This is a genomic window from Mesorhizobium sp. L2C066B000 (genome assembly GCF_000502335.1).
Classification (GTDB): domain Bacteria; phylum Pseudomonadota; class Alphaproteobacteria; order Rhizobiales; family Rhizobiaceae; genus Mesorhizobium.
On record NZ_AYWZ01000001.1, the window covers coordinates 1,819,082 to 1,874,339 of the forward strand.

Annotated in this window: 59 protein-coding genes and 1 pseudogene (2 of these 60 cut by a window edge); 35 read left to right on the forward strand and 25 right to left on the reverse strand. The window is 62.4% G+C overall.

All coding sequences use genetic code 11. The features are described from left to right. A protein-coding gene (locus tag X733_RS157575) for an outer membrane beta-barrel protein (protein ID WP_081731510.1) crosses the window boundary here: on the forward strand, window positions 1-108 show its final stretch. 201 nt of this gene lie to the left of the window's left edge; only the last 108 of its 309 coding nucleotides appear in the window; its start codon lies beyond the left edge, outside the window; the stop codon is at window positions 106-108. Between the two features lie 105 nt (window positions 109-213). On the opposite strand, the gene X733_RS157570 is transcribed toward X733_RS157575, so the two are convergent. Both X733_RS157570 and X733_RS157565 read right to left on the reverse strand, forming a co-directional pair. Next, the gene (locus X733_RS157570) at window positions 214-507 is read right to left on the reverse strand and encodes a DUF2218 domain-containing protein (RefSeq protein ID WP_023681521.1); all 294 of its coding nucleotides are present in this window, start codon (window positions 505-507) and stop codon (window positions 214-216) included. A 133-nt stretch (window positions 508-640) separates the two neighbouring features. Further along, window positions 641-1,081, reverse strand: a complete 441-nt coding sequence (locus tag X733_RS157565; protein ID WP_023818176.1) for a VOC family protein — start codon at window positions 1,079-1,081, stop codon at window positions 641-643. Between the two features lie 359 nt (window positions 1,082-1,440). On the opposite strand from X733_RS157565, the gene X733_RS0134255 reads away from it, so the two are divergent. The 6 genes from X733_RS0134255 to X733_RS157540 all read left to right on the forward strand — a co-directional run bounded on the left by X733_RS0134255 (window position 1,441) and on the right by X733_RS157540 (window position 4,843). Next, a complete protein-coding gene (locus X733_RS0134255) occupies window positions 1,441-2,037 on the forward strand; it encodes a cold-shock protein (RefSeq protein ID WP_031193130.1) in 597 nt (198 codons plus the stop codon). Between the two features lie 113 nt (window positions 2,038-2,150). Beyond that, a complete protein-coding gene (locus tag X733_RS157560) occupies window positions 2,151-2,723 on the forward strand; it encodes a DUF192 domain-containing protein (RefSeq protein WP_023691205.1) in 573 nt (190 codons plus the stop codon). Between the two features lie 10 nt (window positions 2,724-2,733). Then, window positions 2,734-3,501 carry an alpha/beta hydrolase gene (locus X733_RS157555; RefSeq protein ID WP_023729814.1) on the forward strand — a complete coding sequence of 256 codons (768 nt, stop codon included), beginning with the start codon at window positions 2,734-2,736 and terminating at the stop codon, window positions 3,499-3,501. A gap of 57 nt (window positions 3,502-3,558) precedes the next feature. Next, complete coding sequence (locus X733_RS157550; protein ID WP_023695388.1) at window positions 3,559-3,930, forward strand: hypothetical protein; 372 nt, start codon at window positions 3,559-3,561, stop codon at window positions 3,928-3,930. Between the two features lie 70 nt (window positions 3,931-4,000). Then, window positions 4,001-4,315 carry a hypothetical protein gene (locus X733_RS157545; protein ID WP_023710587.1) on the forward strand — a complete coding sequence of 105 codons (315 nt, stop codon included), beginning with the start codon at window positions 4,001-4,003 and terminating at the stop codon, window positions 4,313-4,315. Window positions 4,316-4,372: 57 nt separating this feature from the next. Beyond that, entirely contained in the window at window positions 4,373-4,843 is a 471-nt protein-coding gene (locus tag X733_RS157540; RefSeq protein WP_245263957.1) for a GNAT family N-acetyltransferase, read from the forward strand. On the opposite strand, the gene X733_RS157535 is transcribed toward X733_RS157540, so the two are convergent. Then, window positions 4,840-5,454 (reverse strand): hypothetical protein, encoded by a 615-nt coding sequence (locus X733_RS157535; RefSeq protein WP_023818178.1) that lies wholly within the window; start codon window positions 5,452-5,454, stop codon window positions 4,840-4,842. The two genes, X733_RS157540 and X733_RS157535, sit on opposite strands and share 4 nt — an antisense overlap. A 133-nt stretch (window positions 5,455-5,587) precedes the next feature. Here X733_RS157535 and cysE point away from each other — a divergent pair, with 133 nt between their 5' ends. Both cysE and X733_RS157525 read left to right on the forward strand, forming a co-directional pair. After that, window positions 5,588-6,436, forward strand: a complete 849-nt coding sequence (cysE, locus tag X733_RS157530) for a serine O-acetyltransferase (RefSeq protein WP_023667506.1) — start codon at window positions 5,588-5,590, stop codon at window positions 6,434-6,436. Between the two features lie 256 nt (window positions 6,437-6,692). Beyond that, on the forward strand, window positions 6,693-6,896 hold the full coding sequence (locus X733_RS157525) for a DUF3126 family protein (RefSeq protein WP_023818179.1): 204 nt from the start codon (window positions 6,693-6,695) through the stop codon (window positions 6,894-6,896). A 289-nt stretch (window positions 6,897-7,185) separates the two neighbouring features. On the opposite strand, the gene X733_RS157520 is transcribed toward X733_RS157525, so the two are convergent. Beyond that, window positions 7,186-7,911, reverse strand: coding sequence for a hypothetical protein (locus tag X733_RS157520; protein WP_023818180.1), 726 nt, complete (start codon window positions 7,909-7,911; stop codon window positions 7,186-7,188). A 110-nt stretch (window positions 7,912-8,021) separates the two neighbouring features. Here X733_RS157520 and X733_RS157515 point away from each other — a divergent pair, with 110 nt between their 5' ends. Together X733_RS157515 and X733_RS157510 are read left to right on the forward strand one after the other, a co-directional pair. Continuing rightward, window positions 8,022-8,390, forward strand: coding sequence for a hypothetical protein (locus tag X733_RS157515; RefSeq protein ID WP_023818181.1), 369 nt, complete (start codon window positions 8,022-8,024; stop codon window positions 8,388-8,390). An 85-nt stretch (window positions 8,391-8,475) separates the two neighbouring features. Further along, complete coding sequence (locus X733_RS157510; protein ID WP_023818182.1) at window positions 8,476-9,003, forward strand: gamma carbonic anhydrase family protein; 528 nt, start codon at window positions 8,476-8,478, stop codon at window positions 9,001-9,003. A 243-nt stretch (window positions 9,004-9,246) separates the two neighbouring features. Here X733_RS157510 and X733_RS157505 read toward each other — a convergent pair whose 3' ends face one another. From X733_RS157505 to X733_RS01000000165975, 3 genes and pseudogenes are all read right to left on the reverse strand, one after another. Further along, on the reverse strand, window positions 9,247-9,855 hold the full coding sequence (locus X733_RS157505) for a transglutaminase-like cysteine peptidase (protein ID WP_023818183.1): 609 nt from the start codon (window positions 9,853-9,855) through the stop codon (window positions 9,247-9,249). A 287-nt stretch (window positions 9,856-10,142) separates the two neighbouring features. Beyond that, window positions 10,143-10,760, reverse strand: a complete 618-nt coding sequence (locus X733_RS157500; protein WP_023667501.1) for a PilZ domain-containing protein — start codon at window positions 10,758-10,760, stop codon at window positions 10,143-10,145. 124 nt (window positions 10,761-10,884) lie between these two features. After that, window positions 10,885-11,590, reverse strand: a pseudogene (locus X733_RS01000000165975) (PAS domain-containing protein). Window positions 11,591-11,990: 400 nt separating this feature from the next. On the opposite strand from X733_RS01000000165975, the gene X733_RS157495 reads away from it, so the two are divergent. The 4 genes from X733_RS157495 to X733_RS157480 all read left to right on the forward strand — a co-directional run bounded on the left by X733_RS157495 (window position 11,991) and on the right by X733_RS157480 (window position 15,523). Beyond that, window positions 11,991-12,758 carry a rhomboid family intramembrane serine protease gene (locus X733_RS157495; protein WP_023734412.1) on the forward strand — a complete coding sequence of 256 codons (768 nt, stop codon included), beginning with the start codon at window positions 11,991-11,993 and terminating at the stop codon, window positions 12,756-12,758. Between the two features lie 138 nt (window positions 12,759-12,896). Further along, window positions 12,897-13,328: a CBS domain-containing protein gene (locus tag X733_RS157490; RefSeq protein WP_023818184.1), complete on the forward strand. Its 432-nt coding sequence runs from the start codon at window positions 12,897-12,899 to the stop codon at window positions 13,326-13,328. Between the two features lie 202 nt (window positions 13,329-13,530). Further along, window positions 13,531-15,030: an Asp-tRNA(Asn)/Glu-tRNA(Gln) amidotransferase subunit GatB gene (gene gatB, locus X733_RS157485; protein ID WP_023729809.1), complete on the forward strand. Its 1,500-nt coding sequence runs from the start codon at window positions 13,531-13,533 to the stop codon at window positions 15,028-15,030. A 4-nt stretch (window positions 15,031-15,034) separates the two neighbouring features. After that, window positions 15,035-15,523 (forward strand): GNAT family N-acetyltransferase, encoded by a 489-nt coding sequence (locus X733_RS157480; RefSeq protein WP_023729808.1) that lies wholly within the window; start codon window positions 15,035-15,037, stop codon window positions 15,521-15,523. A 16-nt stretch (window positions 15,524-15,539) separates the two neighbouring features. Here the strand turns inward: X733_RS157480 and X733_RS157475 are convergent, their stop codons facing one another. From X733_RS157475 to panB, 4 genes are all read right to left on the reverse strand, one after another. Then, the gene (locus X733_RS157475) at window positions 15,540-16,940 is read right to left on the reverse strand and encodes a glycosyltransferase family 39 protein (protein WP_023818185.1); all 1,401 of its coding nucleotides are present in this window, start codon (window positions 16,938-16,940) and stop codon (window positions 15,540-15,542) included. 182 nt (window positions 16,941-17,122) lie between these two features. Next, window positions 17,123-18,283: a helix-turn-helix transcriptional regulator gene (locus tag X733_RS157470; RefSeq protein WP_023715794.1), complete on the reverse strand. Its 1,161-nt coding sequence runs from the start codon at window positions 18,281-18,283 to the stop codon at window positions 17,123-17,125. Window positions 18,284-18,507: 224 nt separating this feature from the next. Continuing rightward, window positions 18,508-19,365, reverse strand: a complete 858-nt coding sequence (gene panC / locus X733_RS157465; RefSeq protein ID WP_023715793.1) for a pantoate--beta-alanine ligase — start codon at window positions 19,363-19,365, stop codon at window positions 18,508-18,510. Window positions 19,366-19,376: 11 nt separating this feature from the next. Then, on the reverse strand, window positions 19,377-20,207 hold the full coding sequence (gene panB / locus X733_RS157460; RefSeq protein ID WP_023715792.1) for a 3-methyl-2-oxobutanoate hydroxymethyltransferase: 831 nt from the start codon (window positions 20,205-20,207) through the stop codon (window positions 19,377-19,379). 322 nt (window positions 20,208-20,529) lie between these two features. Between panB and X733_RS157455 the strand changes: the two genes are divergently transcribed. From X733_RS157455 to X733_RS157445, 3 genes are all read left to right on the forward strand, one after another. After that, on the forward strand, window positions 20,530-20,928 hold the full coding sequence (locus tag X733_RS157455; protein ID WP_023667491.1) for an NADH:ubiquinone oxidoreductase subunit NDUFA12: 399 nt from the start codon (window positions 20,530-20,532) through the stop codon (window positions 20,926-20,928). A 115-nt stretch (window positions 20,929-21,043) separates the two neighbouring features. Next, the gene (locus tag X733_RS157450) at window positions 21,044-21,595 is read left to right on the forward strand and encodes a DUF2155 domain-containing protein (protein ID WP_023681499.1); all 552 of its coding nucleotides are present in this window, start codon (window positions 21,044-21,046) and stop codon (window positions 21,593-21,595) included. Window positions 21,596-21,670: 75 nt separating this feature from the next. Then, window positions 21,671-22,054, forward strand: a complete 384-nt coding sequence (locus tag X733_RS157445) for a hypothetical protein (RefSeq protein ID WP_023667489.1) — start codon at window positions 21,671-21,673, stop codon at window positions 22,052-22,054. A gap of 42 nt (window positions 22,055-22,096) precedes the next feature. Here the strand turns inward: X733_RS157445 and aat are convergent, their stop codons facing one another. The 6 genes from aat to X733_RS157415 form a co-directional block, all read right to left on the reverse strand. Then, window positions 22,097-22,714, reverse strand: coding sequence for a leucyl/phenylalanyl-tRNA--protein transferase (gene aat / locus X733_RS157440; RefSeq protein ID WP_023681498.1), 618 nt, complete (start codon window positions 22,712-22,714; stop codon window positions 22,097-22,099). A 27-nt stretch (window positions 22,715-22,741) separates the two neighbouring features. Further along, window positions 22,742-24,085 (reverse strand): acetyl-CoA carboxylase biotin carboxylase subunit, encoded by a 1,344-nt coding sequence (accC, locus tag X733_RS157435; RefSeq protein WP_023681497.1) that lies wholly within the window; start codon window positions 24,083-24,085, stop codon window positions 22,742-22,744. Window positions 24,086-24,095: 10 nt separating this feature from the next. After that, complete coding sequence (gene accB / locus X733_RS157430) at window positions 24,096-24,560, reverse strand: acetyl-CoA carboxylase biotin carboxyl carrier protein (RefSeq protein WP_023681496.1); 465 nt, start codon at window positions 24,558-24,560, stop codon at window positions 24,096-24,098. 26 nt (window positions 24,561-24,586) lie between these two features. Continuing rightward, window positions 24,587-25,021, reverse strand: coding sequence for a type II 3-dehydroquinate dehydratase (gene aroQ, locus X733_RS157425; RefSeq protein WP_023751491.1), 435 nt, complete (start codon window positions 25,019-25,021; stop codon window positions 24,587-24,589). Between the two features lie 150 nt (window positions 25,022-25,171). After that, on the reverse strand, window positions 25,172-25,975 hold the full coding sequence (locus tag X733_RS157420) for a DsbA family protein (RefSeq protein WP_023667484.1): 804 nt from the start codon (window positions 25,973-25,975) through the stop codon (window positions 25,172-25,174). Window positions 25,976-26,033: 58 nt separating this feature from the next. After that, on the reverse strand, window positions 26,034-27,446 hold the full coding sequence (locus X733_RS157415; RefSeq protein WP_023818186.1) for a M48 family metalloprotease: 1,413 nt from the start codon (window positions 27,444-27,446) through the stop codon (window positions 26,034-26,036). 144 nt (window positions 27,447-27,590) lie between these two features. Here X733_RS157415 and X733_RS157410 point away from each other — a divergent pair, with 144 nt between their 5' ends. After that, window positions 27,591-28,739, forward strand: a complete 1,149-nt coding sequence (locus X733_RS157410) for an aminotransferase class I/II-fold pyridoxal phosphate-dependent enzyme (protein WP_023818187.1) — start codon at window positions 27,591-27,593, stop codon at window positions 28,737-28,739. Window positions 28,740-28,750: 11 nt separating this feature from the next. Then, a complete protein-coding gene (locus tag X733_RS157405; RefSeq protein ID WP_023667481.1) occupies window positions 28,751-29,680 on the forward strand; it encodes a glutaminase in 930 nt (309 codons plus the stop codon). A 93-nt stretch (window positions 29,681-29,773) separates the two neighbouring features. Here the strand turns inward: X733_RS157405 and X733_RS157400 are convergent, their stop codons facing one another. Further along, window positions 29,774-32,689, reverse strand: a complete 2,916-nt coding sequence (locus tag X733_RS157400; RefSeq protein ID WP_023818188.1) for a ribonuclease E/G — start codon at window positions 32,687-32,689, stop codon at window positions 29,774-29,776. A gap of 647 nt (window positions 32,690-33,336) precedes the next feature. Here X733_RS157400 and X733_RS157395 point away from each other — a divergent pair. From X733_RS157395 to X733_RS157380, 6 genes are all read left to right on the forward strand, one after another. Next, window positions 33,337-34,596: an N-acetylmuramoyl-L-alanine amidase gene (locus tag X733_RS157395; protein WP_023738932.1), complete on the forward strand. Its 1,260-nt coding sequence runs from the start codon at window positions 33,337-33,339 to the stop codon at window positions 34,594-34,596. A 213-nt stretch (window positions 34,597-34,809) separates the two neighbouring features. Then, window positions 34,810-36,945, forward strand: a complete 2,136-nt coding sequence (locus tag X733_RS01000000165980) for a penicillin-binding protein 1A (protein WP_245274393.1) — start codon at window positions 34,810-34,812, stop codon at window positions 36,943-36,945. Then, complete coding sequence (locus X733_RS1000000170665; RefSeq protein WP_245260872.1) at window positions 36,833-37,342, forward strand: penicillin-binding transpeptidase domain-containing protein; 510 nt, start codon at window positions 36,833-36,835, stop codon at window positions 37,340-37,342. The genes X733_RS01000000165980 and X733_RS1000000170665 overlap by 113 nt, the downstream gene beginning before the upstream one ends. Before the next feature lie 130 nt (window positions 37,343-37,472). Further along, window positions 37,473-38,604 (forward strand): peptide chain release factor 2 gene (gene prfB / locus X733_RS157390; RefSeq protein ID WP_155922402.1). Its coding sequence is split into 2 segments (ribosomal slippage): window positions 37,473-37,538 and window positions 37,540-38,604, totalling 1,131 coding nucleotides; the frame shifts between segments, so codons are not numbered across the junction. A 118-nt stretch (window positions 38,605-38,722) separates the two neighbouring features. After that, window positions 38,723-39,142, forward strand: a complete 420-nt coding sequence (locus X733_RS157385) for a GFA family protein (RefSeq protein ID WP_023691227.1) — start codon at window positions 38,723-38,725, stop codon at window positions 39,140-39,142. A 286-nt stretch (window positions 39,143-39,428) separates the two neighbouring features. Beyond that, window positions 39,429-39,824, forward strand: coding sequence for a hypothetical protein (locus X733_RS157380; RefSeq protein ID WP_023667474.1), 396 nt, complete (start codon window positions 39,429-39,431; stop codon window positions 39,822-39,824). Window positions 39,825-39,881: 57 nt separating this feature from the next. On the opposite strand, the gene X733_RS157375 is transcribed toward X733_RS157380, so the two are convergent. Beyond that, window positions 39,882-40,751 (reverse strand): NmrA/HSCARG family protein, encoded by an 870-nt coding sequence (locus tag X733_RS157375; protein ID WP_023818190.1) that lies wholly within the window; start codon window positions 40,749-40,751, stop codon window positions 39,882-39,884. Window positions 40,752-40,854: 103 nt separating this feature from the next. Between X733_RS157375 and X733_RS157370 the strand changes: the two genes are divergently transcribed. The 4 genes from X733_RS157370 (at window position 40,855) to X733_RS157355 (ending at window position 43,906) form a co-directional block, all read left to right on the forward strand. Further along, window positions 40,855-41,745, forward strand: a complete 891-nt coding sequence (locus X733_RS157370; protein ID WP_023818191.1) for a LysR family transcriptional regulator — start codon at window positions 40,855-40,857, stop codon at window positions 41,743-41,745. Window positions 41,746-41,891: 146 nt separating this feature from the next. After that, a complete protein-coding gene (locus tag X733_RS157365; RefSeq protein ID WP_023667471.1) occupies window positions 41,892-42,260 on the forward strand; it encodes a GFA family protein in 369 nt (122 codons plus the stop codon). Window positions 42,261-42,410: 150 nt separating this feature from the next. Further along, on the forward strand, window positions 42,411-43,061 hold the full coding sequence (locus tag X733_RS157360) for an OmpA family lipoprotein (protein ID WP_023667470.1): 651 nt from the start codon (window positions 42,411-42,413) through the stop codon (window positions 43,059-43,061). Between the two features lie 236 nt (window positions 43,062-43,297). Then, complete coding sequence (locus X733_RS157355; RefSeq protein WP_023681486.1) at window positions 43,298-43,906, forward strand: hypothetical protein; 609 nt, start codon at window positions 43,298-43,300, stop codon at window positions 43,904-43,906. 227 nt (window positions 43,907-44,133) lie between these two features. Here the strand turns inward: X733_RS157355 and X733_RS157350 are convergent, their stop codons facing one another. Both X733_RS157350 and X733_RS157345 read right to left on the reverse strand, forming a co-directional pair. Further along, entirely contained in the window at window positions 44,134-45,264 is a 1,131-nt protein-coding gene (locus X733_RS157350) for a DegT/DnrJ/EryC1/StrS family aminotransferase (protein WP_050588626.1), read from the reverse strand. Beyond that, on the reverse strand, window positions 45,261-46,907 hold the full coding sequence (locus X733_RS157345) for a radical SAM protein (RefSeq protein WP_196813702.1): 1,647 nt from the start codon (window positions 46,905-46,907) through the stop codon (window positions 45,261-45,263). Before X733_RS157345 ends, X733_RS157350 begins: the two co-directional genes overlap by 4 nt. Before the next feature lie 79 nt (window positions 46,908-46,986). Here X733_RS157345 and X733_RS157340 point away from each other — a divergent pair, with 79 nt between their 5' ends. The 5 genes from X733_RS157340 to X733_RS157320 all read left to right on the forward strand — a co-directional run bounded on the left by X733_RS157340 (window position 46,987) and on the right by X733_RS157320 (window position 50,983). Continuing rightward, window positions 46,987-47,676, forward strand: coding sequence for a class I SAM-dependent methyltransferase (locus X733_RS157340; RefSeq protein WP_196813703.1), 690 nt, complete (start codon window positions 46,987-46,989; stop codon window positions 47,674-47,676). Between the two features lie 64 nt (window positions 47,677-47,740). Beyond that, a complete protein-coding gene (locus X733_RS157335) occupies window positions 47,741-48,409 on the forward strand; it encodes an acetyltransferase (RefSeq protein WP_023688392.1) in 669 nt (222 codons plus the stop codon). 41 nt (window positions 48,410-48,450) lie between these two features. Next, window positions 48,451-49,362: a hypothetical protein gene (locus tag X733_RS157330; RefSeq protein ID WP_155924164.1), complete on the forward strand. Its 912-nt coding sequence runs from the start codon at window positions 48,451-48,453 to the stop codon at window positions 49,360-49,362. An 11-nt stretch (window positions 49,363-49,373) separates the two neighbouring features. Next, window positions 49,374-50,315 carry a hypothetical protein gene (locus X733_RS157325; RefSeq protein WP_155924165.1) on the forward strand — a complete coding sequence of 314 codons (942 nt, stop codon included), beginning with the start codon at window positions 49,374-49,376 and terminating at the stop codon, window positions 50,313-50,315. After that, on the forward strand, window positions 50,312-50,983 hold the full coding sequence (locus tag X733_RS157320; protein WP_023818195.1) for a WbqC family protein: 672 nt from the start codon (window positions 50,312-50,314) through the stop codon (window positions 50,981-50,983). The genes X733_RS157325 and X733_RS157320 overlap by 4 nt, the downstream gene beginning before the upstream one ends. A gap of 42 nt (window positions 50,984-51,025) precedes the next feature. On the opposite strand, the gene X733_RS157315 is transcribed toward X733_RS157320, so the two are convergent. The 4 genes from X733_RS157315 to X733_RS157300 all read right to left on the reverse strand — a co-directional run. Continuing rightward, complete coding sequence (locus X733_RS157315) at window positions 51,026-52,639, reverse strand: DEAD/DEAH box helicase (RefSeq protein WP_031193139.1); 1,614 nt, start codon at window positions 52,637-52,639, stop codon at window positions 51,026-51,028. Window positions 52,640-52,831: 192 nt separating this feature from the next. Next, window positions 52,832-53,599 carry an NAD kinase gene (locus tag X733_RS157310; RefSeq protein WP_023667464.1) on the reverse strand — a complete coding sequence of 256 codons (768 nt, stop codon included), beginning with the start codon at window positions 53,597-53,599 and terminating at the stop codon, window positions 52,832-52,834. A gap of 444 nt (window positions 53,600-54,043) precedes the next feature. Next, the gene (locus X733_RS157305) at window positions 54,044-54,244 is read right to left on the reverse strand and encodes a hypothetical protein (RefSeq protein ID WP_348625856.1); all 201 of its coding nucleotides are present in this window, start codon (window positions 54,242-54,244) and stop codon (window positions 54,044-54,046) included. Then, window positions 54,232-55,258, reverse strand: the final stretch of a protein-coding gene (locus X733_RS157300; protein WP_023818197.1) for a caspase family protein. 1,760 nt of this gene lie beyond the right edge of the window; only the last 1,027 of its 2,787 coding nucleotides appear in the window; the start codon falls outside the window, past its right edge; the stop codon is at window positions 54,232-54,234. Before X733_RS157300 ends, X733_RS157305 begins: the two co-directional genes overlap by 13 nt.

The window sequence follows — 55,258 nt, forward strand, 5'->3', positions numbered from 1 at the left end:
CAGTACTTCGACTTCGGCAAGGTCCGTTTGACAGATATCGAGGGCAACGACGCAAGGGTGAAGATCGACGCCCATACGATCAAGATCGGCCTGAACTACAAGTTCTGATCGATCCGTCGTTCCGACAATTCAGATGGCGTCGCAACCAAGTGACGCCATAATGTTGTCCGGGGCTGGCAGCTTCCGGCGTTCGGCGTTGCGGCTGACAGCAGATCAGGTCGCCGGAGCCTGCTTCCACTCGAAAGTCAGCTCCTCGCGGAAGGCGAAGCGCTTGATGTGATCGGCAACGACGCTCTCCATGCGCTCCAGCGATCCACTTTCATCCGTCGACACCGTGATATGCAGCGCTGCCGCATCGGCATCGAGAACCGTTCGGCCGAGCGACAGATCGATGGTGCCGTGGTTTGGATCGAACTCGACCGGAAATTTGTGCGCCCAGTGCTTGCACAGCTGCTGCAAATAGCGGCTGGCATATGCGGTGGTGACATCGGCACGGCTGGTCGGCATAAATGAATTCTCCTGGATGAGGCACTGGCTTTGTTTGGCTGGCGCGACAGGCAGGTAAATAGGTGCCGTTGCTCGAAATGGCAAAGGCGGCCGGCTTGTCGGCGCGGCCGCCTCGCTCAAGATGGCGTGATCGCTACCAGGTGCCGGTGTTCGGCATCGACGCCCACGGCTCGGCCTTGGGCTTGGCCGGGCCCTTCTGCAGCAGTTCGAAGGAGATGCCGTCCGGCGACTTGACGAAGGCCATGTTGCCGTCGCGCGGCGGCCGGTTGATGATGACGCCATTGTCCATCAGATGCTGGCAGGTGGCGTAGATGTCGTCGACCTCATAGGCGAGATGGCCGAAATTGCGGCCGCCCTTGTACTCCTCCGGATCCCAATTGTAGGTCAGTTCGATCAGCGGCGCCTTCTCAGTGATGCCGCTTTCTACATCCTCGGAGGCGGCGAGGAAGATCAGCGTGAAGCGGCCCTGCTCGTTTTCGTAGCGGCGCACTTCCTTAAGGCCGAGCTTTTTGCAGTAGAAATCAAGCGAGACATCGACGTCGGCGACACGGACCATTGTGTGGAGGTAGCGCATGGGATTTCCTCGGGAATGTTTGGGTTGCGAGGCAACATAAGGTCCACCCCGCCGAAGGGCAACGAGCATCGGACTGGAAAAGTGGTCACCGGTTTTGGAAAAAATCAGATTGCTCTGACAAAAGCGTCGGACACAAGTGGTTGCCGATTTCGGCGAAATCCCTTGCAAATTGCCGACCGGTTGACCGCCTTGATGGATCGTCATTGCTGTCGGCAGCGACGCCGGCAAACAACAAGTCAGCTATTCCTGTATTCAACCGCGAAAAAAGGCACGGCAGGTCTTGCACACCCCGGAAGCGGCGGTGTTAATCTAATGTCAAGAATCACTTGCGGTTTTCTTGAAAAAAAGGGGGCGTTCTTATGGGGGATAAGGCCTCTTTCACGAGGCGGGATGAGAACCTTGACGACGCCCTGAAGAGTGACAGTGGCGGCGATAGCGCCGACCTTGTCGAAATCGCCGGCGCCATCAAATGGTTCGACGTGGCCAAGGGCTACGGTTTCATACTTCCCGATGACGGTTCTTCGGGCGACATCCTCCTCCATGTCACCTGCCTTCGAAAGGACGGTTTTCAGACTGCATTGGAGGGCGCGCGTGTCGTGTGCCTTGTCAAGCACGGCGACCGTGGTTTGCAGGCGTTCCGGGTGCTGTCCATGGACACCACTACGGCGGTCCATCCGGCCGAGATGCAGGAACAGCGCACCCATGTGGCGGTGACGCCGGAAAGCGGGCTCGAGCGGGCGCTGGTCAAGTGGTTCAACCGCACCAAGGGCTTCGGCTTTCTGACGCGCGGCGAGGGCACCGAGGATATCTTCGTCCATATGGAGACGCTGCGCCGCTATGGCATCACCGAGCTCAGGCCCGGACAGGTCGTGCTGGTGCGATTCGGACGCGGTGACAAGGGCCTCATGGCTGCCGAGATTCACCCCGATATGGGCACCTTGCCGGTCGCGCATTAGGACGCGAGCCTTCCTGAGGAAGTCAGGACGGCGTTTTTCTTGGTTTCACCACGATCTTATCCGAATACCTGAGACCACTTTTAGGGATCATGGTCTTTGGTCGAGGATTTCCAATGGCGTACAGGAACTGGCTGACAGCGGGCGCGCTCTGCGTCATCGTTGCGGTAGCCGCAGGCGCTTACTTCTATTCCGGGCAGCCGACCGCATCCCAGCAGACGATCGCCGGCGGTCAGGCGATGATCCTTCCCGTCGATCCGACACCCTTGGTCGTGGCGACGAAAGGGGGCGATAAATCCTTTTCGATCGAAGTCGCCGACACCGACTCGGAACGCGAGGCCGGCCTGATGTATCGCCAGGATATGGCCGACAATCATGGCATGCTGTTCGTCTTCGAGATGCAGAAGCAGGTCGGCTTCTGGATGCACAACACGCCGATGCCGCTCGACCTGATCTTTGTTGGACAGGACGGCAAGGTGCGGGCCGTCAAGCACGGCACTCCATTGTCCGATGCAGTCATCTCGCCGGGTGTGCCAGTGCGCTTCGTGCTGGAGCTCAAGGCCGGCACCGCCGCCAAAAACGGCATCGACCATGGCGATCTGCTGCGCCATCCGGCCGTCGGCACGGTGTCCGGCCCCGGCATGCCGCCATCGGACAAGGGCAACGCGCCCACGCCCGGCGCCGGCTGAGCCGCTCCCGATGCAATTCTTCTCCCATGACGGGTTCGACTTCGCCTTCCTCGACCGCCGGCCGGCGTCGGGGGCGGGCGATCCGGTGCTGATGATCCACGGCTTTGCCTCCAGCCACTATGTCAACTGGGTATCGCCCGGCTGGTTCAAGACGCTGAACGATGCCGGCTATCGCGCCATCGCCTTCGACAATCGCGGCCACGGCTCGTCGTCGAAAAGCTATGACGAGGCCGACTACACCCCGGCCAAAATGGCTTCGGACGCGGCGGCCCTGCTCGACCATCTCGGCATCGGCCGCGCGCATGTCATGGGCTATTCGATGGGCGCGCGCATCGCGGCGTTCCTGGCGCTGTCCGATCCCGACAAGGTGGCGACGCTGGTCTTCGGCGGCCTCGGCATCGGCATGGTCGACGGCGTCGGCGACTGGGATCCGATCGCCGAGGCGCTGCTGGCCGACGATCCGGCCGCCACCAGCCATCCGCGCGGTCGCTCCTTTCGCGCCTTTGCCGATCAGACGCGCAGCGACCGCCGGGCATTGGCTGCCTGCATCGCCACGTCGCGCGAACTGCTCAGCGAACACGACATGACGCGCATCGCCCAACCGACGCTGATTGCGGTCGGGACGACAGACGATATCGGCGGCTCGCCCGACGAGCTCGCCGCGCTGATGCCGAACGCCAAGGTGTTTCACATAGACGGCCGCGACCATATGCTGGCTGTGGGCGACAAGACCTTCAAGCAGCGGGTTTTGGAGTTTTATGCCGAAAATCCGCTTTAACCGGTAAGCGATTTTTCGGGCGATATGGATTGGGCGGCCGGCGAGGGGTGGCAAACAATGGCTCAATGGGGAAGAAGCGCCGACGCTCTGCCGGGCGCCGTCGTGACAAGCATGTTCGGCAAGCGTTCCGTCATCCTGGCGCTGCTCGCCTTCGGTGCCGGTGTGATAGCGCTGACCACAATGGTGGCGCTGCCGGCCCACGCATCCGAGCGTGCCCAGAACATCGCCACGGCTTTCTTCATGGCGGTTTTCCTGCTGGCAGGGCCGTTGGCGCATATTGCCGGATTGATTTTCGGGCTGATGGCGCTGGTGCGTTCGAACGATAGCCGCGTGCTTGGGGTCGTCGGCATCCTGCTCAACGGCGGCTCCCTGGCGGTTGGCTTCCTGCTGCTTGTGGCAATGGCATCGACGATCGGCGCTTTCACCTGATCGGGGACGAGTAATGGCCGGATGGGGAAGAAGCACGATAGCAATGCCCGGCGTGGCGGGGCGGAGCAGCTTGGGCAAACGCTCGGTGATCCTGGCCCTGCTGGCGTTCGCAATGGATTTTGCGGCGGTGGTCACGCTGGCGTTGATGCCAGGCGAGGCGTCGCTGGCCGCTCAAAACGTCCTCGGCGGGGTTTTTCTGGTGGTGTTTCTCGTTGCGGCGCCGCTGGCGCACATCACCGGCGTGGTTTTTGGCTTGATGGCACTGGGACGTTCAAACGACAATCGTGTCCTCGGCATCGTTGGTATCATCCTCAACGGGCTGTCGTTGGTGATCGGCCTGTTCTTTGTTTGGGCGGCCACCAAGTCCGTTGGCGCCTTCAGGTGATCGATCTTCGTCTGGCTTGCAGCCGGAGGCGGTGCCGCTTTTGTCACCTATATGGACATGCGCGAACCGAATTCGGCGCCGGCTTTCGACTGCCCGCTATCGGGCGCCACGGTGGCGCGTGAAACACTTGATGTGGCCGACTATATCAGCCTCTACCACGCGGTCGGCGAGCCCGTGCAATGGGACCAGCGGCTGCGCATGCCGGCGGAAGACCTCGAGCGCCTGCTGGCGCTGCCCTCGACACATATCCACGTGCTGCGCGTCGAGGGCGTGGCCGCTGGCCTGTGCGAATTCAACGGCGTCGGCCAGCCTGAGGTCGAGCTGGTTCATTTCGGGCTGATCCCCGTCTTCCACCGCCGCAGGTTTGGGCCATTCCTGCTCGACCAGCCGCTTCGCGCCGTCTGGTTGCATGCGCCGCAAAGGGTCTGGCTTCACACCGACACCTTCGATCACCCTGGCGCGCAAGCGGTTTACCGGCGCGCCGGTTTCAAAGCCTATGCGCAGCGCATGGAGACCTTTCCGGATTAGGGTTTGAGCGTTTCGAGCGACCGCGCCATGTTTTGCCTGGCTTGGGGCTCGAACCTCTGGCGGAATTCCTGCGAGTGAAAAATATGCTGGCGCGCGAGGAAAGTCTTGAGAATCACGCCGCGGCCGGCGCGCCACATCGGCTCCTCGACCCAGCCATATTCGCGGCGGACCGCTTGTTCGTAGGCGTCGAAAGCGTCGGGTGACGCACCCAGGATCGCCAGGTCCATGTCGAGGAAAAGCGCTGCGTCGCGGAGGGCGTTCTCATCGGCAAGGCCCCGTGGTTGAAGGCTGGGCAGCTCATGCGTGGCGGTGGCGACGATCATCGCCGCTATGCGGCCGAGGCGCTCCGGATCGGTGCGGGCGACAAGTTTGTCCTGAGCAAGTGCCGCACTCCTGGCCTCGTTGTCCTTGGCGCGGCTGTCATAGATGGCGTCATGGAACCAGATTGCGGCTTCGACGGCGCCGGAATCATGCAGCGATGCTCGATATTCGTCCGCCAGCGCCAGCAACGCCTCTATATGGGCGAGGTTGTGATAGTGGCGATCCGGAGCTTGATAGAGCCGGCAAAGCGCGCGTTTCAGCGGAGCGTCGATCAAGGGTTCGTTTTCCATGGCGGCTTGAATTTCCGTGAACCAAATCCATTTCACCGAGCACTAAGGAAAATTGAGTTCAATCGTGCTATGATCTGGCTTATATGTGCCGCCGGAGAATAGGCAAGCGGCCAGGACGCAGGACAAGACGTCGATGAACAGCATCAGCATTTCCCGCCCCACAATGGTCCAGCCGGTCGATCCGATCTGGCGTTCGGTCCGCGACGAGGCGATGGAAGCGGTCAATCGCGACCCGCTTCTTGCGGCGTTCCTCTATTCGACAATCCTCAACCAGGAGAGCCTGGAGGAGGCGGTCATCCATCGGCTCGCCGAGCGGCTCGCACATCAAGACATCGGTTCCGACCTCATCCGCCAGACCTTCAAGTCGATGCTGGCCGACGACAAGGAATGGTCGTCGATCGTGCGTGTCGACATCCAGGCCTATTACGACCGCGATCCGGCCTGCGACCGCTTCATCATGCCAGTGCTCTATTTCAAGGGTTTCCACGCCATCCAGACGCACAGGCTGGCCCATTGGCTGTGGAATCAGGGCCGCAAGGATTTCGCCCTCTATCTGCAGAGCCGCTCGTCTTCGGTGTTCCAGACCGACATCAACCCGGCCGCCCGCATCGGCAAGGGCATCTTCATCGACCACGCCACCGGCCTCGTCGTCGGCGAGACGGCGGTGATCGAGGACGATGTGTCGATCCTGCACGGCGTGACGCTGGGCGGCACGGGCAAGGCCGGCGGCGACCGCCACCCCAAGATCCGTTACGGCGTACTGATCGGCGCCGGCGCCAAGATTCTCGGCAATATCGAGATCGGCCATTGCTCGAAGATCGCGGCAGGCTCGGTCGTGCTGTCGCCGGTGCCGCACAACAAGACGGTTGCCGGCGTACCGGCCCGCGTCGTCGGCGAGACCGGCTGCGACCAGCCTTCGCGCCAGATGGACCAGCTTTTGCCGTCGCAATCGATGGACCAGGTCGTCAGCTTCGACATCTGATTTGCAACACCCGGCGCGCCGGACTGAAGTCCGGTTGCCGGCGCCGTTGCCTCTGAAGCATGATGCCGAAAAGTGTGAGGCGGTTTTCGGACGACATCATGCTCTACCTCCTTGATTTAGAGGCGGATTTGGATTCGACCTGAAATCATCCGGCTCCAGGGTTCGCGTTCTATCCAACCGGCTTGCCTTTACATCGCCATTGTCGACGTGCCAGAAGCGCGTTCCAACGAGCAAGCCCGACGATCGGAGAAGACTTTTGAAGCCGGACGAAATCAGAAAGCTGGACGCCTATTTCAAGCGCGTCTTCCAGAATCCCAGACTCGAGGTGAAGGCGCGGCCGCGCAAGGAAGATTCGGCCGAGGTCTATGTCGGCGACGAGTTCCTCGGCATCGTCTTCAAGGACGAGGACGACGGCGACTATAATTTCTCGATGGCGATCCTCGACATCGATCTGGCCTGATCGCGGAACTGGGGATCGGAGTTGCCTATCTCCAACGAAGTGGGGAGATGAAGAGCAAGCCTCGGCGATCCTTCCCACCCCCCTCTGTCCTGCCGGACATCTCCCCCGCAAGGGGGGAGATCGGCAGTTCCGTCCTCGGCTCTTCTTCTGCAACCTCGATAATTGGCGAAAGCAGTGATGGGGGCGTAATCTCCCCCTTGCGGGGAGATGTCCGGCAGGACAAAGGGGGGCTGTCCCGCCAACGGTCGTAAACTTCTGCGCCGCGTCGCTTCGCCCGAACAGAGGCAGGCTAGCGCCCCGTCTTCAGGACGCGCGTGGCCTCGGCGACGATAGCGGCGTCAAGCGCCGGCCAGTTGCCCAGCAACTCCCGGGGAAAGCGGTAGGTCAGGCTGAGGCTGTCGCCGACCTGGATGTCCCGCTCGCAGGGCGCCAGCGATTCCTCGGCGCTCGGTCCGCTCAGGCAGCGGGCGACGAACGGGTCCTTCCCGGGCCGGTCGGCGACCGCAAGCACCTCGTTGAGATAGCCTGATTTTTCGCTAAAGCCGTAAATCGTCGTGCCGCCGGGGCCGGGCGCGCCGGGCTGGCTGATCAGCGCGCTATAGATCGGCGCGAAACGGCCGCTCATGTCGCGCGACATCATCTGCGGTTCGAACGACAGGAAGATGATGTTCTTGGCCGTGCCCGTGTGGTTGAAATCGTCGCGTGCGGCTTCGCTGTAGCCGTCCATCTGGGGATAGCGCAGATAAAGGTCGAGGCGCGAAGCGATGCCGTCGCGGCGCGCCTGCAGGAAGCGGATGGCGTTGGCCGGCACGGCAATGACATTGTTGCCGATCACCACCTTGTGGACTGTGGTGTCGTCGGTGTAGCCGGCCATGGCGATCGAGCGGCCGAACCATTTTCCGCCAAGGCTGATCGCCAGCGACAGCAGCGCCAATGCGGCAAAAGCATAGAACACCCGCTTCATCAGCACGGAATCGACGACGTTGAACTCTTCTGCGGTCGCTGCCTGCTTCATCGCAATCCCCATAGTCGCCGCCCTCTGTCCCTGGGCGGCACACATGCCGCGGCATGGCTCTTGCTGCGCTGGACGCGACTGTGCGATTTCATGGTAAACGGAAGGTAAAGATGAGCCTGCTGCTGCCCGTTCTCTTCGCTTTCGCCGTCGGCCTCACCGCCTGCGGGCTTACCGGGTCCGTGATGGAACTGGCGGCGGGCCGCCGGCTTGCCTTTGCCGAGCCTTATGTGTCGCCGGCGTACATCCTGCGCTCGCTGGTCGCGACCGCTTGCGCCGGGCCGTTCATGCTCGCCAACGATGCGCTCGATGCGCGGCGCGAGGGCCGCATTTCGACGCTGATGCTGGTGTCCTGCGGCTGCACGGTGATCGCCTGGGCGCTGGCGCTGGGCATCGTGCTGATCGCCATTGCCTCTTGGGGCATTGGCTCTCCTGGTGCGCTTCAGCTTTTGGTGGAAACGCTGGCGCGGTATTTGCCGTGAGGCAATTGCGGGGGAAAACCGGCACGCGGTTTTGCTCGGATTGTTTTAGGGTTTATCCCGGCCTGCGACGAATCGGAGACTGCAAATGCCGACCTATGCAATCGATGGAAAATCGCCCCGTTTCGAGGATCCCGACAGCAACTGGATCGCGCCGGACGCGACGTTGATCGGCGACATCAGCGTCGGTCGCAATGCCGGCTTCTGGTTTGGCGTGGTCATCCGCGGCGACAACGAGGCGATCGTCATCGGTGCCGACAGCAATGTCCAGGAGCATACGGTGATGCACACCGATCCCGGTTTTCCCCTGACGATCGGGCAGGGCTGCACGATCGGCCACCGCGCCTTGCTGCATGGCTGCACGATCGGCGACAACAGCCTGATCGGCATGGGCGCCATCGTGCTCAACGGCGCCAGGATCGGCAAGAACTCGCTGGTCGGCGCGGGCGCGCTGGTCACCGAGGGCAAGGAGTTCCCCGACAATTGCCTGATCGTCGGCTCGCCCGCGCGGGTGATCAGGACGCTGGACGATGCCGCGGTCGCCAGGCTGCGCGCCTCGGCCGCGCACTATGTCGCCAACGGCAAGCGCTTCAAGGCCGGGCTGAAGAAGGCCTGAACTCTATTCCTGTTTGACGATGATCTTTCCCGAACGGCGGGTCAGCGCAGCAAAAATCGTTTCTCGCTTTCGCTGACGCGGTCCTTCGGTTCGGGATCATGGTCTGAAATGGTGGAGCCGGCCCGGGGACGGGGCCGGCTCCTTAAAACCCGGTCGTTGGGGACGGGGAGGGTGGGGACTCGACCGGGCTTTCTCGTTAGGCACGTCGCATTATTCGATGTGCTTGACCTCTGTAATGGCGTCCTAGCGGACGCTGGCGACCGCGTCGGCGCGGCCGTCGTTGATCGTCACCCACACGCCGGAATTCTGGTCGGACTGGCGCTTCAGGTAGGTGTAGTCGGTGTCGGTCCAGGACAGCACCTTGGACTCCAGATTATCGAGGATGAACTCGCCGAGGCTGGTGCGCACGGTCAGCACCGCATGGCCGTCGCCATTTTGTTGGCGCGCCACGGTCATCAAGAGATTGCCGGCGGGAACGCCGAGCGCCATCAATTCGCGGCGCTTCTCCAGCGCATAATCCTCGCAGTCGCCGAAGCCGCTGTCGGGATAGGACCAGACCTCTTCCTTGCCCCACATTTCCATGTCGGTGCGCGGCACGATCCGGGTGTTGACAGAATTGTTGACGTCGACGATCGCCGCCCACAGCTTGCGGGTCAGTTCGACCGGTGTCTGCTTCGGCGTGCGCTGAGCGCATTCCTGCGGCAGCTTCTGGCAGAATTCGTAGTGACCGACCGGCTGTGTCGTGCGGCCGCCAGTGTGCATGTAGGCCGGTCCTGCTGCTTGCGCCGTTCCCCAAGCGGGAAGCTGCATCGCCATTGCCAAGAGCAACAGCTTGCCCCAAATCTTCGCCATTGGTCAGTCTCCCCGTTTGAGGAGACAATGACAGCGTTGGATTTATTTGACGCAAAAACCCGAAGTAGACATTGAGTAAAACCCCAATAGAATAAGCGTAAAATTTGATCTATTTTAATATAAAATCGTTCAGGGTCTCGGCGTAAAACCGCGGTGTCGGAGGCGCGGATTCCGGGTGGAGCCGTGGATTTGCGAGTGCCGCTACAAGCTGCAGAGGCAGGCGGAACGCCGGCAACAAAAACCGGCCGCGCAGGGCGGGTTCGTCTTTGCTGCCTGTTGCCGATCGTTCAGGCGCGCGGAGCGTTGAACTCGGAATCGAGCGTTTCCGGGCGCTGGATGACGGCGAATTCGATGGCGACGCCATCCTCGAAATGACGCACCACCTGGCCACGCATGGTGCCCAGCATCACCTGGATGCCGAGCGCCGGCTTGACGTCGATCTCGACCGCCGCGCCCGACAGCGACAGGTCGATGATGCGGCACTGGTACTGCCGCCCATCGGTGAGCTGCAGCACGCTTGTCGGGTTGCGCGGCGCCACGCGTTCGTGGCGGCGGTCTTCCGGCAGGTCGAGTTCATGCTTGTTGGCGAGCCAGGTCAACTGCGCGGCCAGTTTGTCCTTCTTGCGATCCGAGGCAATGACGGTCATGGCAAAGCCGTCCTGCGAAGTGCGCGTCACCACGCCCTCGATGCGGCCGATATGATCGATATAGGCAATGATTTTTTCGCCCGGCATGCCGACGCGCTCGGTGCGCAGCGCGACATTGCCCGGCGACATATCGACGACCTGGCAGGGGTGCTCGGTGCGGTCCTCCAGCATGAAGCGCCCGTAGATCTTGACCCGGACGCGCTGAAAATTACGCCTTTCGGCGCGGGACGGTGCGTATTCGACCGCCGCTGACCTCATGACTGCCTACACCCCGTTGGCATTCCCGCGTCGTGCGTGGAATCTCGGCAAAAACTACAGCCAAGCAGGTTAACAAAGGGGAAAAGCGGGCCGCCGATAGTTAAGATTAGCGCCGGCTTGGAGACTATTGCTCGCGCCCGCCGTCGAACACGACGAGGTGGCGGATACGGCGCGACCGACCGAGCGCCGAGATGGTCTCCGGCGCTTCGAGTTCGGGAGCCAACGACGGAACGGATATTTCCGGCCGGNCCGAGCGCCGAGATGGTCTCCGGCGCTTCGAGTTCGGGAGCCAACGACGGAACGGATATTTCCGGCCGGTTTTTCAGGAACATCGGGTCCTTGTCGGGATCGATGACGTGGATGGCATCGATCAGCGCATCGGTGATCGGGTCGGCGCCCAGCCAGAACGGCTTTTCCACGGCGCTGATGACGCCGAGGCAGCGCGGGTTCTCGACGCCGCCATCGAGCGGCAGCGCAAGCAGTTCGAAGTGGTTGGAACGGCCGCTGCGGCTGAACCCCTCATAAGTGATCAGCACCACGGATTTCTGCTCGAAAACCCCGTGAATGAGGCGCGACACCAGCCGCTGGTCCTTCTCACGCCATAGCGAGGGGAACGAAAACCCCTTGAGCTCGCGGCCATAGCCGGCGCAAAGCCTGGTGCCGGCGAGCCGGAACACCGCTTCGCCGCGCGTATCCCTTTCCAGGATGAAGGTGTCGGCCAAAAGCGCCTTGATGTCGGCCGGTTCGATCTCCGAACGCTTTGGGGCAGGACGTCCACCACGCAGGCGATTCCAATAATGGAACAGCGCGATTGATCCGTTCTGGTTCATGCTATTAAACTCCGCGCATTCTGCCGTCTGATGGTCCCATCGGTGAACAGAAAGGGCGCCCTCCGATGACCTACATGCGTTCCGGAGCAGGATGCGTGCCAGCGTCGTTAAGACTTGTTCACGGGTCGGGGGCGTTAAGGTTAACAAGTGGTTTACGTTGCGCGCGCAGGCTTGCCATGGCACACCAAAACCACTCCAGAAGCGGTCGTTTCGCGACGACCAACAGCACTTCGGTCAATAGTTTTAGGGGAGCAGGGGGCTCGACCAGCCGTTCAAGGGAAACCTTGGACGGCTTCTTTTTGATTCGCGGTTTGTGATTCGCGCTTTGTGATTCGTAGTTTGTGATTTGTCCGGGCATGGCCTAGATGCTCGCGACACGCAAATCCCTGGATCAGAGCATATGAGCGAACCGGCCGGCCCCCTGGAGACCGAACAGACCGCGGAGGCGCCGCCGCCGCGCCGCGAGCCGGTGTTCAACCTGCCACCGGCGGTGCTGGCGGTGATCGGCATCTGCGTTGCCGTCTTCCTGCTGCAGCAATATGTGCTGACCGAAGAGCAGCAGATAACATTGCTCACCGACGGCGCCTTCATTCCGGTCCTCTACACCGGCCAATACGGTTTCGACTGGTTCCTCTTCACCCGTCCTTTCACCTATGCCTTCATGCATGGTGGCGTTGCCCACATTGCCATCAACATGGTTGCGCTGGCCGCCTTCGGGTCGCCGCTGGCCAACCGTCTCGGCTGGTTCTGGTTCGCCTTGTTTTTCGCCGCCACCGGGCTGGCCGCGGTGGTGCTGTTCTGGGCGGTCCATCCATACGGCGAAGCACCGCTGGTCGGCGCTTCCGGGGCGATATCGGGCATGATGGGTGCGGCGGCTCGCTTCGGGTTCCGTACCGACCGCTCCTCCGGCAGGGCGGCCTTTGCCGGTCCCGTGCTGCCGATCGCAGTCGTTTTGCGCATGCGCGGCGTCGTCAATTTTCTCGGCGCCTGGATGGTCATCAATCTCGCCACCGGCCTTTACGGTCTCGGGCTCGGAGAACCCGGCCAGATCGCCTGGGAAGCGCACATTGGCGGCCTCGTCGCAGGCTTCTTCGGATTGCGCTGGTTCGACCGGCGCTGGCGGGCGCCTGAATGGGAGATCCCCGACGACCAGCGCACCCCCGACTAGCGCACTCTATTGGCGCACCCCACTGGCACACCCCACTGGCACACTTGAAAAGCAACCGATCACGGCGCACGATGTTCACTCTTATGTGAAGCCGGTCAGGGCGGGAGCTGGCTAGCCAAGCAGGAGGAGGAGGACGCCATGACGGTTAAGGCAATTCTCGAGAGAAAAGGCCATGACGTGTTCACGCTCGGGCCGAATGTAAAGCTCAGCGAAGCCATTCGAATCCTGGCCGACCACAAGATCGGTGCACTGGTCATCACCAACGGCGATCGCAAGATCGTCGGCATCCTTTCCGAGCGTGACATCGTGCGGGTCGTTGCCAGGGAAGGCGCTGCCGCACTTGATATAACGGTACGCTCGGCGATGACGCCGAAAGTGAAGATCTGCAACGAGAACCACACGGTCAACGAGGTGATGGAGATCATGACCAAAGGCCGTTTCCGCCATCTGCCGGTGGAAAGGGATGGGCTGCTCGACGGGATCGTGTCGATCGGCGACGTGGTCAAGCGCCGCATCGAGGATGTCGAGCGCGAGGCCGACGAAATCAGGGCCTATATCGCAACGGCCTGACCTGACGAAGAAACCGCCGTCCGAATACCGGCCGGCGGCGTTCATTCTATCGGTTGCCGAGCGGCCGAAAGGGGCTGAAAAGGCCAGCCCACTGCTCTGCGCTGCTTTGGGCGCTTGTCTCGCGAAGCGGTTTGCACTAGCGAAGACCGATACCCAAATTCGCGAAAATCGCAGTTTTCGCGAGCCAAAAGCGCAGGCCACCATGACCCTTATCGATACCCGCACGCCCGATGCCAAACGTTTTATTCCCGGCGCTACCGGCGATTGGGAGATCATCATCGGCCTCGAGGTCCATGCGCAGGTAACCTCGGAAGCAAAGCTGTTTTCCGGGGCGTCGACGACTTTCGGCGCGGCGCCCAACGCCAATGTCAGCCTGGTCGACGCGGCCATGCCCGGCATGCTGCCGGTCATCAATGAGGAATGCGTCAAGCAGGCGATCCGCACCGGCCTCGGATTGAAGGCGCAGATCAACCACAAGTCGGTGTTCGACCGGAAAAACTATTTCTATCCCGACCTGCCGCAGGGCTACCAGATATCGCAGTTCAAGCAGCCGATCGTTGGCGAAGGCACGATCGTCATTTCGGTCGGTCCCGACCGGCAGGGCGACTTCGAGGACATCGAGATCGGCATCGAGCGCCTGCACCTGGAGCAGGACGCCGGCAAGTCGATGCACGACCAGCATCCGACCATGTCCTATGTCGATCTCAACCGCTCCGGCGTGGCGCTGATGGAGATTGTCTCCAAGCCGGACATGCGCTCCGCCGACGAGGCCAAGGCGTATGTCACCAAGCTGCGCACCATCGTGCGCTATCTCGGCACTTGCGACGGCAACATGGACGAAGGCTCGATGCGCGCCGACGTCAACGTCTCCGTTCGCAAGCCCGGCGGCGAATTCGGTACGCGCTGTGAGATCAAGAACGTCAACTCGATCCGCTTCATCGGCCAGGCCATCGAGTTCGAGGCGCGCCGCCAGATCGCCATCCTCGAGGATGGCGGCAAGATCGATCAGGAAACCAGGCTGTTCGACGCCGTCAAAGGCGAGACGCGCTCGATGCGCAGCAAGGAAGAGGCGCATGACTACCGCTACTTCCCCGATCCCGACCTTTTGCCGCTGGAATTCGATCAGGCCTATGTCGACGCGCTGGCCAAGGAGTTGCCGGAGCTGCCCGACGACAAGAAGGCGCGGCTGATCTCTTCACTTGGCCTGTCGACCTACGACGCCTCGATCCTGGTGTCGGAAAAGCCGATCGCCGACTATTTCGAGCAGGTGGCCTCGGGCCGCGACGGCAAGCTTGCCGCCAACTGGGTCATCAATGACCTGCTCGGCCAGCTTAACAAGGCCGGCAAGGACATTGAAAATGCTCCTGTAACACCGGAGCAGCTCGGTGCCGTGATCGACCTGATCAAGGAAGGCACCATCTCCGGCAAGATCGCCAAGGATCTGTTCGAGATCGTCTGGAACGAGGGCGGCGATCCGCGCCAGCTGGTCGAAAGCCGCGGCATGAAGCAGGTCACCGACACCGGCGCCATTGAGAAAGCGGTCGACGAGGTGATCGCTGCCAACCCCGACAAGGTCGAGCAGGCTCGCGCCAAGCCGACCATGGCCGGCTGGTTCGTCGGCCAGGTGATGAAAGCCACCGGCGGCAAGGCCAACCCGCAGGCGGTCAACGATCTGGTCAAGGCCAAGCTCGGTATCGAATAGAACAATGTTCGTCCGCACCGCCAGCGAACGTGACCTTGCCGCCGTCCGCGCGCTGCTGGTCGAAACCTGGCACGCAACCTACGACGCGATCTATGGCGCCCAGCGGGTGATCGAAATTACCGACGACTGGCATTCGATCGCCTCGCTCAAGGCGCGGCTGACAAGGCCGAACTCGGAATTCCTGGTCGCCGATGACGGCAAGCGTATCGGCGGCATGGCTTTTGCCGCCGCAACGGCGGATGCGAAGATCGTGTTGCTGAACCAGCTCTATGTACTGCCGGCCTGCCAGCGGCAAGGCATCGGCCAGGCCTTGCTGGACGAGGTCGAAGCCAGCTTTCCCGAGGCGAACAGGTTGCGGGTCGAGGTGGAAGAGGCCAACGTGCCGGCCATCGCCTTCTACCGTTCGAAGGGATTTTTGCCGGTCGGCAGCACAGCCGATTGCGGCGGCGGTTCGGGGTTGCCGGCGCTGATCTTCGAGAAACCGCTGGGATAGGCGTCCGACGAAACGTTCAGTGCTGTCCCTTCAGGACGACCAGATAGCCGCGTTCCACCGGCTGCCGGAAGGCGATCTGTTCGGATGTGCCCGGATCTTTCGATTGCTTTTCGATGACGTAGCCGCCGGGATGAGACTTGAGCCATTCCTCAGGCTTGTCGGCGTTCTCGAATGGCTTCTCTATTCGCCCAAGGAAACCGACCTCGCCCTGATAGTCGTAAGCGACGGCCCAGTCGGCGTCCTTTCGTTCGACGATGAAGCTCGCCAGCGGCGTGAGATCGTAGCGTTTGAACACGGTCGCCGAGGCGGCGGCGTGGCCGATGGCGAAAAGGGCAAGCATGACAAAGGCCGTCGCCCTCAGCCTGGCGACTGAAATCTCGGCCATGAAGTAGCCCAGCAGAATGGTCGCGAACGGTAGTGCCGGCACGACATAGTGCGGCTGCTTGCCGGATATGGCGCTGAAGACCAGCAGCACCGCAATGAACGAGAACGACAGCAGGCGCAGGGCACGCAGATCCGGGGATTTGGTGTCGATCAGGCTGCGTATCCGGGCAACCGGCCTCAGCCGCCACACCGGGGGGATAAAGGCCCAGGGCACGAACATGAGCGGCAACAGCATCAGGTAAAAGTAAAACGGCCGGCCATGCGAATTGTGCAGGCTTCCGGTAACCCGACCTGCCGACTGGTTCCAGACGAGATCGTAGACGAAACTGCCCTTGGTCAGGATGGTCGCGGGCGCCAGCCATATGGCGACCGGGACAAGGGCGGCGAGAATTGCCAGGCCGGCTCCGGCAAAGAACTGCAAAGGGGCAAGGCCGGCTCGCCGGTCACGCCAGAGGGGATAGAGCAGGACGGGCGCGCCGATGTGAATGAGCACGACCGGGCCTTTGGCCAGCACGCCGAGCCCGATGAACAGACCCGCCAGCACCGCCTGCCACCGGTTGCCGGTCCTGGCGAAGGCCAGCAACGACAGCAGTGCGGCGACCACGCAGGCCGTCAAAAGCATGTCGAACAGGATCAGGGTCGAATAGATGACAAAGACGGTGCTGCCGGCCACCAGCCAGGGGATGCGGCTGGCGATGTCCTGGCGCTCGGGAAACAGGGTTTTGGCCAGAAGCGTCGTCAGCCAGATGACCAGCGACGAGGCGGCGAAGATGACGAGCATCGCCGCCGCGCGGCTCACACCGAAGATGTTCCAAGAGAGATCGATGAGCCAGAACAACAGCGGCGGCTTCTGCAGATAGGGCGCAAAGTTCATCGTCGGTACGAAGACATGTCCACCGAGATACATCTCCCAGGCGACGCTGAGATAGCGCGTCTCATCGACCGGCAGTAGCGGACGAAAAGCGAGCGCGATGCAAAGCAGGGCCAGCAGGAAGAGGTAAGGCAGCAGCCGTTCAATTCGTGTCGGTATCAAGTTCGGGGACCGCCCAGGAAATGGTTTCCACGTCCGGTCGTGCATGATGCACCGTCTCCGGACCGGAGCAGAACCGCACCATGATTTTGGCCGAATTGCAACGATGCCGGCTTGGTATTGTGGATTACGCCTGCGTACCGGTAAATAGTTGAAAAATTTGACGATTGGCTCCGAGTATGGCTTCAGGCCGAGCGCAGCGGCGGCGTCAATTCGCGCATCAGGAGTTCCAGCTCTCGCTGGTCGCCGGTGGCGGTCTTGTCGAAGATGGTTGCCAGCTGTGATTTGACGGTGCCGTCCGAGACGCCGCTGGCAGCCGCGATTTCACGCCGTGTCAGCCCGGCGGCGACATGGCCGGCGACACGCTTTTCCGCTGCGGTCAGTCCGAACAGCGCAGCGATCGCTTCCAGCGCCGGCACTGATGCGGCGCCGGCGGCGGCAATGAAGATGGCCGCGGCGGCGCGCGGCGACATGCGGGCCGAAATGTCGCGTCGCGCCAGAGGCATGACATGCGCCACCGCCGGAGACATGGCCTTCACCAGCGGAATGTTGATGCCGGACGGTCCGAGCGCGAATTCGTCGCGCGTGCCGAGCTGGACGGCGCGGCCGATGGCGGTGTTGGCGTTGGCATAAGCGAAGGACAGCTGGCCGCGCACCGAGGACACTGAGGCGGTTTCGGTGAGCAGGGCTTCGGCTGCCCGATTGGCGAAAATGATCTGCATATCGTCGGCGACGATCAGCACCGGATGGTCGAGGCTCTCGAGGATGGAGCGAAAGACGTCGGCCTTGCGCCGCTCGGCCTCGAACAGGTCGCCGATGGTCACCGCACGCCGGACATGGGGGGCGAGCCTGGACATCAGGTCGATATCCCTGGCTGAAATCTGGGGCCTGTCCTTGTCGGTAACCACCATCAGCGTGCCGGTGCGCGCCGGCTGCTTCATCAGCGCCACCCAGAAGAAATCGTCGAGACGGTTGGGTTCCACCCACTCGCGCACGATGCGGCTTTCGAGCCAGTTCTGGCGGGCGTCAGGGCCTTGCAGGGCGTAGACGCTGTCGACGGTCAACGGTATGTCGACTTCCATCTTCGGCACCGCCTTGAAAAAGGGCACCTCGCAGGCGTAATCGCGCTGCAGCGGTTCAAGCAGGACCGGATCGCCGCAGGAAGTCGAAAACCGGGCCGAGTTGCTCGCCGTATCGACGACCGCCAGCATGGCAAGCCGGCCGAACGCCAATTTGCAGATTGATTCAAGCGTCGATGGCCAACGGCCGACATCGACAATCGAATCATAGATCGCTTCGACGATCTGCGGCAGGGCGCGACCGAATATGTTGGCCTGGATAGACACGTAGAGCCTCGTAAGTATTGCAGCGTAGTGGCAGGTCACACACTGTCTCCGCCTGGGGTCGCACACAACATAGCCGGGCTGGTTACGTCTGTGAAACGTCTCACAGCGGCGTTCGGTGTATTGTGAGCGCTTACGGGCTGGCCAGAACATGCCTGATGAGCCGTTGTCTAAGAGCGCTCGGGCCGGTCTGCGATACAAATCAAAGTGAACGGAATTGGAATTTCTCAGGGAATAAATGAGGAAACTTCCACATTGTCGATCAACCTGGTTCTGCCAAGCCACGCCGCGGCAAGCAGGCGGCCATCGCCGTCACGCCGCCACGAGGTGAGCGTCAGGCCCTCGCGCGCGGCGACATAGTCGACGCTGTCGAAGCCTGCCTCGAGAAGCGCGGCAGTGGCTTTACCGGTAACGCCGTTTTCATCGGCACCGGCCGCGAGCGCTGCCGCCGTCTGGCGCAAGATGACATTGAGCTGTCGCGCGACGTCGAGTTCGGCGGCGTCGAGATAGGCGTTGCGCGACGACATTGCCAGGCCGTGCGCATCGCGCACGGTTGGCGCGCCGACGATTTCCACCGGAAGGTCAAGATCGCGGCAGAGCTTTCGGACGACGCAAAGCTGCTGGTAGTCTTTTTCGCCGAAGATGGCGTAGTCGGGCAGGGCTTGCAGAAAGAGCTTGGCCACGACCGTGGCGACGCCCTCGAAGAAGGTCGGCCTGAAATCCGATTCCAGGCCAGAAGACGGGCCGCCGACCGAAATCTTCGTCGCAAAGCCTGCCGGATACATCTCGGAAACCGTAGGCGTGAAGGCAAGCTGTGCGCCGGCCTCGGTCAGCCGGTCGAGATCGCGGGCCAGCTGACGCGGATACTTGTCGAGATCTTCAGTGGGGGCGAACTGGGCCGGGTTGACGAAGATCGAGACGACGCAGCGATCGGCCGTTGCGAGCGCGGCCCCGACCAGCGAGATATGGCCGTCATGCAAAGCGCCCATGGTCGGCACCATGGCGACGCTCAGGCCTTCGCGCCGCCATTCGCGGATCTGCGCGCGAAGGCCGGGCACGGTGTCGACGACGAGCGGCTGGCGGATGGGGGGCCGGTTCATGCCTTGTCCTTGTCGCTCGCGGCTGAAAAGACGTGGCCCGGCCCAGGGAAGGTGCGGCTGCGCACCTCCGCTGCGTAGCGCGCTGCGGCATCGGCGACCACGCTGCGCAAATCGGCGTATTCCTTGACGAATTTCGGCACCCGGTCGACCGTCAGGCCGACCATGTCGTCGATGACCAGGATCTGGCCGTCGCAATCGCGGCTGGCGCCGATGCCGATGGTTGGAATGGCAATGCGCCGGGTGAGGTCGGCGGCAACAGTCTCGACCGTGCCCTCGATAACCAGCGAAAACGCGCCGGCCTTTGCGACCGCGTCGGCGTCGCGCATGAGCGCGGCCACATTCTCCGGCGTGCGGCCCTTGATCTTGTAGCCACCGTCCTTTTCCACCGATTGCGGCTGCAAGCCGATATGGCCCATCACTGGAATGCCGGCCGCGACGATTGCCGCGATCTGGAGGGCGACGTCGACGCCGCCTTCCAGCTTCACCGCCTGGCAGCCGGTTTCCTCAGAGATGCGGCGCGCCGAGGCAAGGGCTTGCGCGGCCGAAGTCTCGTAGCTGCCGGCCGGCATATCGACCACCACGCAGGCCTTTGATGAACCGCGCATCACGGCCTGGCCATGGGCGATCATCATCTCCAGCGAGGCGCCGAGCGTGGTCTTGTGGCCATGCAGCACCATGGCAACGCTGTCGCCGACCAGGAGAAGGTCGACATGATCGTCGAGCAGGCGGGCGACGGGATAGGTGTAAGCGGTAAGGCATACGATCGGCACGCCGCCCTTGCGGGCGCGTATTGTCTCCGCACTGATCCTGGCGACAGCTAAGGCCATTCCTCACCTCCCGCAGCCGGCGTTGACTACAGCGCCGCGCCCCGTGGACGCGCAAAGGACGCTGTAGCACTTGGGTTTGCGCATGATCCTTTCCGAAAATCGATTTCGATTTTCGGGGTCATGCGGCAGCGCCGGGCGATGAGAGCTTTAGGAAGACGCAGCCGGCTTGGCAAGCGTCGGTTCGCAGGTGCGAAATGGATCGGCCAATCACCGAGCGTTTCGGCATGCCGTCAGTGCCGCAGGCGCCGCAAAACCCTTGCCTTCGCCAAGGCCTGACGCCATAAGCAGGGACAGCCACCGCCGCGCGCCCGCGAGGATCTGAATGAAAACTTTCCTTCTGCAGTTTTTCACCTGGTGGAACCGCCAGACGCTGGGAACCCGTTTTCACACCTGGCGCCACGGCAACAAGGTCGGCCAGGATGGGGCCGGCAACGTCTACTACGAAGGCGGCGTCGATTCGGAAGGCCGCACCCGCCGCTGGGTCATCTACGCCAATTATTCGGAGGCGTCGGCGATCCCCCCGGGCTGGCACGGCTGGATGCATCACCGCGTCGATGTGGCGCCGCCAAGCGACGACTATCGGCCGCGCGAATGGGAAAAGGCGCATGAGCCGAACCTCACGGGAACACCGGCGGCTTATCGCCCAAAGGGTTCCGTGCTCACCAATCAGCACCGTCCGCAGGTGACGGGCGACTACGATGCGTGGACGCCTGGTTCTTGACCGCCGGCCGGTCCTTTGTCGCCACAATTGGCGTTTAGCTGCTTGCTGATATGACAACGGCGAATAGCCTTGGGCGTGACAGAATCACCCGGGCCCAAACCACCGGTATCTCCGCATGAACATTTTCAGCCTGACATCGATGGCCGGACTGGCGGCAATTGGCGCTGTCGCCATGTTCCCGACAGCGTTTGCCGCGGCGCAGGCGCCTGCGGCAGCACCCGCAATCTCCGATCGCATCACCAATCCGGTCGCCGAATTTGCCGGCATCGACAAGATCACCGGCCGTATCATCACCTTCGATGTCTACATCGACGAAACCGTGCAGTTCGGCGCTTTGCAGGTGACGCCGCGCATCTGCTATTCGCGGCCGGAGAATGAAGAGCCGAAGACCGATTCCTTCGTCGAAGTCGACGAAATCACGCTCGACCGCAAGATCCGCCGCATCTTCACCGGCTGGATGTTCGCCGAGAGCCCCGGCCTAAACGCCGTCGAGCACGCCGTCTATGACGTCTGGCTAAAGGGCTGCAAGCAGAAGTCGGATGTGCCGCCGCCCGACGCGGCCAATGCCGAGACGCCCAAGGTCGACACGTCCAAGCCAAAGCCCGCCGCTGCTCCGGCCGCCGAACAGCCGGACCCCACGGAGCCTGACGCGACCAACACCAACTGATCCTCCGGAACCGTCATGGCCACCATGCGTTGGGCCATGGACGACCGCGCATTTGCGTGCTTGGAGGATATTCTGATGTCGGACAGCAAACGGATCACGGCCAGCAAAGACGACCTGCTCGAACTCGAAAAGGGGTTCTGGACGGGCGACGAAGCTTACTACGCCGCCAATGTCGACACAGAATGCCTGGTGGCATTTCCTGAGATGGCACAGGCAATGGACAATGCCGATCTGGCCAAGACCGCGACCAAGCCCAACCGCTGGCGCGACCTTCAGATCGACCTCAAGGGTATCATCGAGCCCGGCAGCGACATTATCATGCTGACCTATGAGGCTCATGCGACACGAGAAAACGGCGAGCCCTACGCCGCGCTGGTCAGCACTGGCTATGTCCACCGTGTCAACGGCTGGAAGATGATGTTCCATTCGCAGACGCCGATGGAAACCGCGAAGGGCTGACCCCTTTCACCGGTCGAGCCGGCTCGGCCGCTCGGTCTCCGATCAGGGATAAAAAACGGCTTCGCCCTTCAGCGCGTCGGCCAACATCTTCTCGTATTTGACGCGCGGCACGTCGACCGCGCCGAAGCGTTTGAGATGCTCAGTGGTGAATTGCGTGTCGAGCAGGGCAAAGCCGCGCGCCTTCAGCCGCTCGACCAGATGATACAGGCAGGTCTTGGACGCGTCGGTTTCCCGGGCGAACATGCTTTCGCCGAAGAACACGCGACCGAGCGAGACGCCATAGAGGCCGCCGACCAGCCGTTCCTCGCGCCATGCCTCGACCGAATGGCAGTGCCCCAGACGGTGCAGTTCGATATAGGCTTCGCGGATCGGCGCGTTGATCCAGGTCGAGCGGCGCTCCTCGCGCTTTTCGGCGCAGCCGTCGATCGTCGCCTCGAAATCGAAATCGAAGCGGATGTCGAACGGGTGCTTGCGAATTGTCTTCCGCAAGCTCTTCGGCGTGTGGAAGCCATCGAGCGGTATGATGCCGCGCGTCTCCGGCCGCACCCAGAACACTTCCGGGTCGGAAGCGCTCTCGGCCATCGGGAAGACGCCCGAGGCATAGGCCTTGAGCAACAGGTCGGTCGGAATGCGATAGCCGGGAGCGTAAGGACGGGTCATCGCGGCATCATAGCGGCAAGTCGGGCGCTATTCCTCTTTGGCCAGATACTTTTCCAGCCAGTGGATGTCGTAGTCGCCATTGGCGATATCGGCATTGCCGACCAGGTCGCGAAACAGCGGCAGCGTCGTCTTGATGCCGTCAACGACGAATTCGTCGAGCGCCCGGCGCAGCCGCATCATGCATTCGACGCGGTTGCGGCCGTGCACGATCAGCTTGCCGATCAGGCTGTCATAATAGGGCGGGATCTTGTAGCCGGAATAGACACCGGAATCGACGCGAATGCCGAGACCGCCAGGCGTGTGGAAATGCGTGATCGTGCCGGGCGAAGGCGTGAAGGTACGCGGATCCTCGGCATTGATGCGGCATTCGATGGCGTGGCCGTTGAACTTTATGTCCTCCTGGCGCACTGAAAGCCCGCCGCCGGAGGCGACGCGGATCTGTTCGTGCACGAGATCGATGCCGGTAATCGCTTCCGTCACCGGATGCTCGACCTGCAACCGCGTGTTCATCTCGATGAAGTAGAACTCGCCATTCTCGTACAGGAATTCGATGGTGCCTGCGCCGGAGTAGCCGAGGTCGGCGATGGCCTTGGCACAGATATTGCCGATGCGGGCGCGCTCCTCGGCGTTGAGGGCCGGCGAGGGCGCCTCTTCCCAGACTTTCTGGTGGCGGCGTTGCAGCGAACAGTCGCGCTCGCCGAAATGCACGCCGCGGCCGGCGCCGTCGCCGAATACCTGCACCTCGATGTGGCGCGGCTTTTCCAAGTATTTCTCGATGTAGACGGCATCGTCGCCGAAGGCCGCGCCGGCTTCCGTGCTCGCTGTCTGCAAGGCGATCTCGAGATCGGCTTCGGTAAGGGCGACCTTCATACCGCGCCCGCCACCGCCTGCCGATGCCTTGATGATCACGGGATAGCCGATCTCGGCGGCAATGCGCCTGGCTTCCTTTTGATCGGTGACGGCGCCGTCGGAGCCCGGCACAACCGGAATGCCGAGCCGCTTTGCGGTGCGCTTGGCCTCAATCTTGTCGCCCATGATGCGGATATGGTCGCCCGACGGGCCGATGAAGGTGATGTTGTGGGCGGCGAGAATGTCGGCGAACTTGGCGTTTTCCGACAGGAAGCCATAGCCCGGATGCACGGCATCGGCGCCTGTGATCTCGCAGGCTGCGACGATCTGGTGGATGTTGAGATAGCTGTCGCGCGACGGCGGCGGACCGATGCACACGCTTTCGTCGGCGAGCCTGACATGCATGGCGTCAGCGTCGGCGGTCGAATGCACGACCACGGTCTGGATGCCGAGTTCCTTGCAGGCGCGCAGCACCCGAAGCGCGATTTCGCCGCGGTTGGCGATGAGGATCTTCTGGAACATCCGGCCCGCTCTACTCGATCACGACGAGCGGCATGCCGTACTCGACCGGCTGGCCGTCCTCGAACAGGATCGCCGTCACCGTGCCGGCGCGCGGCGAAGGGATCTGGTTCATCGTCTTCATCGCTTCGATGATCAGCAGCGTCTGGCCTTCCTTGACCTTCTGGCCGACTTCGATGAAGGCCTTGGCGTCGGGCGAGGGCGCGAGATAGGCGGTGCCGACCATCGGCGAGGGGACCGCGTTCTTGGACGGGTCGGCCACTGCTGGTGCGGCAGCCGCGCCCGCCGCGGGCTGCTGCGCTGCCGGAGCATAACCGGCCTGCGGGGCGGCGATGGCGTGGACGGCCGGCGCCTGGCGCGATACGCGCACCTTCAGGTCGCCGAGCTCGACTTCGATCTCGGTGAGATTGGTGTCGTTCAGTATGCCCGCCAGATCGCGGATCAGTTGCTGGTCAACACCGGTCTTCTTTATCGACATTTTCGAGCCTTCTGTTTGTGGGCCGGTCATAGGCGTGCCGCCAGCGCCTGCAGCGCCAGCGAGTAGCCAAGCGGTCCGAACCCGCAGATCATGCCGACAGCGACCGGCGCGACCATGGAGACGTGGCGGAATGGTTCCCGCGCGTGGATGTTGGAGAGGTGAACTTCGGCGACGGGCAGCGGCGCGACAGCGCGGATGGCGTCGTGAATGGCAATCGAGGTGTGGCTGTAGGCACCCGGATTGATGACGATGCCGGCTGCCTTGTCGCCGGCTTCCTGGATCCAGTCGACGAGGTCGCCCTCATGGTTCGACTGGCGAAAATCAATCTCGAGGCCAAGCGCGGCGCCCGCCTGCTTGCAGTCGTCGGCGATCGAGGCAAGCGTCTTGCCGCCATAGATGCCCGGCTCGCGCTTGCCGAGCGCGTTCAGGTTGGGGCCGTTCAGGACGAAAATCGTTTTCAAAAATGCCGACCTTTTCCGACGCCGGCCTCAAGCCGGCGCGCAGGGCCTTCTATAATGGGCATAGCCGCCCTCGGAAAGAGCACAAGTGCGATCTTTCACTGTCCACAACAGGCGGAAATGTGCCCGTGAAAAATAGGCTCGCGTGCAAGATCAGAGTGCGGCTTTCGCCGCCTCGATCTTTTCGGCCAGCACTTCCTGGCCGAGCGCCCCGAACACCACTTCATTGCCGACCACGTAGGACGGCGTTCCGGTGATGGCCAGCTTGTTGGCGAGGTCGAAGGTCTTTGAGAAGGCCTCGGTGATGGTCGGGTCCTTCATCTTCTCGCGCAATTTCGCCTCATCGGCGCCTAGCGACAGCGCAACCTTGATGGCCGCCGCCTCGGTGGCGCGGCCCTGGCCGCCGAGCAGGGCGTTGTGGAACTCGCCGTATTTCTCCGGATGCATCAGGTGGAAAGCCATCGAGACGACGCTGGCCTTTTGCGAATCCGGCCCGAGGATCGGGAATTCCTTGAGCACGAAGCGCAGCTCCGGATCGGCCTTTGTCAGAGCCTGCATGTCGTCGATGGCGCGTTTGCAGAAGCCGCAATTGTAGTCGTAGAATTCGACGATGGTGACCTTGCCCTTCGGATTGCCGACGACGCCGTCGAAGGTCGAGTTGAAAATCTCGGACTTGGCCTTCTCGATGACGCCGAGGCTGGCTATGCGCTGCTCTTCCTTCTGCTTGGCCTCGAGCGCCTCCTGCACTTCGAGCAGCACTTCGGGGTTCTTCAGGAGATAGTCGCGGATAATGCCCTCGACCTCGGTGCGATCGATCTTGGTGTCGGCAGAGGCGGTCTGCACGGTCTGCGCCGTGCCGGCCTTGGCCACCTGCGGACTGCCGGCGACGAACCCGAAAGCGAGCATGGCAAGAGCAGCCGCCACTCCCGTCGTGCCGAGCAATATTGCCTTGTTCATCGTCTCATCCTCTTTACCGGTTCCGGTCTATCCTAGTCGCCGCGGGCGACCGGAAGGTTCATTTCTTGAGTTTGCCTGAAGGGTTGTAGTTTATGATGTCCTGCGCCCGAATCCAGCCGGGCTCGCCGCGCTTCAAGTCTTTTTGCGCGCGCATGGCGAAAATTTTCGCATTCGTGTAATCGCCGGAATAAAAGTGGCCCTCGGCGGTGGCGAGTTCCGCCGCCGGAATGTTGCCAAGCTCGCCATAGGCCTGGGCGAGATAGCGGTATCCGACCGTGTTTTCCTTGTCGCGCCCGAGACCGTTGTTGATCTGCACCACCGCCTTCTTCAGCGAGTCGGGCGTGCCGATGGCCATCAGCGCCTGGCCGAGGGAAACGGGCAACAGGCCCGACCTCACCGGATCGAGGCTGACCGCCTTGGCATAGGCGTCCGCGGCGTCCTTGGGCTTGTTGGCCTTCATCAGTATGTCGCCGCGCATTTCCTGGAAGTAGGGGTTCTTCGGCTGTTCCTTGATCAATGCATTGGCCTTGGTCAGTGCTGCACCCAGATTGCCGTAGAGATAGGCCATCTGCGCTTCGCCATAGCGCGAGGCGAGGCTGCCCGGGGCCTTGCGGATCAGTCGCGTGGCGGCGGCCTGGCCGCCCATATAGGCGGCGATCTTGATGCGCATCATGTCGTGCCGCTGCTGCAGTGCCGGCGGATCGACCTTGTCGACGTTAGGGCTCTGCTTGACCAGCACTTCGAGATTGGCGATGCGCTCCTGCGGCATCGGGTGGCTGATGCGGTAGGGATCGACCTGCGTGCCGGAAAGCGACAGCGCGCTCTGGAAGCGGGCGAAGGTCTTCAGCATGCCCATGCCGGACTGGCCGGTGGCATTGAGATAGGTGATGGCAGAGCGGTCGGCGGTCGACTCTTCGGTGCGCTGGTAGGCAAGAATGCTGCGCTGCGCCATCTCGCCGCCGCCCGCAGCCACGCCCATGCCGGCGCCGGCAAGGCCGCGGCTGTTGGTGGTGGCGCCGGCAACGATGGCGCCGGCGCCAAGCAGCGTGGCGATGATGGCCATGGTCTTGGCGCGCTCGAGCTGGTCGCGCAATTTCTGCTGATGGCCGCCGGCGATGTGGCCGGCCTCGTGGGCGATGACGCCGATGATCTCGTTGGGCGTTTCGGCCTGCATCAGCGCGCCGGTGTTGATGAACAGCCGGCGCCCGGTAACGAAGGCGTTGAAGCTCTGATCGTTGACCAGAACGATATCGACACCGTCATTGGCAAGACCGGCCGCCTTGAAGATCGGCCGCGCATAGTCGCGCACCAGCGCCTCGATCTCGGCATCGCGCACGACCGGCACCGCCTGGGCGAAGGCCGTCACCGAGCCGGTGACAGCGACGGCGGCGGCAAGCAAAAGCGTCGCGAGGCCGCGCACTGTCTTCCCGATGGAAGATTTGGACATCGTCGATTTGGGTCGGCTCAGCATGAGGTCCACTGGTAAACGAGCGGGCGAACGATGAAAAGTCACGGCACCGAAACTAGGCGAACTTGTGATCCTCACATCAATCGGGCATTTGTGCGGCGCTGCCGCCGGTTCATGGCTTCGAGCGGCGGGCCGGACGGAGGTCAAATGGTAGTTTCGCTGTCGCGCCGCGGTGAAGTCGAGCCGTTTCACGCCATGGACATTCTGGCCGAAGCCAACCGGCTGAAGGCGACGGGCGTGCCTGTCGTCTCCATGGCCGTCGGCCAGCCATCCGATCCGGCGCCCGTGGGCGTGAGGGAAGCAGCCGCAAATGCGCTGAGGATCGGACGCATCGGCTACACCGACACGCTCGGTCTGGCGGATCTGCGCAAGGCGATCGCCACGCATTATGGCGACCATTACGGGATCGATGTCGCGCCGAACCGGATCGCCGTGACCACGGGATCGTCGGCCGCCTTCAATCTGGCATTCCTGGCGATGTTCGATCCCGGCGACCGCGTCGCCATCGCAGCACCCGGCTATCCCGCCTACCGCAACATCATGGCCGCGCTCGGCATCCAGATCGTCGAGATCGAGCTCGGCAGCGACGCCTATCTTCATGCCGAACATTTGAAATCGGCGCACCGGGAAAAACCGCTGAAGGGTGTGTTGTTCGCCAGCCCGGCCAATCCGACAGGTGCGGTCATTCCCGTCGACGAGTTGTCGGCACTGGTGAGGACAGCCGAAGAACTCGGCATCGCGGTGATATCGGACGAAATTTATCACCGGCTGGCCTATGCCGCGCCCGACACCACGGCGCTGGCCCATGGCTCAGGCGTGACGGTGATCAATTCCTTCTCGAAATATTATTGCATGACCGGATGGCGCATCGGCTGGATGGTGCTGCCGGAAGCTCTGGTGAGGCCGATCGAGCGCATCGCCCAGAGCCTCTACATCTCGCCGCCGGAACTGTCGCAGATCGCCGCGATCGAGGCCTTCAAGGCGACCCAAGAGCTGGAAGCGGTGAAGGCGCGCTATGCCTGGAACCGCGAGCTGTTGATGCGGCGCCTGCCGGAACTCGGATTTCCCTTGGCGGCGCCGATGGACGGCGCCTTCTACGCTTTCTGCGATGTCACCCGGCATACCAATGACAGCATGGCCTTTGCGCGCAAAATGCTGGCCGAAGCGCATGTGGCGGCGACGCCCGGTCGCGATTTCGATCCGCTGGCAGGACACCGCACGATGCGCTTTTCCTATGCCGGCAGCCATGACGACATGGTCGAGGCGATAGCGCGCATCGAGCGCTGGCTGAAATAGCGGGGACGAGCATGCCGGATCTTGAACAAGCGCTGGCCGATGTCGCCGCCGAGATGGCCGAGCGCACCGATCGCGGTGACGTCGCCACCTACATTCCGCAGCTCGGCAAGGTCGATCCGAAGAAATTCGGCATTGCCGCCGTGACCAATGACGGCCGCGTGCTGGTCGCCGGCGACGCCGACCAGGCGTTTTCGATCCAGTCCATCTCCAAGGTGTTTACGCTTACGTTGGCGCTCGGCAATGTCGGCGACGCGCTGTGGCAGCGTGTCGGACGCGAGCCGTCGGGCAATCCGTTCAACTCGATCGTGCAACTCGAGCATGAGAACGGCATTCCGCGCAATCCGTTCATCAATGCCGGCGCCATCGTCGTGTCCGACATACTGCTTGCCGGCCACCAGCCGCGCGAGGCGATCGGCGAAATCCTGCGCTTCATCCAGTTCCTTGCCGATGACGAAACCATCATCATCGACCGCGAGGTCGCGGCTTCCGAACGCGCCACCGGCTATCGCAACTTCGCGCTTGCCAACTACATGAAATCCTTCGGCAATCTCAACCATGCACCGGAGCTGGCGCTGGGCGTGTACTTCCACCATTGCGCCATCGCCATGAGCTGCCGGCAATTGGCGCTGGCCGGCCGCTTCCTCGCCAATGGCGGCAGAAACCCGGCAACCGGGCACTCCGTGGTGTCTGCCGAGCGGGCGCGGCGCATCGGCGCCATGATGCTGACCTGCGGCCACTATGACGGTTCCGGCGATTTCGCCTTCCGTGTCGGCATTCCCGGCAAAAGCGGCGTCGGCGGTGGCATATTGGGGATCGTGCCGGGTGTTGCTTCGCTCGCCGTATGGTCGCCGGGCTTGAATGCCAACGGCAATTCCAAGCTGGGGTCGATCGCCTTGGAAAAACTGGCCAGGATGATGAACTGGTCGATTTTCGCCCCCTGACGCCTTCCGTCATTCGCGCATGCAAAAATCCCGCGCCGTGGTTTGAACGGCGCGGGATTTTTGTCAGGAACCTATTTTAATCGGCTGAATAGCTTAGAAAAAGCCCTTCCGCTGCCACCAGCCGGCGCGCTTCGGCTTTTCCTCGGCCTTTGCCTCGTCGGCAACGCTGGAGGAAACCACCGGCACCGCGGAGGTATCCGCGGCCACGGCTTTGCGCCGTGACGGGCGAGCCTTGGCGGGCTCGTCGTCGACGGTCGTTTCCGTGGCGGCATCGGCCGCAGCGGGGGCGGCAGCTTCGACGGCAGCTTCCGGTGCAGCCTCGGCCGCCGTCTCATCGGCGACTTCCACCACAGCCTTCTTTGCCCTTGAAGCGCGCTTCTTCTTCGGCTTTTCGGCTGGAGCGTCGTCGTTCGCCGCGGCGGGAGCCGCTGCTTCTTCAACCGCTACGGCTGCCACGGGCTCGCTTGCGGCCGTTCCGACTTCAGCGGCCTCGGCCACCGAGGCGGTTTCGCCGGCTTCGGTCTCCGTGCCGTCTTCGCGACGATTGCGCTTGCCGCCGCGCTTGCCGCGACGGCGCTTCTTGCCCTGGGCGTCATCTGATGCTTCCACCGTTTCGACGGCGCCAACCTGGGCTTCGTCTTGCTGTGTTGCATCGTCAGCGCCTGGTTCAGCGGCAAAGTCGTCGCTTGCCGCCGAAACCGAAGCACCTTCGGCGCCATGCTCGCGATCGCCATGTTCGCGTTCGCGATCCTTGCCGCCGCGCCGCCTGCGGCGCTTGCGACGCTTGCGGTCGCGGCCTTCGCCGTCCTCAGCCGATCTCGGCTGCTGCTGCGACTGCGGCTGCGCCTGGCGCGGCTGCTCGGCCTGTACCACAACCTCGTCGTCTTCCTCCTCGATGACGATCTCGTCCTCGGGCTCTTCCGGCTCGACATAGGCCGGGAAGGTTCGCGCTTCGACAAAGCCTTCCGGCTTTTCGGCAATGGCGCCGCGGAAAATCGCGTAGTGCTGGACACCGACCGTGTCATCGGCCTCGACGGTGATGGTCAGGCCAAAGCGGCTTTCGAGTTCCACCAGCGTGCCGCGCTTGTGGTTGAGCACATAGAGAGCGGTCGCCGCCGGGGTGCGCACCGTGATGTGGCTGCGCGAATCCTTGAGCAGGAATTCCTCGATCGCCCGTACCACCATCAGCGCCACCGACGAATCGGAGCGCACATGGCCGGTGCCGCCGCAATGCGGGCACGGCTTCATGGTCGATTCCAGCACGCTGGCGCGGATGCGCTGGCGCGACATCTCCATCAGACCGAAATGTGAGATGCGGCCGACCTGGATGCGGGCTCGGTCGTTCTTGAGGTGATCCTTCAGCCGCTTCTCGACGGAGCGGTTGTTGCGGTTCTCCTCCATGTCGATGAAGTCGATGACGATCAGGCCGGCGAGATCGCGCAGCCTCAATTGCCTGGCGACCTCTTCCGCCGCTTCAAGGTTGGTGTGGAGAGCGGTGTCCTCGATCGAGTGCTCCTTGGTGGAGCGGCCCGAATTGACGTCGATGGCGACCAGCGCCTCGGTTTGGTTGATGATGATGTAGCCGCCGCTCTTCAGCGTCACCTGCGGCTGCAGCATGCGGTCGAGCTGCGCCTCGATCCCGTTGCGCACGAAGATCGGCGTCGTGTCGCGGAACGGCTGAACCACCTTGGCGTGGCTCGGCATCAGCATGCGCATGAAATCCTTGGCCTCGCGGTAGCCTTCCTCGCCGGAGACAAGAATCTCGTCAATATCCTTGTTGTAGAGGTCGCGCACCGAGCGCTTGATCAGGCTGCCTTCCTCATAGACGAGGGCAGGGGCGGTGGATTGCAGCGTCAGATTGCGGACGTTTTCCCAAAGCCGCATCAGATATTCGTAGTCGCGCTTGATTTCCGCCTTGGTGCGGCTTTCGCCGGCGGTGCGCAGGATGACGCCCATGCCCTGCGGCACTTCGAGATCGGCAACGACCTCCTTGAGGCGCTTGCGGTCGACCGCACTGGTGATCTTGCGCGAAATGCCGCCGCCGCGTGCGGTGTTGGGCATCAGCACGGAATAGCGGCCGGCAAGCGACAGATAGGTGGTGAGTGCAGCGCCCTTGTTGCCGCGCTCTTCCTTGACCACCTGCACCAGCAGGATCTGCCGGCGCTTGATGACTTCCTGAATCTTGTACTGGCGGCGCACCGGCTTGCGGCGGCTGCGCACCTCTTCCAGCGCATCCTCGGCGCCTACGGATTCGATCTCGTGGTCGTCCGGATGCGAGGACTGCACCTCTTCCAGCATGCCGCGATCATTGTCCTCGGAGGTGGCTTCGCCACTTGCCTCGCTGGACGACCTTTCGTCACCCGGCTCCGCCGCAGGGACAGCTTCGGAGATCACATCCGCTTCGACGCTTGCCGCGATCGATGTCGGGCCGCCTTCCGACGGTTCGGTCCCGGATGTCTCGGCGTCGGAGGCTTCGCTGTCGCCATGCCCGGCATGATCGTCATGCCCGGCGGTATTGGCCGCGGCATGCTCGGAAGCAGGCGCTTCGGAGACGGCATCGCTGCCGGCATCGCCATGTTCGCCGTTCTCATCATCGGCGCCGGCGTCGCGCTTGTGTTCGCCGCGCTCACGACCCTTGCCGCCGCGCCGGCGCCCGCGCCGCCCGCGATCGCGACTCTGGCGGTCGTCGCCGTCATTGTCCTCGTTCTCCTCTTCCTCCGCTTCCTGCGCTTCGGCGCGCAGCAAAGCCTGACGATCGGCGACCGGGATCTGGTAATAGTCGGGGTGAATTTCACTGAAGGCGAGGAAACCGTGACGGTTGCCGCCATATTCGACAAAGGCTGCCTGGAGGGAAGGTTCGACACGCGTTACGCGGGCGAGATAGATGTTTCCTTTGAGCTGCTTCTTGTCCTGAGATTCAAAGTCGAATTCTTCAATACGGTTACCGCGGATAACGACAACGCGTGTTTCCTCCGGGTGGGAGGCGTCTATCAGCATTTTGTTGGGCATTATTTCGTTTCCTCCCGGCAGCCGTCAGCCGCAGCTTGCGAGGCAAAGCCCGCTGCTGCGTGTCTGGGATGTGGGTGCCGGATGTCTGAATGTCCGCCGGACGCCGCTTGAGCGCCATGGCGGTGCCGCCCGCAGCCACAATGGCGCGGTTTGATGCGGACCTTTCCATGATTGCGCTTGAAGCCATCGTCACCAGCAGAACCTTTTGAACCAAAGCCCGGACGAACCGGACCAGCTTGTTTGCTCATACAGAGCCGGCACGGGAACAAACCCGGCCGTTTTCCTCACGCAGGCGATTCCCCCGCCACGGGCGCACACCTGCGAAATTCGTCGCGATCACCTGAAGCCTTTTCGCTGGAGCGAAAGGAGCCGCCTTTCATCTGACCTGTAGCAGGAAGCTGCGGGAGAAGCGGTTCCAGGATTGCAGTGATCCACCATCGCTTTTATGATTTGACGGGGTGGAAGGCAACCCCGATTTCGGATGCCGGCAAAAAGCAGTGCCGTAACGGAAGCACAGGCCTTAATCCTCAATGAAAAGGCTTGGTTAACCTTCTCTGGATACCAATCGTTAATCGAGTCTGCGGCCTGACCGGCATTTCGACCAACCACGCGGGCGCAAGCGCCAAATCGGGAGCGACTGCAAAGAAATGGGACTGGCGGGCATCACAGACAAGGGCCATGGCCGTGCAGGCCGTTTCCTGCGCGCTGCCGGTGTGCTGTTGCTGCTGGCGCTTTGCCTTGCTTTTGCGCCGGTTTCACGCGCCGCCGATGCGCCACTCGGCGCCACCGCCTACAAGATGGCCGGCGACGCAACCAAGATGCGCATCGTCATCGATTTCGACCGCGAGCCCGACATCAAATGGTTCCTGCTGCGCGGCCCCAACCGGCTGGTCGTGGACCTGCCGCGCACCCGATTCGCCATTGGCGCGAAGGACGCCAAGGCCCGCGGCCTGGTCAAAGCGGTGCGTTATGGCGATCAGGGCGAGGGATCGCGGCTGATCCTGACCGGCAAGGGGCCGTTCTCGGTCGACAAGCTCGAGGTGCTCAAGAACGAGGACGGCGCAGGCTATCGCATCGCCATCGACATGTCGGCAGCCTCCGACCGCGAGTTCGACGAAGCCCTTGCCAACCAGGCGCTGACCACTGGCTCGACCGTCTCCACCGACAAGGGCTCCAGGGTCGGCACAGGGCCGATCTCCAATCCCGGGCATCGCTTCACCATCGTCATCGATCCCGGCCATGGCGGCATCGACGGTGGCGCCGAAGGCCTCAACGGCACCATCGAGAAGAACGTGACGCTGGCCTTCGCCACCGAATTGCGCGACAAGCTCGCCGCCGTCGCCAACTACGACGTGTTCATGACGCGCGATACCGACGAGTTCCTGCGGCTCGATGACCGCGTGCGCATCGCCCGGCAGCACGAGGCCGACCTTTTGATCTCGATCCATGCCGACACGATCAGCGTCAAGGGTATCAGAGGCGCCACCGTCTATACCGTCTCCGACAAGGCGTCCGATCCGCAAGCGCAGGCGCTTGCCGACCGTGAAAACCTCTCCGACCAGTTCGCCGGCATGGTGATCAAGGACGACAACAAGGAAGTCACCGACATACTGATCGACCTGATCCGCCGCGAGACGCATAATTTCTCGATGAGCTTTGCCCACACTCTGGTCGGCCAGTTGTCCACCAGCGTCGGCCTGATCAATAATCCGCAGCGTTCGGCCGGCTTCAAAGTGCTGAAAGCGCCCGATGTGCCGTCGGTGCTGGTGGAACTTGGCTATCTCTCCAACGCCAAGGATGAAGCGCAACTGCTCGACGCCGACTGGCGCGGCAAGGCGGCGCAGAGCATCACCAACGCCGTCGCCCTGTTTGCCTCCGCCAAGATGGGAACGGGAACCGGAGGCTGAGATGGTCGCCGCCGCCCACGACCGGAGGCAGCGTTGCACGACGACAACACCAGGCGCTTTTATTTCAGGTGGGGGATGCCTAAACCGGGCACTGCCGTATTTTGCCCACATGGTGGCGACATGGGTTTTCCATCACGGATCGGGACAGTTGCGAAGGCTTGCGCGGAAGGCGGCTTCGTCTAGGAAATTCCCGGACCTCGGACTGGAGCGGGCATGATTCGTCTTATCGGCTATTTCTTTGGTATCGGCACGACGCTGGCGCTTATCGTCGCCGCGGGCGTGGCGATATACATCAGCCATCTGTCGAAAGACCTGCCCGACTACGAGGTTCTGGCCAAGTACGAGCCGCCGGTGACGACCCGCATCCATGCTTCCGACGGCTCGCTGATGGCCGAATATGCGCGCGAACGGCGGCTCTATCTGCCGATCCAGGCGGTTCCGGACCGGGTCAAGGCGGCGTTCCTGTCGGCCGAGGACAAGAATTTCTACAACCATCCCGGCATCGACATCACCGGGCTTGGCCGCGCCATCTACGTCAACCTGCAGAATCTGGGTTCGGGCAGGCGCCAGGTCGGCGCCTCGACCATCACCCAGCAGGTGGCGAAGAACTTCCTCTTGTCCTCGGACCAGACCTACGAGCGCAAGATCAAGGAGATGATCCTGGCCTTCCGCATCGAGCAGGCTTATTCGAAGGACCGCATCCTTGAGCTCTATCTCAACGAAATCTTCTTCGGCTTCGGCGCCTATGGCGTTGCGGGCGCGGCACTGACCTATTTCGACAAGTCGGTCAACGAACTCACGGTCGCGGAAGCCGCCTATCTGGCGTCGCTGCCGAAGGGGCCCAACAACTACCATCCCTTCAAGCATGCCGACCGCGCCATCGAGCGCCGCAACTGGGTCATCGACCAGATGGTCGAGAACGGCTACGTGACGCGCGAGGAAGGCGACAAGGCCAAGGCCGAGCCGCTTGGCGTGACGCCGCGCCGCAATGGCTCCTATCTGTTTGCGGGTGAATATTTCACCGAGGAAGTGCGCCGCCAGATCATCTCGCGCTATGGCGAGAACGCGCTCTATGAGGGCGGCCTTTCGGTGCGCACGACGCTCGATCCGAAGATCCAGCTCATCGCCCGCAAGTCGATGCAGAACGGCTTGCTCAAATACGACACGCTGCGCGGCTATCGCGGACCGGTGACGCATATCGATGCCTCCGGCGACTGGGGCGTGGCGCTGGGCAACGTCAAGGGGCTGGAAGACGTGCCGGAATGGTCGCTTGCCGTCGTGCTCGACAGCTCGGCGACCGGCCTTTCCATCGGCCTGCAGCCGACGCGGCAGATTTCGGGCGATATCGTCAAGGAACGCATCGAAGGCGCCGTCAGCAAGGAAGACATGAGCTTTGCCATGCGCCATGTGGTCGATGGCAAGACGGTCAAGGCCAAGTCTCCGGCCGATGTACTGCAGCCCGGCGACGTCATCTTCGTGCAGAAGAACGAAGGGTCGGAAGGCGCCTACACGCTGCGCCAGGTGCCGGAAGTGGAGGGCGGCCTGATCGCCATGGATCCACATACCGGCCGCGTGCTGGCCATGGTCGGCGGCTTCTCCTATGCGCAGTCGGAGTTCAACCGTGCCACGCAGGCGATGCGCCAGCCGGGATCGTCCTTCAAGCCGATCGTCTATTCGGCCGCGCTCGACAATGGCTATACGCCGGCCTCGGTGATCATGGACGGACCGATCACCATCCAGAGCGGCACCACGACCTGGACGCCGAAGAACTATGACGGCACGGTGGCAGGCCCCGCGACCTTGCGCTCCGGCATCGAAAAGTCGCGCAATTTGATGACGGTGCGGCTGGCCAACGACATGGGAATGAAGCTGGTGGTGGAATATGCCGAGAGGTTCGGCGTCTACGACCATCTGGCGCCGTATCTGCCGATGGCGCTGGGCTCCGGCGAGACGACGGTGATGCGCATGGTGTCGGCCTATTCGATCATGGCCAATGGCGGCAAGTCGATCAAACCCTCGCTCATCGACCGCATCCAGGACCGCTACGGCAAGACCGTGTTCAAGCAGGACGAGCGCGGCTGCCAANAAACCCTCGCTCATCGACCGCATCCAGGACCGCTACGGCAAGACCGTGTTCAAGCAGGACGAGCGCGGCTGCCAAGGCTGCAACGCGCCCGAATGGAACAACCAGCCCGAACCGGAACTGGTCGACAATTCCGAGCAGGTGCTCGATCCGATGACGGCCTACCAGATCACCTCGATGATGGAAGGCGTGGTCCAGCGCGGCACCGGCGCCACCATCGCCGAGCTTGGCCGCCACATCGCCGGCAAGACCGGAACGACCAATGACGAGAAGGACGCCTGGTTCATCGGCTATACGCCGAACCTCGTCGTCGGCCTCTACATGGGTTACGACACGCCGCGCGGTCTCGGCCATGGCGCCACCGGCGGTGGTCTGGCGGCGCCTATCTTCAAGGACTTCATGCGCGTTGCGCTGGACGGCACGCCCAATGTCGACTTCAAGGTGCCGGAAGGCATGAACCTGGTCGCGATCAACCGCAAGACCGGCATGCGTGCCGCGTCGGGCGATCCCGGCACCATCATCGAAGCCTTCAAGCCCGGCACCGGCCCGGCCGACAGCTATTGGGTGATCGGCATGGGCGCCGACGGGTCCAACGGCGCCGGCGGACCGCTATCGCCGCAGGCTACGGAAGCCATCCAGGCACCCGGCGGCGGGCTTTACTGACGACCTGATTTCTTAAGCTGAATGGGCTGGCTTGTTGAGCCGGCCCATTTCGCTTTACAGGCAGCAATGCCGTGCCTATGTATCGCGCCGACCCAAGCGCCACTTCGAAAACAGGACAGAACAACCAGCCATGCGCGCGGAAACGCAGAACATTGTCGACGAGATCAGGCAGGCGATCACCCTGCTGAGGAGGCATCTTTGACTGGGATCAGGCCATAAAACGGCTTGAATACCTGAACGTGCGCGCCGAGGATTCAAGCCTCTGGAATGATCCGCTGGAAGCGCAGAAGCTGATGCGCGAGCGCCAGGGCCTCGAAGACGGGATCGCCGGCGTCAAAAGCCTGACCCAGGCGCTGGAAGACAATATCGGCCTGATCGAACTGGGTGAGGAAGAGGGCGACCAGAGCGTGATCGCCGAGGCGGAAGCGGCCCTCCGCTCGATGCAGGGCGAGGCCAAGGCCCGCCAGGTCGAGACGCTGCTGTCGGGCGAGGCAGACGCCAACGACACCTATCTCGAAGTCCATGCCGGCGCCGGCGGCACCGAGAGCCAGGACTGGGCCTCGATGCTTCTGCGCATGTACACGCGCTGGGCCGAGCGTCGCCGTTTCAAGGTCGAGGTGCTGGAAGTCCATGATGGCGAAGAAGCCGGCATCAAGTCCGCCACGCTCCTGATCAAGGGCCACAATGCCTATGGCTGGCTGAAGACCGAGTCGGGCGTTCATCGCCTGGTCCGCATTTCACCCTATGACAGCAATGCGCGCCGCCACACGTCCTTCTCCAGCGTCTGGGTCTACCCGGTCGTCGATGACAGGATCGAGATCGACGTCTCGGAATCGGATGTACGCATCGACACCTACCGCTCATCCGGTTCGGGCGGCCAGCACGTCAACACCACGGACTCGGCGGTTCGCATCACCCATATCGCCACCGGCATCGCGGTTGCCTGCCAGGCCGAACGCTCGCAGCACAAGAACAAGGCGAAGGCCTGGGAAATGCTGCGCTCGCGCCTTTACGAGGAAGAGCTGAAGAAGCGCGAAGCGGTGGCCAATGCCACAGAAGCGTCGAAGAGCGACATCGGCTGGGGTCACCAGATCCGTTCCTATGTGCTGCAGCCCTACCAGTTGGTGAAGGACCTGCGCACCGGCGTCGAGAGCACCAGCCCGTCGAGCGTGCTCGACGGCGACCTCGACGACTTCATGGAAGCTTCGTTGTCGCAGCGCATCGAGGGCGGTGCCGGTGAAGCCGTGGCCGACCTCGACTAGGATATGTCCATATTCAGGTGAGGCCGGCCTGCGAATGGCTGATTCCTGCGCTTCCGCCACTTTCGGCTCGGCTGACTTGAATAAGAACATCCCTGGGCGGGGGAGCGAAGGAGGAACAATGACTCGCAGGCTCACCGGCAAATGCTTTTGCGGCGCGGTCCAGTATGAAGTGGCGGACGAGTTCGTCTATGCCGCCAACTGCCATTGTTCGAACTGCCGGCGCACCACAGGTTCCGCCTTCAAGCCCTTCGCCGGCATCGAGCGCGAGAAACTTGCCCTTGCCGAAGGGCATCACGGGCTCATCCATTTCGGCGATGACAGCGGCCACGATGCGCATTGCAGCCGCTGCGGCTCGTTGCTGTATTCGCTGGTCCGCGACGGCGCCTATGTCCATGTCGCCATGGGCACGCTGGTCGACGATCCGACGATCCGGCCGACCGCGCACATCTTCGTCGGCTCCAAAGCGCCATGGTTCACCATCGCCGACGACTTGCCGCAATATGAAGGGCATGTGATCGCCGGTCCAGGCGACGTATAGGCTGGAACCACATACGGCCAATCCCGTTGTTTCGTTGCCCGTCTGCCGGGAGTTGAGCCTGGCTTGGATCTCGTCAGCGGTTGCAGATAGCGGCGTAGATGTGCGGCCTCGCGCAGCAACTTCTTGCGCCAGCCTAGGAATCAGCCCAGCATCCGAGGGCTGGAAGAGAAAAAGCATTTATGGCCGGACGCGGCATATCTGCGACCTGACGATCCGGCCACTGGGAAGACACGTTCCGGGAACGGGCAAGCGAAACGCTTGATGCTCGTTTGAAAGGAACGCTTCCATGTCTGCTGCCACTCTCCGATCGGCCAGAGCCGTTCAACCGGCTGGCCGACTCCTGTTTTCCTTGTTCGTGACCCCGATCTTTGCAATTGCGATGCTTGCGGCGGTGCTGACCGCACCCGCCTTCGCCCATGACGCCAAGCCTACGGCGGCGAAGCCGCAAGGCTGGAGTTATCCCTTCGCCTGCTGCGCAAACTACGACTGCCGCACCACCCATACCGGCGAGGTGCTGGAAAAGCCGGAGGGCTATGTCATCGCCGGAACGGGGGAGGTCGTTCCGATGAGCGACAAGCGGGTCAAGGACTCACCCGACGGCGATTTCCACTGGTGCGCGCATCAGGCCGGCCTCGACGCAGGCAAGACGATCTGCCTGTTCGTGCCACCGCGTTCCTACTGAGTTCTGTTGGCAGTTCTCATCGGAAGGCCGGCCTTGGTGGTGCTGAAGGCGCTTGCGTCAGACGGAAGCAGCGAGTGCCGAGGCGAAGTCGCGATACGGGCGCAGTGGGCGACCCAGAAGTGCCGTCAGGCGCTCGACGTCGCCGGCCTCGGGCAGCATCCCGTCGGTGAAGAAACGCTCGCCCATCAGGCGCATGTCGTAGGCCATCCAGGCGGGCAGGAACTGCTTGAGATTTTGCTCAAAACCCTCCGTATTGTCGCCGCTGTAGCTGATCGGGCGGGCGAGTACGTCTGACCAGATTGCGGCAATATCCGTCCCGGTCAGTGTCTGCGGACCGACGAGGTTGATCCGCTCGAACGCAAGCGGCTCCTTGGACTGTTCGCGACGCAGCAGCTCAAGGGCGGCGATCTCGGCGATATCGCGGGCGTCGATCATGGCGAGACCCTTGGGGCCGATCGGCATTGGGTAGGTGCCGTAGCCGGTGATGACGTCTTCGACCGTCAGATCGTTCTGGATGAAGTAGGCCGGGCGCAAGATCGTAGCTTTGAAGTCCATGTGTTCGATCATTCGCTCGACGCCGAACTTGCCCGCGAAATGCGGCACGTTCACATAGACGTCAGCGTGGATCACCGAGAGATAGACGATCCGCTCGATGCCGGCCGATCGGGCGACGTTCAAGGCGATCAAAGCCTGGGTGAATTCGTCCGGCACCACGGCGTTCAAGAGAAACAGCGTGGAAACGCCAGACATGGCTTTGCGCAGCGAATCGACATCGAGAAAGTCGCCTTGCACGACCGATACGCCTGCCGGAAAACTGGCTTTCGACGGATCGCGCACGAGAGCACGCACATCGGCGCCGCGCTTCGCGAGCTGTTCGACGACTTGGCGGCCGATATTGCCGGTGGCGCCGGTAACGAGAATGGTCATGGAATTTCTCCTGTTGGGTTGCTTGACAGTCCCAATATGTGTGGCTCACAAAGAGCCCAGTAGACGGCAATTTTAGACACGTCGTCTCACTGGTGGGACAGTCATGGACCTTTTAGCCCTTGCCGATTTTAACCTCGTGGCTCGCCATGGCGGCTTCGGCAAAGCGGCAAGGTCCACCGGCCGGCCCAAAGCAACGTTGTCCCGGCGCGTTGGCGAATTGGAAAGCAGTCTCGATCTGCGTCTGTTCGAACGGGGTGCGCGTAACCTGAAGCTGACCGAAGAAGGACGGGCGCTCTTCGAGCGGACGGGGGCGTTGCTTGCCGAGCTGGACGAGACGGCATCGGCGATTGCCTCGGGCGGTCAGAGACCCAAGGGCAGATTGCGGATCAGCGCGCCTTTGCATTTTTCGCAGACTGCAATGGGGAGGATCGCTGCGGGATTTGCCCTGAGGTATCCTGAGGTGAGGCTTGAAGTGACCACCGAAGACCGGCATGTCGACATGATCGAGGAAGGCTACGATCTGGTAATCCGGGTCCATCCGGATCCCGATGAAAGCCTGGTCGGACGGGCGTTTCTCCGCGACCGCCTGGTCGTTGTGGCGAGCCCGGACCTTCCTCGCCCGACCGATGGGCTCGCCGCTCCTGGCGTTGCGCGCGGGACAGGCGAGCGGCAAACATGGCAGGTGAAGACACCAGGTGGCCGGGCAACACTTAGAATCGAGCCGGTCCTCGCCTTGTCGACGCTGATCATGGTCCGCGATGCGGTGCGAGCCGGCGTCGGCGCAGGACGGCTTCCCATTTCGTTGGTGGCCCACGACCTGGCTGACGGCACACTGGTGAATTGGGGGGATATTGACGGCCCCGAAATTTCTCTATGGACGCTCTACCCGTCGCGGCGGCTGCTCAGCGCGCGCGTGTCGGCGTTCCTGGATTTTCTGAAACAGGCTTTCCCAAACGGGACGCCGGACGAACTGGCCGCCTATATCGGCAGGTGACGACGATTGGGAGGTGACGACGGGTCCGCTTCGGCCAGAGCGCCGCTCGGCTCGATCGATCGGAGCCTGCTGACAGACAGTTGTCAGGAGCCTTCCTTTATGGTGCCTTGCCGCATGGGTGGCGGCAACGGAGAGGAAAGCTTTTCATGACCATCAAGGCCAGCTGTCATTGCAAGGCGACGACGTTCGAGGTTTCGCAGGCGCCCGAGACGGTAACACAATGCACCTGCTCGTTCTGCTCCAAGCGCGGTTCGCTGTGGGCTTACTACGTTCCGTCGCAATTCAAGCTCACCAGCTCGCCGGAAAACGTTTCCTTCTATCAATGGGGATCGAAGACCGTCAAACACGGGTTTTGCGCCATTTGCGGCTGCGGCACCTTCACCGAAACGCCGGACTGGTCAACCGGCAAACCGGACTTCGACAATCCCAAGATATCAGTCAATTCGCGGCTGTTCGACGATTTCGACCTCGATAAGGTCGAGGTGGTCGTCATTGACGGCAAGAACCTCTGGTAGGCCAGCACCAGCCACCGAAGCGGAAGAGTGGCGCGAGCGGGGAAAAGCCGCTTTCGCCGCTCGGTTTTTCGCCGCATTTCATGTTACAAGACCGGAGAAGGGCTTATATGCGCGAGCCGCAAAGGCCGCGCTTTGGAGAGGGACGATTCTATGAAAAAGACTGTGCTCGTCGCCGTTGCGACGGCTGTGCTGGTGAGCGCCTGCACCACGACCGATCCGTACACCGGCGAACAGAAGGTTTCGAACACCGCAGCCGGCGCCGGCCTTGGCGCCCTGGCGGGTGCGGGCCTCGGCCTGCTTGCCGGCGGCAATGACCGCCGCAACGCGCTGATCGGCGCCGGTATCGGCGCGCTGGCCGGCGGCGCCATCGGTGCGACCATGGACCAGAACGAGGCTGAACTGCGCCGCCAACTCGAAGGCACCGGCGTCAGCGTCACCCGCACCGGCGACCAGATCATCCTCAACATGCCGTCCGACATTACTTTCAACGTCGACCAGGATGCGGTGAAGCCCGGCTTCTACCAGGTGCTGAACTCGGTTGCGCTGGTGCTGAAGAAGTTCAAGCAGACCACGGTCGACGTGTTCGGCCACACCGATTCGACCGGTGGCGACGAACACAATTTCGATCTGTCGCAGCGCCGTGCATTGGCGGTCGCCAACTATCTCTCAGGCCAAGGTGTCGATTCGCGCCGCTTCGCCGTCACCGGATTCGGCAAGACCCGTCCGATCGCGTCCAATGGAACGGCGGCCGGCCGTGCGCAGAACCGGCGCGTCGAGATCCAGCTTTCGCCGCTGACCTGAATTGTTCGGCATCGAAATGCGAAGGCGGCCCCCGCAAGGGGCCGCTTTCTTTTTGGGCTCCTGTGGTCCGTCAAAAGGTCTAACGCATTAGAGATTTCTAATAATTCCTTTCCGGAGGCCTTGGAAGGGATTAGCATTGGTGCGGTTCCAGAGGGGATGGGGCGATACAAACGGCCGCGCAGTCACTTAGTCGGCCCCGGTCCTGCACGGCCAGATAGGAAATCTGGGAGGAATGCATGACAAGAACAGCTCGTCTTGGGCGTTGCGGCGTCCTCATTTTGACAGGTCTGGTCTCCGCTTGGTGCGCAGCGGCCACGGCTCGAGCCGAGGACGCCAACAAAGCCGACATTGAAGCGTTGAAGAAATCGCTCGCCAAATATGAAGACTACACGGTCGCCGTCCGCGACCTTTATCTGTCGACTGTCGGGTGCGTCTATTACAGCGGGGACAGGATCGAGGGCGCAATGGACTATCCGAAGGGCGCTATGGGCATCCATTTCGTCAACGTCCCGAGTGTCGGTCAGAAACTCGATCCGATGCGCCCCAATGTGCTGATCTACGAGCCGACCAAGAAAGGCTTGAAATTGGTTGGCGTGGAATGGCTGGTGCCCCTGACGCCAGACACCAAGGAACCTCCAAAACTATTTGGCCAGACCTTCATGGGACCGATGGAAGGGCACTATCCGCTCATTCCGAGGGAGTTCGTCCACTACGACCTTCATGCCTGGCTGTTCAGAGACAATCCGAACGGCATGTTCAGTCCGACCAACCCGAACGTGAAATGCAGCAAGGCAGAGTTTCCGATGCTGGAAAAACCGACCAAGATGATGCCCGGCCCGATGTGACGGACGGGCCAGGATAGGAGCGTGCCAAGAGTGCAAGCTGGCCGGCTGCATTTGAGAGCGCTCGGGATCGGGCTCGGACGACGATGGGCATGAGGGCCGGCGCGCATGAAGGCTGCCCGCATGATGTCGTCGCGGAAGCCGACCATGGCGGCAAAATTGCGCACGCGCCAGCATCGCGCTGGGCGCTAAGGGGCCGTTTTGCCTTAAGAGTCGACCAGACATTCGGCTCAGCCCGCAGCAGCCACTTCGCTGAGGATCGAGCAGATGCGGGAGATTGTTTCATCCGCAAGATCGGTCCAACAGGGTAGCCCCAGTTGAGTCGCTACCAGTATGTCAGTGGTCTGTAGCGGCAGCCTGGGAAAATGTTCGAAGGCTGCGTGCCGATGCAGACCGCCACCCCACCACCGGCGCACACCAACCCCTCCTTTCGCCAGCGCCGTGAGCGCCCGGTCCATCGAACCAGGCCGCAGGCCAATGGTGACGGTGGAGGATATCCATTTTTCACCGAACCCCTCCGGCAAGCTCAGCTCGGAAATCGACCCCAGCGAGCGGCTATAGCTTGTGGCAACGCGCTTGTAGGCGGCACGCGTATGTGGCCACAGCTCAAGTGCGGCCAGGCCGACGGCCGCACCATACTCGCTGAGCTTGCCGTTCAGGGCCGGTCTGACCGCCTCGCGCGAATTTGAAAAACCAAAGTTGGCACCCTCCGCGATTTCCTCGATCAGAGAGCCGTCGTCTGACGCGATAAAACAACCTTCGCCGATGCCGAGTGCCTTGGTGGCATGCAGGCTGACGACTGCCGGAACCCGCGATGGCGTCAAGGTGTCGAAGGCTGCGGCTGCGTCAATTACCACGGCAAGACCGGTATCGCTCTTGAACCGATCCCAGTTCGCGACACCAATCGGGCGGCCGAACGGCATGACCGGCATGACCGCTCCGACGCCGCCGGGAGCCTGGCGGAGGAGTTCTGCCGCGCTCTCGGGCAACAGTTGCTGGCTGTCCAGGTCTACGTCGACCAGCCATGGAACGAGCCCTGCGAGGACCGCCGCGTGCGCGCTGGCCGCGAAGGTCCAGGACGGCATCATGCAGAGACTTCCCTTCGCCGGTTTCTGCGCCATCAATGCGAGCGCCAACCCCAGCGTTGCGTTTGCGCCACATACGACATGGCCTGCAGCGGTCCGAGTCTTGAGAGCTTCCTGGAAACGCCGGTTCAACGGACCGTTGTTGCTGTACCAGCGAGTTGCATCGATCTCGTGCAGATAGGGAAGGATGCTGTCGCCTGTCGGCAGTCGCGGGCGCGACACGGGAACATCGGGCGCTGGGCCGGGATCGGCATCCCACAATCCGTCGGCGTTCAAGCTCTACCGCCTGCGGTCTTGTCCAGATAGAGGCCTTCATTTGCGGGTATGGGCCGCAAGGTTTCGGGCCGGCTGGTCCCGATCTCGATCTTACTGCTGGTCCGCGAGATGGTGTAAAAATGCCAGTGATCGGCGCAAAGCAGCACGAAACTGGCGAATGGTATCGCCTCGCGGCCGCAGAGACGCCGGTTGCGGCGCCAATGCCTGACATAGGCGCCGCCCAGCGACATCGCGCTGCGCTTGGCAAGCAAAGCTCTGAAGAGTCGGGCAGCCATCAGGATGGCACCGGCCAATTCCGCAATCCGGGTCACGCCGGAACGCTTCCGGCCGATCAGGGTTGCAAGCGTCGCCCGGCTCTTGCGAAAGCCTGGCGATCCGAAATAGCCATCCACAAGGCGGCTGAAGTAGGCGTCCGGCTCGTAAAGGCGCTGCACCAACCTGTCATAGCCGGCCCTCAGCGCTTCGCGCGTCATCTTCTTCGGGCGGAAGCTGACATAGGGGTCGCTGAGGTCCAGCCGACCCTCCATCTTCAGCCGCCCATAGAGCGGCGTCGTGGGGATCGGGCACAAGATTGCCACAGATGCTTGCGCGATACCGATTTGCTGAATGAACTCGAACTGCTCATCGAAGATCGCCTCATCGTCGCTATCGAAACCGACGATGAAACCCGCCTGAATCACCAGCCCGCTGTCGCGGATGCGCTGCAATTTGTCGATCATGCTGTCGCCACGAACGTTCTGGATCTTCCTCGTTTCCATCAGCGACTTGGCGCGGGGCGACTCGATGCCGACAAAGACTTGGCGGAAATTGGCCAGACGCATCAGATCGAGCATTTCCGCGTCGTCACCCAGATTGATGCTGGCTTCTGTCGAAAAGGCCAATGGATAGCCGTTTACCTTTTGCCAATCGATCAGGCCTCTCAGGAGTTCCTTGGCCTTGACCTTGTTACCGATGAAATTGTCGTCGACCAGAAAACAGGTACGGAAGCCCGCCTTCACGATCGCATCGAACTCGCGAATCATTTGCGCCGGCGACTTCAGGCGTGGCCGGCGACCGAAGATGGTAATGATGTCGCAGAATTCACAAAGGAACGGGCATCCTCGCGAGAACTGTAGAGACGCTACCACGTAGCTTCCAGATTTCAGCAGGTCATATCGAGGCGTGGGGACGGTCTCCATATCGGTTTTCGCGTCCTGCTCGTAGCGCTTCTGGACAGGCTCTCCGCGAGCGAAAGCCGTCAGGAAGCGAGGCCACGTTTCCTCGGCTTCGCCGATGAAGCGCACGTCGCAGCGGTCGACAAACTCCGCCTCCGACACCGAGACATAGGGACCGCCCGCGGCGACGGTAATCGGTAGATCGCGCAGTCTCTCGAGGATTTCAAACATGCGGTCGCGCTGCACGATCATGCCGGTCACGCCGACGATGTCGAAGGCACCGAGCCGCTCGAAATCCAGGTCCTCGACATTCTCATCGAGCAGGACGACATCACAATGATCCGGAGCAAGCGCCGCAAGGGCGGGCAGGGAACCTGTCACGATCCAGCTGCCTTTTTGGCCAGGCAGAACGGGAAGCACCTCGTCCCGGCTCCAGACGGAAGGGCGGAACCGCGGATTGATGAGGCAAACCCGAAGCTTGCGCGGCAAAGGCATATTCGAAGTGTGCATCGAGTATAAGCCTGTGAGTGAGCGATTCAGTGACATGATGTTTCGCGCAGATTATAGAGTGATATACAAGCCAGCCGACGCCTTCTATTGCCAATTAGACGAGGTATTCCAATTGCCCGACAGTGGTCCATACGACGCGCTGGTCGCCCACTACGAGGCGTGTCTTGCACGTCATGGCGATACGCCCCAGGGAGTCGACTGGCCGGATGCCGGGGGGGCAGCGACACGTTACCGCATAATGGCCGAGGCGATGCGTGAGCGCGACCGGGTCGATGTGCTGGACTTCGGCTGCGGCGCCGGCCACTTCCTCGACTATTTGCGCCAATCCGACGATCGCAAACTGCGATATCGGGGGCTCGATCTGTCCGCACGGTTCATCGACCTGTGCCGGCGCAAATATCCCGGCGTGACCTTTGACTGTATGGACGTGATGCAGAATGAGGTGGTTGTGCCCGAGGCCGACTACATCATCATGAACGGGGTCTTCACGGAGCGTTGTGGCGTCGCCTACGAGACGATGTTCGACACCATGACCCGGTTGATCGCAAGGGTGTTCCCGCATGCCCGCAAGGGAATGGCCTTCAACCTGATGTCGAAGCATGTCGACTGGGAACGCGAGGACCTTTTTCACGTGCCTTATGATCGGATAAGCCACTTCGTCGTCGGTCAATTGTCGCGTCATCACCTCATTCGCGCCGACTACGGGCTCTACGAGTACACGGTTTACGTCTACAAGGCTGCCGCGTAGCCGACGATCCGCGGATTTCCGGCTTGCGGGTCAAGAATATAATGGGCATAGGCGCGGGGGCGGCATGGCGGACGTGGTTATTTTTGGGATGGGCCAGATCGCCGAGGTCGCGTGGGCCTACCTCGACAGGTTCGGAGAGGATCGCGTCGTCGGTTTTACTGTCGACGAAGACTTCCTCACACAAACCGAGTTCAAAGGTCTTCCCGTGGTCGCCTGGGAAAAGCTTGAGGACCGATTCCCGCCTGAAACCGTCAAGCTGCTTGGTCCGCTCAGCTACCAGAACCTCAACGAGTTCCGCCGTGATCGGCATAAGCAGGGCCGGGCGCGCGGGTACAGCTTCACGCGCTTCATCCACCCCTCTACGCACAATATGGCGGACACGGTTGGTGAAAACTGCTTCATTCTCGAGAATTGCACGCTGCAGCCGTTTGTCCGCCTCGGCGAAGGCATCATGATGTGGAGCGGTAGCCATGTCGGTCATCACTCCATCGTCGAGGATTTCTGCTTCGTCTCGTCGCAGGTGGGGCTGGCGAGCGGTGTCCATATCGGCACGTGCAGCCTGATCGGCGGCCAGGTCGGCATCGACAACGGCATCACGATCGGTGCCGGAAGCTATATCGAGTCCCGTTGCATGATCCGGCGCGATGTGCCCGCCAACAGTGTAGTGCGTCATCCCTCGGACTTGCCGAAGCCCTATTCCAGCGCCCGTATCAAGTCGATGAAGTTCCGCTGATGCCTGGCCGTCAGAGGAAATGGACCCGGCAGGGGTTGCTGGTGCCCATAAAGGCGGGGCACGGGTGGTGGGGCAGCTACGCGCAGGTTCCGACGGTCCTCGCCCTTTCGCCTCGGCTTTGGCGCATCTATTTCGCCGGGCGCAATGGCGCCAACCGGTCATCCATCCTGGCCGTTGATGTCGACCCGCAAGACGGCATGCGTGTGTTGGGTGAGTATTTCGACCCGATCATGGAGCCGGGCCTGCCAGGCACTTTCGATTGCTCGGGGCTGGGGCCCTCCTGCGCGGTGATGATCGGTGGGCGCGTGCATCTGTATTATTCGGGCATCTACCCACGTAGCGATGTCAGCTTTCAGATCGCCATCGGGCTCGCCACCAGCGATGATGGGCTGAATTTCGAGAGAGCATTTGCGGGGCCGGTCCGCAGTATCGGTCCGGCAGATCCCTATTTCGTGTCAACGCCCTTCGTTGGTGCGATCAAGGGCGGCTATCGCATGTGGTATGCGAGCGGCACCGGTTGGGTGGAGACCAGAGGTGTCCGGGAGCCTGACTATGTGCTCCGCAGCTGTGTTTCGCCAGACGGAATTCTGTGGGAAACAGGCTCGGTCCCGGTCCTAGGTGACGACCTCGGGGACGGGAACAGCCAGACGCGTCCCTGGGTCACGCATGAGGCTGGCGGTATACGGCTGTGGTACAGCCGCCGCGGGCGGGACTTTCGCGATGGTGGCAATGAAGCCTACCGCCTTTTTTCCCGCCCGATAGATGTCCGGGATGGCATGGCTGGCGAGGCGGAACCTGTGATCTTCAGCAATCCGCCGGCGGCCGGCGACTTCGACAGTTGGATGCAGGCCTATTGTTGCGTCATGCGACGCGCTTCCGGTGAAGTGATGTTCTACAACGGCAACGGGTTCGGCGAGGCCGGCATCGGCTGGGCGACTCGCGATTTGACATGACGGGGACCGGCATGACTTTCGAATTTCGCATCCCGATCCTGCCGGAGCCGGAATTTTTCTCAAACGTCAAGCTGGCAGCTTTGTCGTTGGCCAAGCTCGGCGGCGTCTATGCGGCCGCCCCCATTGTGGTCTCTGTTGGCGGGCATGCCGACATCGACGAACTCCATGCCGCCAACACCTGGTCCTCGGCCTTCCCGGTAACGTGGCGCCCCGTGCCGCGTGCTATCAGCGACCGGGGTTTCTCCTCGGGCTTTGACCGCTATGCCGAGGCGCCGCGCGGCGATGTCATCATCCTCGCCGATGCCGACGCCTGCCTGATGCGGCCGATCGACGAGCTTTTGCAACGCATGCGCGACGCTGATCGGCCGAGTGTTGCCGGCCTACCGGCGCATTTCTCGCCATTTTCGAGAGATGGCTCGGAAAACAACGCTGCATGGCGTCGGCTTCTTGAGACGCTCGGCTTTGCAGATACGCCTCTCAACTGGCGATATTCCGAGTCGTCGGATGGCGCCTTCGGCGGGTGCCCCGCCTATATCAACTATGGCTTCGTCGTCTTCAACAAAAGCGCTTTCAGCGCCATTCAGCCACTGATCCGCCCGCTTACCGCGCGCGTACTGGATTATTTGAAGGATCAGCCCTCGATCTTCTTTTCCGGCCAGATCGCGCTGTCGCTGGCCATCCTGACGGTCGGGGCCGATGCGTTGCCTCTCGGGCCGGAATACAATTGTCCAAACTCCGACGAGATGCTGGCGCACGGGCTGCGCGACCCGGCGGATATCCGGGTGCTGCATTATCTTCGCCGCGAGCAGTTCGATCGCCACAGCTTCCTGTGCAACCGCGACGAATTCGACGCCTTCTGTGGCAAGTCGTTCGCATCGCCGGTCCTTCAAGCGTTCCAGCAGCACGTTCGAAGCTTGCCTCATTGCTTCTATGGCGAAGGCAAGACGCAGTGACGGGCAAGCTCACCATTGCTGTCATGCAGCCATATTTCTTCCCGCATGCGGGCTATTTTCGCCTGATGGCTGCGAGCGACGTCTTCGTTGTTTTCGACGATGTCCAGTTCCCGCGCCGGGGACGGGTGCATCGTTGCGAAATGACACCGGGCCGCTGGCTGACATTGCCGCTCGCGCCTTTGCCGTTCGATGCACAGATAAAGGATCTGCGTTGGGCGGACGGCGCCCGAACCGCTCTGGACAAGCGCCTGGCCGCTTTCGGCCTGCCGGGCCAGGCGACAACGCCGGCCGCGGAGCGGATCAGCCGCCATCTGACCGGGTCGCTTGGCGACGTGACAAGCTTTCTCGAGAACGGTCTTCGGCTCGTCGCCGACGCGCTCGAACTCAAAGCAAACATCTTGCGCAGTTCCAGCCTCGGCGTTGATCCCGCCTTGCGAGGGCAAGCGCGCATTATCGGCATCGTTCGAGCGCTCGGCGGACAGCGCTACATCAACGCTGCCGGTGGGCGCCACCTTTATGCCACCGAGAACTTCCAGCAGGCGGGCATCGATCTGCAGTTTCTCGTGCCCTACGCAGGGAGGTTCCCCCACATCCTGCCTGCCTTTTTTGGCAATAACCTCGCCGACCTTCGCGACGATGTTCGAAACACGTGCCAATGGGGGCCGTGAGCAATTGCCGATCACTTGGCAGCTATTTTAGGACTGCGACGATCAGACCTTGGCGACGATCTTCATGAAGGCCGGCATGTCGTCGCCGAAGCCGACGGTGCCGTCATTGTCTTCACCGCGGTTGTTGCCGCGGGCAGGGCGGCTGTTGCTGGCGCGCTGCGGCCTTGTGTCGCCGCGTTCCGGGGCACGGTTCTCGTTGTTGCGATCGGAGACCTTGCGGTCGCTGTTTTCGGAGCGAATCGCTTCCTTGCGCTGATGCCGTTCGCCGATGTCGGCGACCGCGGCCTCGGCTACCGCCGGCTGTTCCTCGCGTGCGGCATCTGCCGCCGGCGCGTCGTCGCTGCGCTTGGCATGGCGTTCGCGCGGCTTGCGCTCGCCACCGTCCTTGCGATCATGGACCTTGCGGTCCTCGTCCTTGCGGCCGGCGCGGCGCGGAGCGCCACGGCCACGGCGGGGCGCTTCGTCCTCGCCGCCTTCGCTGGCGACCACGGTCGACAGGTCGCCGTCATGCCACTCGATCTTGTTGCCGATCAGCCGCTCGATGGCGTCGATGTATTTGGTGTCGGACTTGGTGGCGATGGTGAAGGATTTGCCCGAGCGTCCGGCGCGGCCGGTGCGGCCGATGCGGTGGACATAGTCTTCGGCGTGGATCGGCACGTCGTAGTTGAAGACGTGGCTGACGTCGGGAATGTCGAGGCCGCGCGCGGCGACGTCGGACGCCACGAGATAGCGCAATTTGCCATCGCGGAAATTGGCCAGCATCTGCATGCGGGCGCGCTGGTCCATGTCGCCATGCAGGGCGCCGGCGTCGAAGTCATACTTCAACAGCGAGCGGAACAGCTCCGCGACCTCGACCTTGCGGTTGCAGAAAATGATAGCGTTCTTCAGCTCGGCGTCTTCGGCCTTTATCAGATTGCGTAGCGTCTCGCGCTTGTCCCACGGCTTGGAGCCGGACTTGACTAGGCGCTGGATGATGTTGGTGGCAGCGGATGCCGCCTTGGACACCTCGACGCGCACCGGCGCATGCAGGAATTTCTCGGTGAGCTTGGTGATCTCCGGCGGCATGGTCGCTGAGAAGAACAGCGTCTGCCTGGTGAACGGGATCATCTCGCAGATGCGCTCGATGTCGGGGATGAAGCCCATGTCCAGCATGCGGTCGGCCTCGTCGATGACGAGGATCTCGACGCCGTTGAGCAACAGCTTGCCGCGCTCGCGGTGATCGAGCAGACGGCCGGGCGTGGCGATCAGCACGTCGGCGCCGCGCTCCAGCTTCTTGTCCTGCTCGTCGAAGGAGACGCCGCCGATCAGCAGCGCGATGTTGAGCTTGTGGTTCTTGCCGTATCTGATGAAATTCTCTTCGACCTGCGCGGCGAGCTCGCGCGTCGGCTCGAGGATCAGCGTGCGCGGCATGCGGGCACGGGCCCTGCCTTTTTCGAGGCGGGTCAGCATCGGCAGCACGAAGGAAGCCGTCTTGCCGGTGCCGGTCTGTGCTATGCCCAGAATATCCTTGCCGAGCAAGGCATGCGGGATGGCGCCAGCCTGGATCGGCGTCGGCACGGTGTAGCCCGCATCGGTGACTGCGGAAAGGACCTTGGGCGACAGGCCGAGGTCTGAAAAGGTCAACGCTTCTAGAGCGGTCGTGGTGTCTGAGGACAAGAGTTGCTGTCTTTGGCTGGTTCGGGGAAGCGCAACGGCATCCGTCGCGGCAAGCACAGCGTGCCTGCAAGATTGGTATTGCGATTAGGCGCAAGCCCGCGATTTGTCAACAGAAACGGGCGGGATTGGCACGATTGTGAAAACGTAAGCTTAATCGCGATGCTTAATTAGGTAGTCACTCTTTGCGCCGGCTCAATAGCGAAACTGCTCGGCGAGAATGCGTTCGTTCCACGAATGGTTGGGATCAAACAGCAGCGTTGCCGTCGCAGTCGGCGATTCGCGGACCGTTACGGAAGCCACCGCCTTGACCTCGGTGTGGTCGGCGGCGGTGTTCACCGGGCGCTTTTCCGACTCCAGAATATCGAAGCGTACGGTCGCCTTGTTTGACAACAAGGCACCCCGCCAACGGCGCGGCCGGAACGGGCTGACCGGGGTCAGCGCGAGCAACGGCGCATCCAGCGGCAGGATCGGCCCGTGCGCCGAAAGATTGTACGCGGTGGAGCCGGCCGGCGTCGCGATCATCACGCCGTCGCAGTTCAGTTCCTCGATGCGGACCTGCTCGTCGACGGTGATGCGGATCTTTGCCGTCTGGTAGGACTGACGCCACAGCGCCACCTCGTTGATGGCGAGTGCCGAAACCGTCTCACCCTCATGCGTCACCGCCAGCATTTCCAGCGGGCGGATCGTTTCGGCGACCGCGGCAGCAATGCGCTCGGTGAGGCCGCCGACGCGGTACTCGTTCATTAGGAAGCCGATGGTGCCACGGTTCATGCCGTAGACCTTCTTTCCCGTGCTCATCGTGTCGCGCAAGGTCTGCAGCAGGAAGCCGTCGCCACCCAGCGCCACCACCACCTGGGCGTCGTCGAAGGATGCCTGGCCATAGCGGGCCGACAGGCTCTCCATCGCCGCCTTGGCATCGGCAGTGTCGGAGGAGACGAAGGCGAGATTGGCTTTGCTCATGACATTCCGATGGCGGTCGGCCGATGGCGGTCGGCGGCGGTTGCGTGGGGTAGCATGGGCAAGCGCATCTGCAAAGGGAGGCATCGTCCGGCGCAGTTGCGGCCGCGGCGAAACGAAATCGGCGGCTCGCGCTTCATGTCGCCGGAACGGCGAATGTGATGGTTAAGAGCGAGCTTAAACACTCGTAAAGCCTGATCGATCATGTTAGCCGACAGAGGATGGGTGGCTGGGGGCTAGCCAGTCGAGACCTGTCTATTGCCGGTGACACGCCTGATTATCGTCTTCCTTGTGATGGGAAGTTTCGCCCTTCTCTTTGCGGAGCTTGTGCGGCAGTCCGAAGACATGAGCTCCAGGCCGATGGCCTCACGCTGCGGCGGCGCTGGCGTGCCATGCCCCCAAAACGCGTTGTAGGCTGAAGCCAATCTGCCAACGACGATCCATCGCTCACTGCGCGACGATCTGAAGATTGGCGTTGCCGTAGAATGTGTAGGCGAGATAGGTCGGATCGCCGGTCTGGTAGAATTCTCTGCGGACATCCTGCAGGATCTCGGCCAGGTAGACCGGCCCGTCCTTGATCCGCGTGCTGATGCCGCCATAGAAATCGGTCGAGAAGGCCGCTGCCGCGCGGTCGGTCAGTGGCCACATGCCGCCGATGAAGCCGGAAGCGCCGCCCGCCAACACCGCCGGACCCCAGCCCTGCACGAAGCCGCCGAGCATCTGGGAACGGCCTGTGTCGCAGGCGTTGAAGAAGTAGAACGGATTGCCCTTGCCATGCGCGGTCGCGACCAACGCAGCCCATGTATCCGGTCGAGCGACTGATCGACGAGATCGATGGCAAAGACCGGCCGGCCGCTGCTCGGCTTGTTGACCTCGCCATGGCCGGAGAAATGAATGAAACCGGTCGAGACTTCGCCGACCAGTTTCTCGAAAGAGATGAAATCGCCATCGAAGCGGCGGTAGCCGGCAAGCTTGCTCAGTGCCGCGATCTCGTCCTGCTGAAAGCGCAGCGACTGCTTGTCGACATAGGAGGGCGCGACGGCCGCGACGCCGGTGAAGGTCATGCGGTCGAGCGGGTTGTCGACCTGTGAGGCACTGCTGCGCGGAGCCCAGCGGGCCAGCCGGTAGCCCATGCCGAGAAAACCGTCGGCGGTTGCGCCGTCGGCGCTGCGCGGGCGGATCAATTCCCAGGGCAGCGTCGGGCTGTTCGAGGTGATCTGGATCGAATGCAGTTCGCCTTTGCCGCGCAGCGACCAGAACACGTCCTTGAACGCTTTCGGCACATAGTCGCGGTAGAGCGCATCGCCAAAACCTTCGGCGGCGAGCGTGACAAAGCGCTTTTGCGTCCCCGGATCGCTGCTTGCGGCAGGCTGCTGCAGCGAAACGGCCCCGCGCAAGCTCAGGCCGAGCTGCAGCAGGCGGCGGTATTCGGAGTCCAGCCACGCCGCCATCTCAGGTGGCGTCGAGAACGTATCGGTCACCGGACCGGCCAGATGCGGCGAATGGATGATGATCTGCCCCGAACCCAGCCCGCTCGGATCGTCATAGAGGATGGTCACGTCGAGATCGGGAACGTCATCGCCGCCCGCGCCGCCAAGCGTGACATCGCCTGTCACCGCCGGTTGCGGCGGTGTAGCGGCCAGCATCAGCATGGCAGGTGCT

What these genes read in the sequence shown, in the direction of transcription:
- X733_RS157570 (WP_023681521.1), bottom strand. Translation starts at nt 507, where the DNA reads ATGCCGACCAGCCGTGCCGATGTCACCACCGCATATGCCAGCCGCTAT.
- X733_RS157565 (WP_023818176.1), bottom strand. Translation starts at nt 1,081, where the DNA reads ATGCGCTACCTCCACACAATGGTCCGTGTCGCCGACGTCGATGTCTCG.
- X733_RS0134255 (WP_031193130.1), top strand. Translation starts at nt 1,441, where the DNA reads ATGGGGGATAAGGCCTCTTTCACGAGGCGGGATGAGAACCTTGACGAC.
- X733_RS157560 (WP_023691205.1), top strand. Translation starts at nt 2,151, where the DNA reads ATGGCGTACAGGAACTGGCTGACAGCGGGCGCGCTCTGCGTCATCGTT.
- X733_RS157555 (WP_023729814.1), top strand. Translation starts at nt 2,734, where the DNA reads ATGCAATTCTTCTCCCATGACGGGTTCGACTTCGCCTTCCTCGACCGC.
- X733_RS157550 (WP_023695388.1), top strand. Translation starts at nt 3,559, where the DNA reads ATGGCTCAATGGGGAAGAAGCGCCGACGCTCTGCCGGGCGCCGTCGTG.
- X733_RS157540 (WP_245263957.1), top strand. Translation starts at nt 4,373, where the DNA reads ATGCGCGAACCGAATTCGGCGCCGGCTTTCGACTGCCCGCTATCGGGC.
- X733_RS157535 (WP_023818178.1), bottom strand. Translation starts at nt 5,454, where the DNA reads ATGGAAAACGAACCCTTGATCGACGCTCCGCTGAAACGCGCGCTTTGC.
- cysE (WP_023667506.1), top strand. Translation starts at nt 5,588, where the DNA reads ATGAACAGCATCAGCATTTCCCGCCCCACAATGGTCCAGCCGGTCGAT.
- X733_RS157520 (WP_023818180.1), bottom strand. Translation starts at nt 7,911, where the DNA reads ATGAAGCAGGCAGCGACCGCAGAAGAGTTCAACGTCGTCGATTCCGTG.
- X733_RS157515 (WP_023818181.1), top strand. Translation starts at nt 8,022, where the DNA reads ATGAGCCTGCTGCTGCCCGTTCTCTTCGCTTTCGCCGTCGGCCTCACC.
- X733_RS157510 (WP_023818182.1), top strand. Translation starts at nt 8,476, where the DNA reads ATGCCGACCTATGCAATCGATGGAAAATCGCCCCGTTTCGAGGATCCC.
- X733_RS157505 (WP_023818183.1), bottom strand. Translation starts at nt 9,855, where the DNA reads ATGGCGAAGATTTGGGGCAAGCTGTTGCTCTTGGCAATGGCGATGCAG.
- X733_RS157500 (WP_023667501.1), bottom strand. Translation starts at nt 10,760, where the DNA reads ATGAGGTCAGCGGCGGTCGAATACGCACCGTCCCGCGCCGAAAGGCGT.
- X733_RS157495 (WP_023734412.1), top strand. Translation starts at nt 11,991, where the DNA reads ATGAGCGAACCGGCCGGCCCCCTGGAGACCGAACAGACCGCGGAGGCG.
- X733_RS157490 (WP_023818184.1), top strand. Translation starts at nt 12,897, where the DNA reads ATGACGGTTAAGGCAATTCTCGAGAGAAAAGGCCATGACGTGTTCACG.
- gatB (WP_023729809.1), top strand. Translation starts at nt 13,531, where the DNA reads ATGACCCTTATCGATACCCGCACGCCCGATGCCAAACGTTTTATTCCC.
- X733_RS157480 (WP_023729808.1), top strand. Translation starts at nt 15,035, where the DNA reads ATGTTCGTCCGCACCGCCAGCGAACGTGACCTTGCCGCCGTCCGCGCG.
- panB (WP_023715792.1), bottom strand. Translation starts at nt 20,207, where the DNA reads ATGGCCTTAGCTGTCGCCAGGATCAGTGCGGAGACAATACGCGCCCGC.
- X733_RS157455 (WP_023667491.1), top strand. Translation starts at nt 20,530, where the DNA reads ATGAAAACTTTCCTTCTGCAGTTTTTCACCTGGTGGAACCGCCAGACG.
- X733_RS157450 (WP_023681499.1), top strand. Translation starts at nt 21,044, where the DNA reads ATGAACATTTTCAGCCTGACATCGATGGCCGGACTGGCGGCAATTGGC.
- X733_RS157445 (WP_023667489.1), top strand. Translation starts at nt 21,671, where the DNA reads ATGTCGGACAGCAAACGGATCACGGCCAGCAAAGACGACCTGCTCGAA.
- aat (WP_023681498.1), bottom strand. Translation starts at nt 22,714, where the DNA reads ATGACCCGTCCTTACGCTCCCGGCTATCGCATTCCGACCGACCTGTTG.
- accC (WP_023681497.1), bottom strand. Translation starts at nt 24,085, where the DNA reads ATGTTCCAGAAGATCCTCATCGCCAACCGCGGCGAAATCGCGCTTCGG.
- accB (WP_023681496.1), bottom strand. Translation starts at nt 24,560, where the DNA reads ATGTCGATAAAGAAGACCGGTGTTGACCAGCAACTGATCCGCGATCTG.
- X733_RS157420 (WP_023667484.1), bottom strand. Translation starts at nt 25,975, where the DNA reads ATGAACAAGGCAATATTGCTCGGCACGACGGGAGTGGCGGCTGCTCTT.
- X733_RS157415 (WP_023818186.1), bottom strand. Translation starts at nt 27,446, where the DNA reads ATGCTGAGCCGACCCAAATCGACGATGTCCAAATCTTCCATCGGGAAG.
- X733_RS157410 (WP_023818187.1), top strand. Translation starts at nt 27,591, where the DNA reads ATGGTAGTTTCGCTGTCGCGCCGCGGTGAAGTCGAGCCGTTTCACGCC.
- X733_RS157405 (WP_023667481.1), top strand. Translation starts at nt 28,751, where the DNA reads ATGCCGGATCTTGAACAAGCGCTGGCCGATGTCGCCGCCGAGATGGCC.
- X733_RS157400 (WP_023818188.1), bottom strand. Translation starts at nt 32,689, where the DNA reads ATGCCCAACAAAATGCTGATAGACGCCTCCCACCCGGAGGAAACACGC.
- X733_RS157395 (WP_023738932.1), top strand. Translation starts at nt 33,337, where the DNA reads ATGGGACTGGCGGGCATCACAGACAAGGGCCATGGCCGTGCAGGCCGT.
- X733_RS1000000170665 (WP_245260872.1), top strand. Translation starts at nt 36,833, where the DNA reads ATGACGGCCTACCAGATCACCTCGATGATGGAAGGCGTGGTCCAGCGC.
- X733_RS157385 (WP_023691227.1), top strand. Translation starts at nt 38,723, where the DNA reads ATGACTCGCAGGCTCACCGGCAAATGCTTTTGCGGCGCGGTCCAGTAT.
- X733_RS157380 (WP_023667474.1), top strand. Translation starts at nt 39,429, where the DNA reads ATGTCTGCTGCCACTCTCCGATCGGCCAGAGCCGTTCAACCGGCTGGC.
- X733_RS157375 (WP_023818190.1), bottom strand. Translation starts at nt 40,751, where the DNA reads ATGACCATTCTCGTTACCGGCGCCACCGGCAATATCGGCCGCCAAGTC.
- X733_RS157370 (WP_023818191.1), top strand. Translation starts at nt 40,855, where the DNA reads ATGGACCTTTTAGCCCTTGCCGATTTTAACCTCGTGGCTCGCCATGGC.
- X733_RS157365 (WP_023667471.1), top strand. Translation starts at nt 41,892, where the DNA reads ATGACCATCAAGGCCAGCTGTCATTGCAAGGCGACGACGTTCGAGGTT.
- X733_RS157360 (WP_023667470.1), top strand. Translation starts at nt 42,411, where the DNA reads ATGAAAAAGACTGTGCTCGTCGCCGTTGCGACGGCTGTGCTGGTGAGC.
- X733_RS157355 (WP_023681486.1), top strand. Translation starts at nt 43,298, where the DNA reads ATGACAAGAACAGCTCGTCTTGGGCGTTGCGGCGTCCTCATTTTGACA.
- X733_RS157335 (WP_023688392.1), top strand. Translation starts at nt 47,741, where the DNA reads ATGGCGGACGTGGTTATTTTTGGGATGGGCCAGATCGCCGAGGTCGCG.
- X733_RS157325 (WP_155924165.1), top strand. Translation starts at nt 49,374, where the DNA reads ATGACTTTCGAATTTCGCATCCCGATCCTGCCGGAGCCGGAATTTTTC.
- X733_RS157310 (WP_023667464.1), bottom strand. Translation starts at nt 53,599, where the DNA reads ATGAGCAAAGCCAATCTCGCCTTCGTCTCCTCCGACACTGCCGATGCC.
- X733_RS157305 (WP_348625856.1), bottom strand. Translation starts at nt 54,244, where the DNA reads ATGTGGCCACTGACCGACCGCGCGGCAGCGGCCTTCTCGACCGATTTC.